Raw genomic sequence first — 57671 nt, 5'->3', positions numbered from 1 at the left:
CGGCATCGAGAAATCGACCTGGATCGTACCGCACTGCCAATGCCGGCCGATGCTGTCGCGCAGCGTGAACTCGATCTTGGGCCCGTAAAAGGCCCCCTCGCCCGGCTTGATCAGGAACTCCAGCCCTTTCCCGCGCAAGGATTGCTCGAGTGCCGCCTCGCCCTTGTCCCACAGCTCGTCGCTGCCGACCCGCTGCGCCGGGCGCGTCGATAGCGCCAACTCGATCGAATCGAAGCCGAAATCGCGATAGGTCGCAAAGACGATGTCGATCAGCGTATCGACCTCGGCCGGCAGCTGATCCTCGGTGCAGAAGACATGCGCATCATCCTGCGTGAATCGGCGCGCGCGCATCAGCCCATGCAGGGTGCCCGACGGCTCGTTGCGATGCACGACACCGAATTCCGCAAGCCGCAGCGGCAGATCGCGATAGCTCTTCAGCCCCTGGTTATAGAGCTGGATGTGACCGGGACAGTTCATCGGCTTGACCGCGTAATCGCGGTCGTCCACCTGGGTCGTGAACATGTCGCTCGCGAACTTCTCCCAATGCCCCGAGCGCTCCCACAACGAGCGATCGAGCAGTTGTGGCGTCTCGACCTCCTGGTACCCGTAGTCCTGAAGCTTTTCGCGCATGTAGCCCTCGACCTGGCGGTAGAGGACCCGGCCGTTCGCATGCCAGAACGCCATGCCCGGGGCCTCGTCCTGGAAATGGAACAGATCGAGCGCCTTGCCGAGCTTGCGGTGATCGCGCCGTTCGGCCTCTTCGAGCCGATGCAGATAGGCCTTCAGCTCCTTCTTGTCGCGCCACGCCGTGCCATAGATGCGCTGCAGCATCGCGTTGCGCGCATCGCCGCGCCAATAGGCACCCGCCACCTTCATCAGCTTGAAACCGTTGCCGAGCCGGCCGGTGCTCGGCAGATGCGGACCACGGCACACATCGAACCAATCGCCCTGCCGATAGAGGGTCACCGGCTCGCCGGCCGGGATGATGTCGTCGATGATCTCGACCTTGTAGCGCTCGCCGATGCCGGCAAAGAGTCGCTTGGCCTCGTCGCGATCCCAAACCTCGCGCGTGATCGGCAAGTCGCGGGCGACGATCTCGTGCATACGCCCCTCGATCGCCGCCAGATCGTCGGGCGTGAAGGGCTCGTCGCGGGCGAAGTCGTAATAGAAACCGTTCTCGATCGCCGGGCCGATCGTCACCTGGGTCCCCGGATAGAGTTCCTGGACGGCCTGCGCCATCACATGCGCGGCGTCGTGCCTCAGCAGCTCCAAGGCCACGGACTCGTCCTTCGCGGTGACGATCTCGACCGCGGCATCCTCCGTGACCGGACAGCTCAGATCGACGAGGCGGCCGTCGACGCGGCCGGCGAGCGCGGCCCTAGCCAGTCCCGGGCCGATCGCCGCTGCGATGTCGCAGACACGCACCGGCGCATCAAAGGCACGCTGGGAACCATCGGGGAGCGAAATGATCGGCATGGAAGGACCTATCGAGGTTCAGTGGTGATCGATACGAGGGATCACTTGAAAATGAAAAGGGGCTGCCAGCCTCGCACAAAGGGAACGGGCAGGGATGTCCTGACTCCGGACCGATCGCCGAGGGCCGAAAGCCCCGATCATTGGTAGGCGCGATTGGACTCGAACCAACGACCCCCACCATGTCAAGGTGGTGCTCTAACCAACTGAGCTACGCGCCTGTCGCGTCGTTCAAGCCGCTTATTGTACCCAGCTTGCGAGCCGAGTCAAACCGCATTTTCGATGCCTCGGCCACCGCCGTTCGCACCGCGCGCCTGAGACTTGCACCTTGCATTGCCTCAACCCTCTGGCTAGACTGATTTGTTTAGTGCCGGTCCGTTTCCAAAACACCCCAATTCTGGGTTGACATCGATCAAGGTCATCATGAAAGAAGGCATTCACCCCACCTACTCGGAGATCAAGGTCCAGTGCAGTTGCGGCAACGAGTTCGCGACGCGCTCGACCCTAGGCAAGGACCTCCACATCGAGGTCTGCTCGGCCTGCCACCCCTTCTACACAGGCAAGCAGAAGATCGTCGACACCGGCGGGCGTGTCGACAAGTTCCGGCGCCGGTACGGGCGGTAATCGCCAGCGGAAACGACGGGTGGTCGGCGGCAGCTCGAAGCGGTGCGTGCCGACCCGACGCCGACCCGCATGGCCGGCGTCATCACCGAGGAGACCGGTCACTCGCGTCGCGACATCACGAATCTGGACCTCGGGGGGCATGACGCCACGACGGCCCCTATTTCGATGTTGTGTACCCTCTGCGGCATTCCGATCGGTCGTTTCCTCCCCGCGGAACGGATCGCAGCGATCACCGGGCGGACCCGCTGGAGCGGTACCCGATCCTCTGCGCGCCCCACGACAGGACCTCTCGACACCGAATCGCCGGATCCCGATCCTCACGCAGGTTCGAGTCCGCGCCGACCGGCTCGCGAGGACGACAGGCATGGCCAGGAGTTAGCGTATGGCGAGTGAGACTGTCACGATCACGAACGACGAAACCGGCAAACGATTCGAGTTTCCGCTGCGCAAGGGCACCCTCGGTCCCCCCGCCGTCGACATTTCGACCCTGTACAAAGAAGCCGAGATCTTTACCTACGACCCCGGCTTCATGGCCACGGCCAGTTGCCACAGCGCCATCACTTACATCGATGGCGAGGCGGGCATCCTGCTGTACCGCGGCTACCCGATCGAGCAACTCGCGACCAAGGCCAGCTTCCTCGAGGTCGCCTACCTGCTGCTGTACGGCGAACTCCCGAACGAGCGCGAACTCCTCGGTTTCGAGGAGGCCATGGCACATAACAGTATGATCAACGAGAACCTCAAGGGGTTCCTCGATGGTTTTCACTATGACGCCCACCCGATGGCCATCCTGTGCGGCGTCGTCGGCTCCCTGTCGGCCTTCTATCACGATTCGCTCGACATCCAGGATCAGGCCCACCGCGAACTGTCCGCGCTGCGCCTGATCGCGAAGGTCCCGACGATCGCCGCGGCGGCCTACAAGCACAGCGTCGGCGAGCCCATCGTCTATCCGCGCCATGGGTTGCGCTACTGCGCAAACTTCCTGCACATGATGTTCGCAACGCCGTGCGCCGATTACGAGCCCGGCTTGATCGCCGAAAAGGCGCTGAATCTCCTGTTCATCCTCCACGCCGACCACGAACAGAACGCCAGCACCTCGACGGTCCGGCTGGCCGGCAGCTCCGGCGCCAACCCGTTCGCCTGCATCGCGGCCGGCATCGCCTCCCTGTGGGGACCGGCGCATGGCGGGGCCAACGAAGCCGTACTCGATATGCTCGAGGAGATCGGCGACGTCGCGAATGTGCAGAAGTTTCTCGACAAGGCCAAGGACAAGGACGACCCCTTCCGGCTGATGGGCTTCGGTCATCGCGTTTACAAGAACTATGATCCGCGCGCGAAGATCATTCGCGAGGTGTGCCACCAGGTCCTCGATGAGCTGGCCGACCTCAACAACCCACTGTTCGAGCTCGCCTCGAAGCTCGAAGAGATCGCGTTGAGCGATGAATACTTCGTCGAGCGCAAGCTGTATCCGAATGTCGACTTCTACTCCGGCATCATCTATCGGGCGCTCGGGATTCCACGCAACATGTTCACCGTGATGTTCGCGGTAGCCCGCACCGTAGGCTGGGTATCGCACTGGATGGAGATGATGGCCGACCCGAACAACCGCCTCGGGCGCCCACGTCAGATCTATCACGGACCGACACAGCGGGATTACGTCCCGATCTCGCGCCGCTGAGTCACCCGCATCGGATCCGTTACGGGATCGCAGGGCGCACCCTCGCGCCCCGCGGTTCCGTCACTCGGCGGGGCGGCGAGCCTCACCCGATGCGAGCCGCTCGACCTCGGCCAGGTCGGCGCCCGGCTCCGGACGCTCGGAGACCGAGTCGAGCGGCGGGTGACGCAAGGCGCGGACCGGGAGTACGACGAGTTCGACCGGGATGTCGCCGGCGACGAATCGGAACGCGGGATACGCCTGGCGTCGCCCCCCTGAATGCCCGAGGATTCGCTCGCATTCCTGCCATGGAATCCCTCGGTCGATCAAGATGAAGATCACCTCTTCCGGACCATCGGCGAAGAGGTGAAGCCGGATCCCGGTCCCGAGGTCCGCGGTGCCGCGAAGCAGCGGGCCGACCAGGCGCGGCTCCAGATCCGCGAAGAGCCGCATCGCTTGCGATGCCTGCCGGTAGAGCTGACCGAGCTCGGCCTGCCTGGTTCCATCCTGATCGAATAGTCGCTGGTGTTGCCGGAGGGCCTCCTGGATCTCGTCGTTCCTGGGCCAAGCGCGACGATCGGCAACGCCGGCACGTGCCGCCGCCTTGCGCCTCGCCCGCTCGAAATCGTGCACACCCTGCTCAGCCATGATCCGTGCCGCCTCATAGGCCAGGCGCTGCCGCTGCAGATCGCCTCGGCGGTTTGCCGCGCGCATGCTCATCACCTCGTTTTCGCGTCGAGACCCGCCGGGTCTGTCGCCGCTTCACTAAAGCATACGGCCTTGGATTTCAAGTATCGAGCGAAAGCGGCGAGCCAGGAGGTCCGTCGTTCACGTCCGAAGCGCGTCCGATACGGCCGCCACTTGCGTCGACCGAGCCGACCCGATTGAACACGATAAGTGATCGCGACAAAAAGCGTGAACCCGATCACAGCGCACGAGACATTTCGGCGGCGACGACGAAATCTGATATATTCGGACAGCCGTCTCGCCGCTCCCCATCTCATCAAACGCGCAACGGATACCGGATTCAATGATCTTCGGTTTGGGTCGCAAACAACCGCCGCCGCTCGGGATCGATATCGGCTCGACAGCGATCAAGTTGGTCGAACTGTCCCGCGCAGACCGCGCTTCCGGCGCCGGTCATCAAGTCACGCGCTATGCGATCGAACCGCTCGTCCCCAGTGCGATGGCCGAGAAGAAGATCGCCGACATCGAAGCGGTCGGCCAGGGGATTGCGCGGGCGCTGCGCCGTGCCGGCAGCAAGACGAAGCGCGCGGCGGTCGCGATTTCGGGTTCTGCCGTCATCACCAAGACCATCACGTTGGCGGGCGGCTTGAGCGAGGCCGACATCGAGGCGCAGATCCAGTTGGAAGCCGATCAATACATCCCCTTCCCGTTGGAGGAGGTCAACATCGACTTCGACATCATCGGCCCCTCGCCGGCGAATCCGGGAATGGTCGATGTCCTGTTGGCCGCGACGCGCCGCGAGAACGTCGAAGACCGGATCGCGGCCCTCGAGGCCGCCGGCCTGAAGGCCGAGATCGTCGATGTCGAGGCCTACGCGATGGAACTGGCCTGCAACCAGATCCTCGGCGGCGGGCCATTCGCCGAACCATCGGTACAAACCCTGGCCGTTGCCGATATCGGTGCCACGACGACGACCCTGCATGTGATGCGCAATGGCCAGGTCGCGTACACCCGCGAACAGAAGTTCGGCGGACTGCAACTGATCAACGAGGTGCAGCAGCGCCACGGGATCTCGCGCGACGAAGCGACGACGAAGGTGGTCAATGGCGACTGGCCGGCTGGCTTCGAGACCGAGATCCTGACGCCATTCCGCGAAGCCATGGTCCAGCAGATCGGCCGCGCCCTGCAGTTCTTCTACTCGGCAACGACCATCAATCGGGTTGACCGTATCCTGCTGGCCGGCGCGGCGGCGAGCTTGCCGAAGCTCGACCGGCTCATCGCGGAACGCCTCGAGATCACGACATCCGTCGGCAACCCATTCGCGCACATGACGATCTCGAAGGACCTCTCGTCGACGGCCCTGAACCGCGACGCGCCGGCGCTGATGATCGCCGCCGGGCTCGCCCTGCGCGGGTGCCTCTGACATGCCACGGATCAATCTCCTCCCATGGCGCGAGGAACGCCGGAAGCGACACCAGCGCGAGTTCTTGACGGGCATTGGTGCGGCGGTTGCCACGGTCTTGTTGCTCGGCGTGCTGAGCCATCTACAGATCGATCACATGATCGGCAATCAGGCCAGCCGCAACAGCCTACTCGATCAGGAGATCGCGCGCCTGAATCGGCAGATCCGCGAGATCGAGGAGCTCGAGGATACCAAGACGCGGCTGTTGGCGAGGATGGAGATCATTCAGCAACTGCAACGGAGTCGCCCGGAGGTCGTCCATCTGTTCGACGAATTGGTCAACACGATCCCGGACGGGGTCCAATTGACGACCGTCGAACAATCGGGACGCGGCGTGATCGTCGAGGGCCGGGCGCAGTCGAATGCGCGCGTCTCCGCCTTCATGCGCCAGATCGAGGACGCCACCTGGGTCGGCAACCCGATCTTGCTGCTGATCGAGAACAAGGAGCAAACCGGGGATGGACTCAGCCGATTTCGGCTGCGCTTCGAGCAGAAACAGCAGAAAGACGACGCCGTCTGACCGATGACGACCGACGTCGAATCACGACGGCCCACGAACGGGAAGCGCGCGATCGCGACCTGGCCGTTCACCAGCGACCCGTGGCCGCGACGGCCGGAGCGGATGCGCGCCAGCGGCAACGGATCCGCACTCCTTTCTTCGTCTGACAGCGAAAGGGATCGACGATGGACCTGAAGGCCGATCTGAGCGAACTCGACCTCAACGACTACGGCGAATGGCCGATCCTGATCAAAGGCATCGCGACCCTGCTGATCGCGGCTCTGGTCGCTTTCGGCTGGTACCATTTTCATACGCAGAACCAGATCGCGCGCCTCGAACAGGAGCGCAAGCGCGAAACGGATCTCCGCGCGACCTTCGAGCAGCGCCAGCACCGGGCAGCCAATCTCGATGCCTATCGGAGGCAGCTCGCCGAGATGGAGGAGACCTTCGGGGCGATGCTGCGCCAACTGCCGGATCAGACCCAGGTCGCCGCGCTCCTGGTGGACGTGTCGCAGACCGGTCTCGCCGCCGGACTCGAGTTCGAGCTCTTTCAGCCCGAGCCGGAACGCAACCGCGACTTCTATGCCGAGCTGCCCATCCGTATTCGCGTCACCGGTCACTATCACGACTTCGGCCGGTTCGTCAGCGGACTGGCCGCGTTGCCCCGCATCGTGACGATCCACGACATCAACATCAAACCGATGACCGCGCCACGTCGCGGGGCCCCCGCCGACACGACCGGCGGACGCCTGGCCTTCGAGGCCACCCTCAGGACCTACCGCTATCTCGACGAGGGCTCCTAGGTGACCGTTCCCAGACCAGCGCACATCGCCGCGATCGCATCGGCCCTCGCCCTCGCCGGATGCGGCAGCAGCGACATCGGCGGGCTCGAGGCCTACATGGATCAGGTCCGAGCCCGACCACCCGGCCAGATCGAAGCACTCCCCGAGGTGCGCCCGATCACGACCTTCACCTATGAACCAGCCGAGCGCCGCGACCCGTTCGCGCTGGACCAGCGGCTCGAGGAGATCGCCGAGCGCCCGCCCCCGAGCGGCCCGGCCCCGGATCCGACCCGTGCCAAAGAGGAGCTCGAGCGCTACGCGCTCGACTCGTTGCGCATGGTCGGCACACTGGAGCGCGATGCCGCGCGTTGGGCCTTGATCATGACCCGCGACCGGATCCTCCATCGGGTCACGGTCGGCAACTATCTCGGCCAGAACCACGGCCTGATCACCCGGATCTCGGACGACGAAATCCAGCTCACCGAGATCATCCCCGACGGTCAGGGCGGTTGGCGTGACCGCCAAGCCGCGATTGCCTTGGCCCGCTAGGAACAGAGGTCGATACCGATGAAGCATCCCCGCCTATCCCTCTCCACCCGGCGCTTCGCGGATCGGATCCGGGAATTCGCCCCGTGGCCCGGGTTCGTCGCCCTGCTCATGCTGGCTGTGGTCGGATCCGCGCAGGCCGCACCGGTGTTGCAGGATGTCGCCTTCTCGGCTCTGCCCGGCAACCGAGTGCAGATCGACCTGACCCTGTCGGCGACGACCAGCCCACCCGAGCATTTCGCAACCGAGTCGCCGGCGCGCATCGCGCTCGACTTCCCTGGCGTATCCAACGGCCTCGCTGTCCGGACGATCCCGATCCAGCTCGGTGCCGTGCACAGCCTTTCGGCGGTCGAGGCCAGTGGGCGCACGCGCGTCGTCGTCAACCTCGACGAATCGATGCCCTATCAGGTTACGACACGCGGCAACCAGGTCACGCTCGCGCTCAATACGCTCGAAGCACCACCGGCGCCGCGGACGACACCGGATCGTGCGCCGGCGCCGACGGCGGCGCGGCGCACGACCCGCGAAGCCTCCCCACCGCTGCGCGAGATCGACTTTCGGCGCGGACCGGCCGGCGAGGGCCGCGTGCTGATCCGGCTACCGTCGGCCGGCACGCGGGTTGCGATGCGCGAGGAAGCCTCGCGCGTGATCGTCGACATCGCCGACACCGCCTTGCCGCAACGGCTGCTGCGACGCTTGGATGTGACCGATTTCGCGACCCCGGTCGTCGCGGTCGAGTCGCGACCGCGGGGCCGCCATGTCGAGGTCAACATCGAAGCCACCGCCGACTACGACTACATGGCCTATCAGACCGACGATCTGCTGACACTCGAATTCCGAGCCCTGACACCGGCCGAAAAGGAAGAGCTGCAGCGCCGCCAGATCGTCTATTCCGGCGACCGGCTGTCGCTGAACTTCCAGGACATCGAGGTTCGGGCCGTGTTGCAGTTGCTCGCCGACTTCACCGGCTTCAACATGGTCGCAAGCGATACCGTGAGCGGCAACATCACGCTGCGGCTGAAGAACGTTCCCTGGGATCAGGCGCTCGACATCATCCTGCGGACCAAAGGTCTGTCGAAACGCGAGGTCGGCAATGTGATCATGATCGCGCCGACCCCGGAGGTTGCCGCACTCGAGGAACTGGAACTCAGATCACAACAAACGATCGAGGAGCTGGCGCCACTGCGCTCGGAGTTCATCCAGGTCAACTACGCGAAGGCCCCCGAGTTCGCCGGGCTGATCAAGTCCGCGGAGAACCAACTGCTGTCGGAACGGGGCAACGTCTCGTTCGATGCGCGCACGAACACCCTGATCGTCCGCGACACGGCCCGCAACCTCGAGGAGATCCGCAACCTGATCCAGCGGCTCGATGTCCCGGTCCGCCAGGTCATGATCGAATCCCGGGTCGTGATCGCGAACGACGACTTCGCGCGCGACCTCGGCGTCCGTTTCGGCTTCACGAGCAGCGCTCGCAGCGGTGACACCGAGATGCTGATGGGCGGCGGCCGGCCTGGTCACCTGCCGGGAACCGCCTTCATCGATAAGGGGCCGGTTTTCCAGGATGCCCGGACCGGGCAACCCTTCAACACGGCGATCGAACTGCCGACCGGTTCCGGAGCGGAGGCCTTGCTGGTGAACCTGCCGGTCACGGACCCCTCCGGTGCGGTGAACTTCCTGATCGGCCGGGTCGGCAGCTATCTGCTGCAACTGGAACTGTCGGCGATGCAGCGCGAGGGCCGGGGCGAGATCATCTCGAATCCGCGGATCATCACATCGGATCAGAAGCAGGCCGAGATCCAGGTCGGACGCGAGATCCCGGTCGTGACCCCAGGCTCGGCAAACAACCCGGCGACCGTCGAGTATCGCGACGCGACGCTGAAACTCTTGGTCACGCCGCACATCACGCCGGATGACCGGATCATCATGGACCTGGAGATCAACAAGGACGAACCGGATTTCACCTTCTCGGTACAAGGCAACCCCCTGATCAACAAAAGAAGCGTCGACACCTCGGTCTTGGTCGACAACGGCGAGACCGTGGTCCTCGGCGGTGTCTTCGAGCAGACGCGCGCCTTCCAGCGCGAGCAGGTACCGTGGCTCGGCGGCGTGCCGGTGCTGGGTCACTTGTTCCGCCGGACGGAAAGGGTCGACAACAACAGCGAACTGCTGATCTTCGTGACCCCGCGGATCCTGAAGTCCGAACTGGCCCAAGGGACGACGGGGCGCTTTTGACGCTGAACCTCGACTCGATGCCGGTGGCCGCCCGCCGACCTCCGCCGCGGCGGCCACCGGCGCGCGGGCGGCGAAGCCTGCCTCGCCAGCGGTGCGCCGCCCGCATCGGCGGATGACCAGGACGCCGCGCCGCAGCCCGCATCCCTAGCGACGAACCAGCAGCCGACCGGTCACGGCGGCTTGCTGAAACCCATCAAATCTGGCATATCTGTATGGCATGATACGCGCACAGAACATCTTTCTCGTGGGGCCGATGGGCGCCGGCAAGAGCACCATCGGACGTCAACTGGCCGAGGCCCTGTCTTACGAATTCCGCGATAGCGATCAAGAGATCCAGCGCCGGACCGGCGTCGACATCCCGACCATCTTCGAGTACGAGGGCGAGGCCGGTTTTCGCGAGCGCGAACGCCAGGTCATCGAACAACTGATCCAGGAGGAACGCATCGTACTCGCGACCGGCGGCGGTGCCGTGCTGCGACCGGAGAACCGCCAGGATCTGGCCGCACGCGGCGTCGTCGTCTATCTGCATTGCAGTCCCGAACAGCAGTACGCGCGCACCGCCCGAGATCGCAACCGCCCGCTGCTCGACACCGAGGATCCGATGCAGCGGCTTCGCGATCTGATGGCCGAGCGCGACCCCCTGTATCGCCAGGTCGCGGATCTCGTGGTCTCGACCGAACGGCGCGGCACGGCATCGGTCGTCAAAGAGATCCGCCGGCGCATCGAGAGCGCCGAGCTTTAGCGCCTGACCAGGATCCGCAGCGATGCATCAACGGCTCGAAGTCGCGCTCGGCGATCGCACCTACCCGATCTTCATCGGCGACGGACTGATCCGCGACCCGGACTGTTACCGGCCCTATCTCCGCGGCTCGCGGGTCCTGGTCATCACCAACGAAACGGTCGGCCCGCTGTATATGGGCGCCGTCCTCGAGGCCCTCGGCGATCTGCGAACCGAAACGCTGATTCTGCCCGATGGCGAGGTCTACAAGACCTTGGATGTCGTCAACCGAGTCTTCGACGCCCTGTTGACACACCGTTTCGGCCGCGACGCGACCCTGATCGCGCTCGGTGGTGGCGTGGTCGGCGACATGGCCGGTTTCGCCGCGGCCTGCTATCAGCGCGGCGTCGACTTCCTGCAAGTGCCGACCACGCTGCTGGCCCAGGTCGACTCGTCGGTCGGGGGCAAGACCGGGGTCAATCACCGGCTCGGCAAGAACATGATCGGCGCCTTTCACCAACCACGCGCCGTGGTCGCCGACACCGCGACATTAGCGACCCTGCCAGACCGCGAGCTGTCGGCCGGTCTCGCCGAAGTCATCAAATACGGGCTGATCCGCGACCGGGCCTTCTTCGGCTGGCTCGAGGGCCAGATGGGCGCGTTGCGCGCCCGCGACCCGGCGGCGCTGGCCGAGGCGATCGCCCGTTCGTGCCAGAACAAGGCCGAGGTCGTCGCCGCCGACGAGCGCGAGGCCGGTCAACGGGCGCTCTTGAACCTGGGTCACACCTTCGGCCACGCGATCGAGACCGGCGTCGGGTATGGCACATGGCTGCATGGCGAAGCGGTCGGCGCCGGTCTGGTGCTCGCCGCGGAGCTATCGCACCGGATCGGCTGGATCGACTCGGTCTCGGTCGACCGGACCGCTCGCCTGGTCGACGCGGCCGGTCTGCCGACGGCCCCGCCGAGCGATCTTCCGGCCGAGCGTATCCTCGAACTGATGGCGGTCGACAAGAAGGTCCTCGACGGACACCTGAGGCTGGTCCTGCTGAAGGGGATCGGCGACGCGGTCGTGACCGATGAGATCGACCGGGCCCAATTGCTTGCGCTGTTGGAGCGCTGAACCAGATCAACCGGTTTCATGCCCGCGACACCGATCAGGATGTGATCCAGCTCACCCTTTTGCCCACCCACACACCCAACGGGTCGTCTTTTGGCCTACACTCGGTGCGGAAAGACCCGGGCGCGGCCCCATCCTGGCCCGGTCGCGAAGGATCCTTGACCCGAAAACGAGTCCATCTCAACTGATAAGGACCGCTAACGATGAAGCATCGCGCCCTCTCTGGCCTGGTCGTCGTCCTGTTGTGGTTGTATGCCTCGGCCGCGACAGCGGCCCTCGTCGGATACCCCGGCGGTGATATCTGCGCCTCGGCCGCGCAAGCGGCGTACAACTCCGGTTACAGCACCGGCAGCAACGAAGCGCTCACGGCCTGCCAAAACAATCCGGAAAGTTGCGGCATCACGCTTGGTAGCTTGCTCGGCGCGCCCATCTTCGGCGAGATCGAGCCGAACGACAACATGGTGTCGGCCAATCCGATCTTCGCACTCGGCACCCCTTTTTGGGGCCAGAGCTCCAGTCCGATCGACCAGGACTGGTTCTACCTCGTCACTGGCGAACCCAATCAACACCTGACCATCAACTTCGCGGTCCCCAGACCGATCGGCGCGGCCCAACACGGCCGAACCGACCTCAGGGGCTGGAAGGTCTCGATCCGAGATGCCCGTGGCACCCGCCTGAGCGGTTTCGACACGAACTTCGCCGGTGAGATCGAAGATCCGGGCGCCGGAATCCGCTACGACTTCATGCTCGGCCTGGCCGGCACCTACTACCTGGTCGTCGAACCGAGCAGCCGCGAGGATTGGAGCGCTTTGCCCTACAATCTGACCGCCTTCGTCCAGGACACGCCCCTCGATATCAATCCGTTCGTCGTCGGTTTCTATGATGCCGAGGTCGAGCCGAACGACTGGCCGAGTCAGGCGAACCCGATCGCCAATGGCGTGACCATGTACGGCTTGATCAATCTGACCTTCGAGGGTGTCGCCGTCATGGGCGAATCCTTCGTCTGGGGCCAAGGCGAAGATGATTGGTTCCGCTATACGAGCCACGGCAACGAGATCATCACGTTCGGGTTCTGTGTCCGCGAACCGTGCAGCGCCGGTAACTGGTTCGTCGAAGTCTATGACGAGGCCAGCGCCTTCGCTCTCGAAGGCGGGGCCCCGGAAGCAGCCGTCCGGCCCTTGCTCGCGATCAACACCGACACGGCTCGAACCAATGTCGGCGACGACCCGGAGACCTATCGCTTCGGCCTGATGGAGCCCGGCACCTATTACATGCGGGTCAACCACAAGCGCAAGTTCGAGGCACCATGCACCGGCTTCGCGCAGGATCGGAATAATGACGGCCTGGTCGATCTCGTCGATGGCGAGCTCGTTCGTTGCGGCTGCGACAGCGGGTATTCGTGCACGATCAAGATCCCCAACCCGCAGACAGGACCGAACCGGGCTTGCCCCGACGGAAGCGGAGGGGAAAAACCGGCTGAGAGCGAGGGCGGGAATCCTACCCCGCCCGTGGAGCAGTGCGACGTGACCTGCCGTTGCGTCAGCTGGGGACTGCTGGTCGAAGTCCCGGAAGGCGAGGTGACATCGCAATACAACTTCACCTGGTTCGGTACGAGTCTTCCGCCCTTCACCGTCGACAGTCCGGCCTATCAGGACTTCCTGAACCGGCCGAACCCGCTCGCTCCCTGAGGAGACGCTGATCTATTGGCCGTCCTGGCCGAAGATCAGCACGGGGTTCCGACCCCGCACGGGAAGCGCTGAATAGTCCAGCGCTTCCGTTAGGAGGCGCTGGTTCATTGGCCATCCCGGCCAATGAACCAGCCGCAAGGATCGCCTCGCCGGCCCGGCCAACCTACCCTCCATATCCAGCCTTACGAGCCACCCCGCCCTTCGCCACGCGCGATCAGCGTTCGCCCCCCGTCGGCGTGCAGCACGAGTCGTCCGTCGGCATCCAGATCGAAGTGCCGCACGGTCGGCAGCCGCTCCAGGAACAACTGCTCCTGATCCATCAGCCCCTGGTCGCAGGCCATCATGGTCGTCGCCAATGGCGACAGGATGAACTGCTCGCCGGTCAACCGATACTCGCCGAGAAGGTTGTTGCACGACGCCTTGCCCCAGACGCGGTTGTCGTCGCCGAAGTTCAGCGTCACGCGTGAGCCCTCGATCGGGGCCTGGCCGCCGAGATCCTCGAAAACCCACTCGATGTCCCGCAGCAAGGTCCCCGGATCGCCGCCGCAACCGGCGAGCCGGTCCTCGTCGACGACGAGGGTCACGGTACGCGGATGGGGCATCCCGGTCATGCTATCGCGGCAGAGTCGATCGAGGATCTCGATATCCAGATCATGGCCTTCCAGTTCGAAGCGATAATGGAGCCCATCATCGATGGCCTCCGGTGCTGGCACGGCGCCAGCGATTCGGCGCTCGCCATAGTCCAGGACAACGAGTATCCGATCGGCATCGATCTCCAAATGCCAGCCCGGCTCATTCCCCGACGCCCGAAAGAGCCCCTGATCCGCGGCGACCCGAACGCAGTCCGGGAAGCTCCGGCCGGCAACCTCGAGCCGCCCGCCATCCCCCTTGCTCCAGAAGAAGGTCGCGGGATCGGCGATCGCGACGAACCGGGCTCCCGACGCGGCGACCCGCTGCTTCAGGTCGAACTCCTGCCCCTCGACCTCGAGACGCATCCAGTCGTCGGCCATCCCGATACGGATCCGCTGATCACCGCAGCGGTACTCGTCGCTGAACGCGACCGGCCGATATTGGCGCAGCCAGATCTCGCCGAGATCCTGCCCCGCGTCGGTCAGCGCGACCGGGATCGGTTCGGCCACCCAGATCAGCAAACCGCCAGTCAGGATCGCCGCCTCGAGGACATAGGTCCGGCCCTCGTCCGGGGCCTCCTCGGTCAGCGGCAGATCGAACGGGATCGGCACCTGCCGCTCCCCCAAGGCGATCCGCTGTTCGGTCACGACCTCGCCGCCGGGAATCCGTTTGTCGAGTAACGTGATCACGGCTTGCGCATTCGGCGGCAGCGCGATCCGCGGCAGATAGGTCAAGGTGCCCGTGACCGTCGCCATCGATGGCGTGATCGCCTCGTCGGGTGGCTCGGCCCAGGCCATCCCGGCTCCGCTCAAGGTGCCCGCCATCAAGACAAGGGACCAGAAAGTGTTCCTGCGAAGCATGCATTTTCTCCTGTTTTGAGCGAGGGTAAGTCGACCCGGCGCCCGGTCGACCGCCGTTGGATGCGCGTCGGGAGTCCGACTCGCGCCGATCATGCGAAGTGTAAAGCGATTCCCGCCGCGCTCCTACGAGGGTCCCCGGAGACGTGACACCAAGATGACGGGGGGAATCTGGAGCCCGTTGCGGCTCGTTTTCGGCCTGTTCGCCAGGGATCGGCGAGGCGCGTCGCGCCCTCAGCCCTCGCCGGGGGGGCGTTGCCTTCGGACCCAGTTCCAGACGGCCTCGGCCGTCATCGGTCGAGCGAACAGATAGCCCTGGAAGGCGTCGCAGCCCATCCGGGCGAGCCACTCCTGCTGCGCTCTGGTCTCGACGCCTTCGGCCACGACGTCGAGGCGCAGGTTGTGGGCCATGGCGATGATGGTCGTCGCGATCTGGCGATCGTTGTCGTCCTTGTCGAGGTTTTGGACGAAGCTGCGGTCGACCTTGAGCCGATCCACGCGGAAGCGCTTCAGGTGGGCCAACGACGAGTACCCGGTGCCAAAGTCATCGATGGCGAGCCTGACACCCATCGCCTTGAGGTCGCCCATGATCGTGATCGCCTTCTCGCCCTGCTCCATGATGCCGCTCTCGGTGAGCTCGAGCTGGATCAGATGCGGCGGAATGCCGGTGAGATGCAGGATCGCCTGGATCTGTCGCACCATGTCCTGAAAGCGTAGCTGCCGCACCGACAGGTTGATCGCCATGCAGACCGGTCGGCAGCCGCCATCGAGCCAGGTCTTCAGCTGGGCGCAGGCCCGGTGCAACACCCAGTCGCCCAGCGGCACGATCAGGCCCGTGTCCTCGCAGATCGGAATGAAGTCGCTCGGCGATACCAGATCCACCCCGGGCGGTTGCCAGCGGACGAGCGCCTCCAACCCGATCAAGCGCCCGTCGGCGGCGGCAACGATCGGCTGGTAATGCAGGAGGAATTCCTCGCGCTCGAGCGCCTGACGCAACTGGGTCTCGAGCTCCAGACGCCGATTCGCCCACTCGGTGAGGGTCTTGGTGTAGAAGCGGTAGGTGTTGCGTCCCTGCTCCTTGGCCTGGTACATGGCGGCGTCGGCGTGCTGGATCAGAGCCGTCACGTCGAGGGCATCGTCCGGGTAGAGGCTGATCCCGACGCTGGCCCCGATATAGACCTCGTGACGACCATCGAGCAGGAAGGGTTGCTCGACGAGCCGAATGATCATCTCGGCGACGACGGCCGCGTCCTCGGGGAGCGCCAGGGACTCGATCAAGAGCAGGAATTCGTCCCCACCGAGACGGGCCAGGGTGTCCTCTTCGCGGATCCGCTTCGTCAGGCGCTCGCTGATCGCCTTCAACAGCTCGTCGCCGGCGGGGTGGCCGAGGCTGTCATTGATGTTCTTGAAGCGATCGAGATCGACGAAGAGGACTCCGACGCGCTGGCCGTGGCGCGTGGCGCGCGCAAGGGCCTGCTCCAAGCGCGACTGAACGAGACGCCGATTCGGCAAGCCGGTCAGCGTATCGTAGTGGGCCAAGCTCTCGAGGCGCGCCTCGGATTGCTTGAGCTGGCTGATGTCGGTGAAGACGCCGACGTAATGGCTGGGGACACCTCGCTCGTCGTGGACCGTGCTGATGGTCAGCCACGCCGGGTAGATCTCGCCGCCCTTGCGACGATTCCAGATCTCCCCTTGCCAGTGGCCACTCTCGGCCAGGGTCGTCCAGATACCCTGGTAAAAGGCGGCGTCATGCCTCCCGGAGCTGATGACGGCCGGATTCCGCCCCTGGACCTCGTCCGCGGCGTAGCCGGTGATCTCGGTGTAGGCGCGGTTGACGGCGAGTATCCGCGGGACCAGGTCGGTGATGACGACACCGTCGCGGGTGAACTTGAAGACGGCAGCGGCCAGGCGCTGAGCCTCCTCGGCCTGTTTGCGCGTCGTCAAATCGTGAACGATGCAATAGAGCAGCGTGCGGCCGGCGACCCCGACCGGGGCAACGTGGAGCTCGACGTCGCGCACCTGGCCATCGGCCAGCTGCTGACGTGCCTCGAAGTGGGATCCCCGATCCAGCCAGGCGCTCGCCTCGGTAACCGGGCAGCCCTGCGGGTCGCGCGTGTCGAGAAGCGCGACGGCCGCCCCGCGCAGCCGCTCCGATGGATAGCCGTAGTAAGCGCCGGCGGCGGGATTCGCATCGACGATGGCGCCGTCCTCCGAGTCGACGAGCAGCATCGGGGTGTGGTCGTTGGCGAACAGGCTGTGGTAGCGCGCTTCGCTGTCTTTCAATGCCTGGGTCTGAGCGAGGTTGTCGAGGGCGAACGAGACGTCGCGCATCATCTCGTCCAACGTCTCGACCACCTCCGCCGTGAAAAAGCCGCCCTCGCCGGCATAGAGGCCCAGCAAGCCCACCACCTCGCCCTGGTGATGGAGCAGGAAGGCCCCCGCCGCGCGGAAGCCGGCTTGCCGCGCCGGCTCGTACCAGGGAAGCCCCACAGCCTCGGCGAGCAGATCGTTGCAGATGGCGTGGCGGCCGCTTGCGATGGCGCGGCCGAGATGCTCTTGTCCGGCCGGCGCGGTGCCGAGGAAGGCGGCGAGGAACCCCGCGTCCGTGCCGTACTGGGCGACCGCCTGCGGCGGGGCTGGAGCCGTCCCGAGCCAGCCGACCCAGGCGAACAGGAAGCGGCCGTGCTGCACGGCGATCCGACAGATCTCGATGAGCAACGCATCGCGCGCGACGGTGCGGACGATCGCCTGATTGGTCTGCGAGAGCATGTCGTAGAGATCGCGCTGGCGGCGCAGCGCGATCTCGCTGCGCCGCCGTTCCGTCACGTCGTCGACGGTCGCGACGAAATAGGCCAGGGTGCCATCGGGATGACGCACGCAGCGGACGTCGATCGCGGCATAGACGAGGACCCCGTCCGGGCGCACGAAGCGCTTGTCCATTCGATAGCCGTCGGACTCTCCGCCCACCACCCGGTCGAACGCCGCGACGTCCGCGGCGAGATCCTCCGGGTGCGTGATCTCGGCCCACGACAGCGCCGCGAGCTCCTCGCGCGAGCGCCCGAGGATCTCGGCCAGCCGCGCATTGACATGAAGCCAGCGTTTGGTCGCGGGGTCCGTGATCGCCATGCCGATGAACGGGAGCTCGTAGAAATGGCTCAGCAGGCGGTCGCGCTCGGCGGTCTGCGCCAACAGCGCGAGCTGCAGGGTGCGCTGCTGCTGACGCCACAGCAAGACCAGCATGACCGCGATCGCAAGCGTTGCGAACAGCGTGAGCACGCCGACCAGCAGCGCGAGATGCTGGACCGGCGCCAGGATCTCCCGCTGGTCCCGCTTGGCTACCAAGTGCCAATCGGTGCCGGGCACCGGGCGATAGGCGGCGAGCACGGGAACGCCGCGATAGTCGCGGCCTCGTATCGTGCCCGGACGATCCCGACCGATGGCCACCGCGGCCGGCAGTCCCGGGGTATCGAGCGGCAGGCGGAACGTCAAGGCCTCGCCAGGCTGATGACGCAACGGATTGAGGAACACGATCGAGTCGCCGTCACGGCGGACCAGCAGGGTCTCGCCACTCGGGCTCGCCGTTGGCCAGTACTGGATGAAGGGCAGCAGGAAGTGGTCGGGATCGACGTGCAGGACGAGGTAGGCATCAGGCCGAGCGGAGCCCGGGGCGCTGATCGACAGGGCGACGTCCAGGTGCAGGCGGCCCAGCGGGTCGCGAAACAGGTTGACGACCGCTGTCCGGCCGGCGGCCAGCTCGGCCAGATGCGGATCGTCGGCGGCCCGGTCCGGCTCCCGAATATCACCGAGCACCAGCAGAGGTCGCCCATCCGCCGAGAGCAGGACGACGGCATCGTAGCCGTGGGCGCGCCGGATGGCCTCGAGGCGGGCACCGACCTCGCCCGGCCGCGCAGCGGCAGCCTGCAAGGCGAGGATCCGGTCCCGGAGGTCGTCGTCGGCGGCAATGGCCAAGCCATCCCCGAGCCGTTCGGTCAGCCAGTAGCGGAGGTGGTCGGTCTTGAGCTCGGCAATGACGCTGAGCTCGGCGAGGGCCTCCCGCTCCACGGCGGGTCCGCGCAGCTTGACGATGCTGACGGCAAGTAGCGGGGCGAGCAACAGCAGCATGGCCAGGATCGCCGCAAGCCAGGCCCCGCGCATCACCGGCTCCGCCGGTGCGCCCAGCGCTTCGGCCGGATCGGTCTGACGCAGCCGCAGCAGCAGATAGAGGAGGCAAGCCGTCGTGACGACGAACAGCAGCCCTTTGCCGAGCTCCAGGCGCTCGAGGAGCACGGGATCCTCGATCATCAGCCCGAGGGCATAGCCCGATGCGGCGATCCAAGCCCCGCCGGCCAGCCCATAGAGAACCGCGACCCATGCCGGGCCCAAGGGCTTCCCCTTGGTCGGGGCCGGCGCGGTGGCTGGTTCTCGGCTCATGTCCATCGTGGTGCCCGGTGGCGTTCGGGGGTCGAGACCAACCGGGGCACCGGCTGGCGTGTCGGGCTCGATCGTCGGACCCCGACGGTGGGCCACCCGAGAGACGAGGATCGCGCCCCGATTCTCCCGAATTCTAATCGAGATGCGGCCCATCACGCAGGAAGCGGAGGCCGATTCGTCGCGTCGCCCGCGCCGACCGGCACCTCGTGGCAGCCGATCGCCGGCCAGTGCCTGCTCAGGGGAAAATGACTGCCGGCCATCCCTCTGCCGTCTTCCCTAGCGGACCACGCTGGCCGTTTCGGCGGTCTGGGCATTCATCATCGACCAGGTCAATACCCTGTTGCTCGCGCACTGCCGGTCGCGCTGATCCAGCCAGGGACCAGGCACCAACAGCGTGTCTATTCCGGGACCTTGTCGAGGATATCGGCCAAGGTCCAATGCGACCCGCCCAGCCCCCAACGCTGGTCATCGTCGGCGAGTGAGAAAGACTGCGCAAACGCTTCGATTGGTTCCAGACCCCTCTCCCACCGGAACAAGGTGCGATGGCCGCGATCTTCCCCGATAAGTGACGGGAATCGAAAAGAATCGCCAAGCTGGCCATCGTCCGGGACCGGTCTCCCTGCCGCGCTCGGTCTTCTTGCGTCTTTCCCGTTGTCCCATCCGGGCAGGGGACCGGCGCCGCGCGTGACGATGCGCGCGGCGTGCAGCCCGTTCGCTGTGCTGAATCAAGTAGGTCACGAACCGCTGGACCCTTACAAGGCGCTGATCAGACGGTCGGGGCACCGGTGGTCTGGTGTAGGAAGGCGATCACTCCAGGGTCGAGGCCCAGGGCACTGGAAAGGCTGCGCAGGTACTCGCGCTCGGCGTCGGAATCGATGTCGATCGCGACCAGCGACGCAGCGTAGACCTCCGCCGCTTGTGCGGGCGTTCGAACCTCGCGGGCAATGTCAGCGACGTCGAGAGGCTTATTGATCTCATCGAGCACGAACCGGCGTTCGCTTTCGCTGACCTCATCAGCCTTCAGGTGCCCGAGAATACGCTGCATCTCGTCCTGTGCGATATGCCCATCCGCCTTGGCGGCGGCGATCATAGCCCGCAACACCAGGCGTTCGCCATCGTCGCTGGCCACCGCCGCCACCTCCTGCGTCGATGGCGCTCGGGGCGCCAACTGGGCAGTGGATGCGCCGGACCGACTCGCAGCGGCGTTCTGCAATGCGGTCAGCGCGAGCGTCCCCAGGACAGCCATTGCGCCCCCGCCGACGGCGCCTCGTGCAGCACCGCCGCCACCACCGAGAAGAGCTCCGGCGAGCGCACCCAGGCCACCGATCTGCGCGCCCGACATCCCGCCCACCTGGCTCGAGCCGAGAAAACCCTTTGCCGCTTCGGCCAGGCCGGCGAGCGAACCGGCTCGACCGCTGTGACCGCCCGACACCCCGCCACGAAGGACTGACTGGACGGAGCCAAAAATCTGCTCGACCCCAGGACCACCCTGCGAAAGGTTTCGAACACTCTGACCGACGCGCGCATCGGTTTGGGACTGACCCGCGAGACCCTGCTGAAGCAACTGCCCGACGATGTTTCCAAAACTCATGTGTGCCTACCCCCAAGGCGAGCGAAAACGGATGACGAAGCCAGAATACAGCCAGGTGATACGGAGCACGGAACGGACCACGGCTGTTGGACAACCGATCCCTTTCTTCTTTCCCCCACCAACCGCTCCAGATCCTTGACCGCTCTTGTCCAAGCGATCTCACCAACTCGATGCGATCAAGCCCAGGTCGACAAGCTGACCCGCATTCCACCAACGCGCGCGATCGGGTCCAAGAGCGCCACACCATGGTACGCAGCCTGCCAATGAAATGGGCGCTATGAGGGCCAAAATCACTAGGAATACGCTGAACCAATTAGCGCTTTCCGTGCGGGGCAGAAGCCCCGACATGATCAGTCGCGATACGCGATCGAACATGAAGGAAGTCGGAAACCGCGTTTTCGACTTCGGTACTGATCTTTGGCCAGACCGGCCAATAGATCAGCGTCTCGTTAGGCGGGCCGGACGCACCAACCGGACCACCTCGCCGTAGGCCATCCAGAGCCTGCCGATCGGCGGTCCGGCCGACCTTTTGGGACGTGTTCGACAGGACCGCCGAGAGGTGACCCCGCCCCTTCAGCCAGGGGTCTTTTGCAGCCAGCGTGTCAGAAATCCAGCAACGAGCGCACCGATGATCGGAGCCACCCAGAACAGCCAAAGCTGTGGTACGGCACCGGCGTCCGCGAAAAACGCAACCCCTGTGGACCTGGCTGGATTGACCGAGGTGTTGGTGACGGGAATGCTGATGAGGTGGATAAGCGTCAGACACAGTCCGATCGCGATCGGCGCAAAGCCGGCGGGCGCCGCTCTGCTCGTGACGCCTAGAATGACCACCAGGAAGAACAGCGTCATGACCACCTCGGTCAGAAACGCCGCACCCATGCCGTAGCCGCCAGGGGAGCGTTCACCGTATCCGTTGCTGGCAAACCCACCGAGTTCCGCATCGGCGGCGCCGGTGGCGATCAGATACAGCACAGCGCCCGCGGCGAGCCCGCCCAGCACTTGGACGAGGACATAGGGTCCGAGGTCCTTGCCGGGAAACCGGCCCGCCGCCCACAACCCGACACTGACAGCCGGATTGAAATGCCCGCCGGATATGTGGCCAACAGCGTAAGCCATGGTAAGAACGGTCAGCCCGAATGCCAAGGACACACCGAGAAGACCGATACCGAGCGGATTCCCGTCGCCACCAAAATGGGCCGCCAGGACAGCACTGCCGCAGCCGCCGAGTACCAGCCAGAAGGTGCCGAGAAACTCGGCAGCCAATCGTTTGCTCATGACCATCGCGCCGCCTCTCCCGAAGTTCGAGTTGTTGCCCCCTAGCAGACCAGCCGCCCGAGCAACAGGATTGTCCCTCCACGCCCGGTTTACAAGACCGGGGCGTGCGCTGGCTGGGGGTTCAGCCCCCACACTCGCGCGACAGGGTGACCTCGAGCAGCCGATCGACCTTGGAGGCGAAGTGCGCCGAGACGACCGTCAGCGCGCAGCAGACATGGCGCCGCACTCGACATCCGAGGGCGCCGGATGGCGACGACTAGCGGCACAAGGTCAGGCTGGATAAGATCTCGCTCGTCGACGTCGGTCGGGGAATCGGTTCCCGAGGTCGTCGCGTTGAGCTCGGTCCGCTGGCCCTTGGGATGGGCCAAGAGGTCGACGACAAGTCGATGATCCCAAGGGGGCGGTCGCTTTCGCGGCGACTGTCGATGAGGCTTTCGGTCATCAGCCGCTTTGATCGCGCCGCAGCGCATCGCGATAGCCCCGGATCGCCTGTGAGGTGGTCGGCTCGTCGATGAAGCGCATCAGGAGCGCCAAATCCAATCCGGGCAAGACCTGGCTCTCGTTCGTCGGCTCGTAGCGCTCTCCGCGCAGACGGTAGGGTTGGATGAGACCCTGGCGCCAGTACCAGACCTCGGCGACGCCGAGTTGGCGGTAGATCTCGAGCTTGTCGAGGCGACCCTGGGTCCAGACGACCTCGATGGCGAGATGCGGACGCTCCGCCGCCTCGGTCCCGAAGACATAGCACTCGTCCGGCTCGGCGCCGCGTTCGCGCGACTTGTCTTTGAGCGTCCATGAGCCATAGGTCGAAAACACGATGTCACGCTCCAGGCAATAGGTCTCGACCAGGCGGCCGATCACGGACTTGATGCCTTCGTGGGTCTGCGACGGGCTCATGATCTCGACTTCTCCTTCCAGGTAGGCGATCCGCGGGGCGGAATGATCGCCGCGCATCACGAGCAGGCGCTCGTAGTCATCCCAACTCACCCCGGAGAAGTGGATGATGTCGTCATGGGTTGGTTGAGATTCGGGTTGCTGATACCGGGCTTGCATGGACAACACGGGGTTCGGCCTCCGGTGTGTCGATCCGTTCAGGTCGCGCACATCGCCAGCGTCGCTTGCACGAGGATGGGTGCAAGATTCGCATCTATATTCAATAGGATCAACTCTTTTCGGGTCGGAAACGCGCGGCACGACGCCGGGCCATCGGCACGGTCGATGCTGGTCCGCCGCGTGCCCGGCGAACGGCGCGCCTACACCGAGCGGCTGACCGCCGACTCCTCGCGCAGGAGCCGCACGAGTTGGCGCCGGATCCCGATCCCCGCGACCAGCAGCGCGAGACCGTCGCGGCGCCGATGCTTGATCCGCGCCGAGAGGTCGAAGTAGACACGCGCGTTTGCGACCGACAGCACGAACGGTAGGTGACCCTCCCGCGCCAGCAGGTAGCTCACGACTAGGACACCGGTGCGGTGATTGCCTTCGAGGAAGAGCTGAGGTTGGCTCAAGAGCTGGATGTAAAGCCCGGCGGCCCGTTGCCAGATGTCAGCGCCGCGATGGCGGGCCAGCCACTCGATCAGCGCGCCGATCCCACCACCTGATCCGTCGTAGAAGTGGCGCTCCGTCGCGCGCAGGTGTTCGGCGTACTCGCGGCGCCGCGTGGCATCCGTGCCGCACAGGACCCGCCGATTGAGTTCGAGCAGCCACCGGGAATGGCCCGGCGCGAACGGATCCAACCCTGTTCGCAGCGCCTCGTCGACGAGCCGATAGCCGTCGAGCAGATGGTCTCGGACCATGTCCGTCATCGGGTCGCGCGGCGTGCCCAGGTGCGGGCTGAGCCGCGCAAAATCGGCCTGGACCGCGCGCAGCGCGGCGTCGATCGCGGCGAGATCGAGACGCATCGGTCCAGCGCCGCGCCCAAGCGCCCCCGCCGGGCAGCCGTCAGGGGATGGACGCGAGCCGGCGCCGATCCTTCCCTGGAGGCGCGGCGTCATTCAACGGATGCTGGCCACCGCCTCGACGGCCGCCGCGGCGATCGCCTCGGGCAGCGGAATGTAGCCCATTTCCTCGGCGATCTCCTGCCCCTGGTCCAAGGCCCAGTTCACGGCCGCCTTGAGGCTCTCGCCCACCTCGGTATCCGGATACTCGCCGTACAGGAGCAGCCACGAGAGGCTGACGATCGGATAGTCATCGGATCCCGACGGATCCGGCACGAACAGCCGAAGATTGTCCGGCAGCTCCGCGGCTGCCGCCGAGGCCAGCGCCGCCTGCCCGGTCGCAGCGTCCGGCCGCACGAACCGGCCAGCACGGTTCTCCAGCATCGCGATCGGCATCTCCAAGCGCCGGGCGAAGTAATACTCGACGTACCCGATCGATCCCGGGCTGATCTTGATCTTCTGCGCCACGCCCTCGTTGCCGCTTCCGGTCATCGCGCCACCCGGCCATTGCACGGACTGTCCAGTGCCGGGGCCATACCGCCATGCATCGCTGACGGCGCTCAGATGATTCGTGAAGGCGTAGGTGGTCCCGGAGCCGTCGCGCCGCACCACGGTCTGAATCATCTTCGAGGGCAACTCGAGGTCCGGATTTGCCGCCTGGATTCGTGGATCATCCCAGCGCCAGATGGTGCCGAGGAAGATGTCGACATAGACGTCGCGCGGCAACCGCAACTCACCGTCGATCTCCGGGAGGTTGTAGGCCAGCACCACCATGCCGGCCGTCGCCGGGATCAGCCTGGCCCCGCGCACGACCTGGGCCATCTCGGCGTCGGTCATCGCCCGATCGCTGCCGCCGAAATCGACCGTCTCGGCCAGGAAGCGCGCGACGCCTTCCCCGCTGCCGACCGGTTGATAGCGGATCCGGACATCGGGTGCCTGGTCCCGATAGCGGCGGATCCACTCCTGATACAGGGGATCGGGGAAGGTCGCGCCGGCGCCGGCGAGCCGCACACCGGTCGCGGCCTCGCTGCTTCCGTCGGGCGCGTCGCCACCGCAGGCGGCCAGAACGACCGACACCCCAACCATCGCCGCGGTGCGCAAGACCCGAAAAAGACTTGTCATGGTCCGTCCTCGTGAAACGACTGGCGGACGCCGGCGGAGCGGACAGCCCGCGGGCGCCGGGGGCGGGTCAACTGAATTCGCCGGCGACGTACTGGCGCGTCAGTTCCTGTTGCGGATCCTCGAAGATCTGGCGCGTCGCGCCCATCTCGACCAGGTAGCCGGTGCGGCCGCCCTGCGAGATGTCGACGCCGAAGAAGGCCGTGGTGTCGGCGACACGCATCGCCTGCTGCATGTTGTGTGTGACCAGCGCCACCGTGTAACGCGCCTTCAGTTCGAGCATCAGCTCCTCGACCTGGCGCGTGGCGATCGGATCGAGCGCCGAACAGGGCTCGTCCATCAGCAGCACATCGGGCTCGGTGGCGATGGCTCGCGCGATGCACAGCCGCTGCTGCTGACCGCCGGACAGGGACAGCCCGCTCTTGTTCAGCTTGTCCTTGACCTCTTTCCAGAGGGCCGCGCGCTCGAGCGCCCGCTGGACGCGCTCATCCAGATTGCCCTTGACACGGTTCAGCCGCAATCCAAAGGCGACGTTGTCGTAGATGCTCATCGCAAAGGGGTTGGGTTGCTGAAAGACCATGCCGATGTAACGCCGCACGATCACCGGGTCGACCCGCTTCCCGTAGACGTCCTGACCGTGGTACTTGACGTGGCCCTCGAAGCGAAAGCTCGGGATCAGGTCGTTCATGCGGTTGAGGCTGCGCAGCACGGTGCTCTTGCCGCAGCCGGACGGACCGATGAAGCCGGTGATCTTGCCCTTCTCGATCGGCACATGACTGTTTCGCACCGCGAGGAAGTCACCATAAAAGACCCGTTTCAGGTCGCAGTCGATGACCGCGTCGCCGGTCGGGGTGAAGGTCGCCGCGTTGTCTGCCAGGGCTTCGGCCGCTGCACTCATACTGGGTACCTCGAGATGGGGATTACACCTTTGGTCGGCCGATCACACGCGCCAGGATATTGAAGACCAAGACGATCAGGACCAGCACCAAAGAGGCCGCCCAGGCCAACTCGATCTGATTCTGGAAAGGCATCGCCGAGAAGTTGTAGATCAGGATCGACAGCGAGGCCGTCGGCTCCATCAGCTCGGACAGGTAGTAGTTGCTGAAGAGCGCGGTGAACAACAGCGGCGCCGACTCGCCGGCGGCCCCGGCCACCGCCAGCATCACGCCGGTCAAGATCCCGGGTACGCCGGTCGGCAGGACCACCTTCCAGATCACCTGACTGCGGGTGCAGCCCATGCCGTAGGCGGCATCGGTCATCCGGGTCGGTACCTGCTTCATCGCCTCCTCGGCCGCGAGGATCACGGTCGGCAGCATCAGCACGGCCAAAGCGACACCACCGGCCAGGGCCGAATAGCCGAACGAGATCACGAGGACCCCGTACACGAAGACGCCGGCGAGGATCGACGGGAAGCCGGTCAAGGTCTTGGCGACGAAGCGCGCGACATTGGCCACTTGGCTGTGCGGCCCGAGGACCGCGAGGTAGATGGCCGCGAGCAGACCGAAGGGCACACTGATCGCGGTTGCAATCCCAACCATCACCAGGGTACCGACGATCGCGTTGCCGAAGCCACCGCCGAGCTCGAAGCCCGCTGGCGGCAACGCGGTCAGGGCCTGCCAGTCCAGCCGCGCGCCACCCTCGCTGACCAGCATGAAGATGACCGAGAACAGCGGGATGCTACCGAGGATCGCGATCGTCCAAGTCAGCAGCGTCAGCAGTCCGCTGGTCAGCGCCCGCAACTCGAAGGCCTGACGCTCGAGGCGCGGCCGCGGCATCGCATCGGGGGAGGTGGTCAAGTCGATTGACATCATCATTTGCCCTCGAACTTCCGTACCGTGTATTGCTGTATCCCGAGGCCGACGATGTTGACGATCAAGGTGATCGCAAGCAGCACGACCGCCGCGTACATCAGGGCCTGAACCTCGATCTGGCCGGCCTCGGGGAAGCTCGACGCGAGCAGCGAGGCCAGGGTGTTGGCCGGCGCGAACAGCGACAGGTTGATCTGATTGCTGTTGCCGATCAGCATCGCCAAGGCCATCGTCTCGCCGAGCGCACGCCCGAAGCCCAGGACCAGCGCCGCCAGCAGACCGGATGACGCGGTCGGCAGCATGACCTTCAGGATCGCCTCCCAGCGCGTCGTGCCCATCCCATAGGCGGCCTCCTTGACCTTGTAAGGGATGCGGCGAAAGGCATCGACCGAGATCGCGGCCACCGTCGGCAGGATCATGATCGCCAGCACCAGCGCGGCCGGGGCCAGGCCGGGACCGCTCATGTCGGTACCGAACAAGGGTACGAAGCCCAAGTGCTGATGCAGCCATTCGGCGGCGGGCCGCAACAACGGGATCACGACATAGATGCCCCACAGGCCGTACACGACCGATGGGATCGCCGCGAGCAGCTCGACGATGGTTCGAAAGACCGCCGCGAGCCGCGCGTGTATGAAATCCTGGGTCAGGAAGATCGCGATGCCGATGCCGAAGGTACCGCCGAGCAACAGCGCGATCAGCGAGCTGTACAGGGTGCCCCAGATCTCGGGCAGGACGCCGAACTCGGCACGACTGACGTTCCAGGTCGTGCCCGTGATGAATCCGAGCCCGTGTTGCGAGATCGCCGGCAGCGCGAGACCGCCGAGCTCCCACATGATGAACAGAAGCAGGACGATGATCAGCGCGGCGCACGAAAAGGCGACCGCGCGGAACACCCGGTCGGCCAGCTGGTCGCTGGCCGATGGGGGGCGCGAGACGCCGCCAGCCGAGGTCATCTTATCAAAGGGGTTCGACGCCATAGATCTGGGCCTGCGATGCAAGGCTGATGGGCTAGGTGACCCGGGGATTCGCCGGGTCCGGGGGCGTCACGCCCACGGACTCGACAGGAACCCGACCTAGGCTCGGGCAGTCGTCAACGGATCAATTGCGCGACTTCCCGCACCTTGTCGATGACATTGTCGGGCAACGGCACATAGCCCAGCTCATCGGCGCTCTTCTGACCCTCGGTCAGGATGTACTCGACGAGATCGCGGGCCACCGCGGCCTTTGCCGGATCCTGGGTCTCGGGGAACAAGAGCCAGGTGAAGGTCGCGATCGGATAGGCTTGCGCCCCGGCCGGGTCGAAGACCCAGGCACGCAGATCCGGAACCTCGCTGCCCGGCAGGTTGCCGCCCGGGAACTCGGCGCTGGCCAACGCGGCCGAGCCGGTCTCCGGACCCGGCGCGACGAATTCGCCATCCCGATTCTCCAGTAGGGCCACCGGCGCCCCGGTCAGCTTCGCGAAGCCGAACTCGACATAGCCGATCGCCCCCGGGGTCTGCTTGACCGTGGCCGTGACCCCATCGTTCTTCGGCGCCTTGACGAACTTGGCGCTCTGCGGCCATTGCGGCGACGTGCCCTGACCGATCTCGGAGTTGAAGGCCTCGTCGATCGCGGCCAAGTGGCCGGTGAAGACGTAGGTCGTCCCCGACGAATCGGACCGGACCACGACGGTGATGTCGCGATCGGGCAGGTCGACCCCCGGATTGGCCGCGGCGATCCGCGGGTCGTTCCATTTGGTGATCTCGCCGGTAAAGATCGCCGGATAGACCTCGCGGGGCAGGCGCAGCTCGCTGACGCCCGGCAGGTTGTAGGTCAGCACGATCTCGCCGGCGGTCACCGGCAACAACACGACGCCGTTCTTGACCTGGCCGATCTGCTCATCGTTCATTGCCGCATCGCTGCCGGCGAAATCGACGATCTGATTGATGAAGTCCTGGATCCCAGCACCGCTGCCCTTCGACTGGTAATCGACGCGCGCACCTTTGGTCGCGCTGCTGAAGTCCTTGAACCACTTGGCATAGATCGGGGCCGGGAAGCTCGCCCCGGAGCCCATCAATCGGACCTCCGCGAACGCCGCCGGCGACACGGCGACGAGGGCCAAACAGCCAGCGATCAGGGTTCTCTTGAAGAGGGGTGACACATTCATGAGGCAAGGTACTCCCGGACGAGTTGATCGAGCGCTGACGGAACTTTGCGCCGCGCTATTCTCGTCGAAGACCTCGCCAACAGTATGACGATACGATGATATTTTCGTGACCGACCAAGCCCGGCCCGGCCTACGGCCGGACCAGCTTGTCATGATCGATCAGCAGCAGGCGGCAGTGCGGACAATGCCAGGCCATGTTCGCCGCTGGCCGCCACGCGAGGCTGATCGTGTTGTCGAGGGCTTGGCCGATATGCGCAAAGGTACCGGGTGGCGTCTGGCCACGCGGAGCGAAGATGGCACCCCTGCCGAGCATGACCCAGCCCTGTCGCATCGGCGTTGCGCAGCTCGGACAACGATAGTTACGCCCCTGCCAGAGCTCCGGACGATGGGCGACCGCGACATGGCGCCGGCTCAATCGATACAGCGCCCACAGGATCGTCAAGACGATCAGCAGAAAGAGCAAAATCATGGTCAGGGCCGAATCGGGCAAACCGCTCATCGCGCGGCTCCTCAGTGAATCATCGAGGTGGTGCCAAGATGATATACCCGTCACACATGAATTCTCCGCCGCGACCCACGACGCCGACTCATCGGCGAACCCGATCAGGAATCCGAAGGGATGGGTCCACGAAGATCGAGCCGCTCCATGATCTGCTCGACCGCCGCCGGGCTCAGCGGGATGTAGCCGAGCGGCGCCGCGTCCTTCTGACCGTCGGTCAGCGCGTAACGCAACACCTCGCGCAAGGTCCGGCTCTTGGGCTCCTCCGTAGACCGTGGCACGATCAGCCACGACAGGGCCAGGATCGGATAGGACTCGGCGCCTTTCGGATCGGCGAGGTCGCTCAAGTCCAACTCGGCGCGGAAGGACGCCAGGGTCGCCTGGAAGGACGCCTCGTTCGGCGGTACGAAGGCTCCGGCCTCGTTCTGCAAGGTGGCCATCGAGATGCCCGACAGGTGGGCGTAGGCGAATTGCACATAGCCGACGGCGCCTGGCACAGCCTGCACGAGCCGCGCGACACCGCCGTTTCCGCTGCCGCGAATGAGGCCCCCGCGGTCCTGCAGGGCCTTGGGCCAGACCGGCTTCAGGTTGGATCCGACAAGGTTCGCGAAGGTCTCGCTGATCGCGCTCAGATGGCGGGTCACGATCAGGCTGGTCCCGCTCGAATCGACGCGCGTGACGACCACGATCGGCCGATCCGGCAGGGCGACTCCGGGATTGGCGGCGGCGATCACGGGGTCGTTCCAGCGCACGGCTTCGCCGAGGAAGATCGCCGAGAGGGCCTCGCGCGACAGTTTCAGTTCCTCGATCCCGGGCAGGTGATAGGCCATGACGATGGCGCCGGCCGCCATCGGGATCTGGATCCAGTCCGCGCCGAGTTGTTCGAGAGCCGTCTCGGTCAGCGGCTCATCGGAGCCAGCGAAGTCGAATCGACCTTGGATCAGATTGGCGACGCCGGCGCCGCTGCCGATCGCCTGATAGTCGACCAACACGTTCGGGTGGGCCTGGTAGTAGTCACGAAACCAACGCATGTAGAGGGGAGCCGGGAAGCTGGCACCGGCCCCATTGATCCGGATCAGGTCGGAAGCCGCCAGCGGCGGGGCCAGCAGGGCCAGGATCAGGGCAGCGACGGCGAGGTGCCAGCGCGGGCTCGAATGCAAGAAGGGCATCTGGGATTCCTCGGTGTGGGCGGTCTGCGTCGGGACTTGGCTCCGGGGCATCGGGCCGTGCGCAGTTCTGAGCCGGTCCGTCACCATGGTCTTCTTTGCTCGCCGCGATGGGCCTCGAGCATGCGCTCGAAACGCGCCGGGTCCCGTTCGAGCGTCTGAATCAGATCGTCGACCAGCGTCCGCCAACCGGGGCCTCCGTGGGTCTTGAGCTCGAACAGCGCAACCACCAACAGCTTGGAAGCAGCCCGGATCTCGCGCTCGGAACCCTCGCCGTACCAGGCGACGAGCTCACGATACAGGGCCTCGACGCGTTCCAACGGCGTCGTCGTGGGGGCGTCGACCATCTTCATCTCGGCAGATATCGTTCCATGGCGAAGCGGCAAGATAGCCGACGAATGTTTTGATCTTGTGACGATGGAGCCCAGGCTGCGATCACCGTGGCGGCGGCGAGGGCCGGCGCCGAAGGCGCCGAACGGATCGGTTCCCCTGTCTGTCATCGAACCCTCACGCATCTGTCACGGTCTCGCAACACCGTCTGCGCACAATGATGCGTTGCCCTTCCAGCGCCCCGCGAGGTAACGCCATCGTGAACAAGCCCTTGATCGCCGTGACCGCGACAGCCCTGGCCGTGCTGCTGTCCACCCCGACCCTGGCCCGCGACCACATCCATATCGTGGGCTCGTCGACCCTGTATCCCTTCGCGAAGGCCGTCAGTGAACGGTTCGACGGCACGACCGACTTTCCGGCGCCGCGCATCGATTCGACCGGAACCGGCGGCGGCCTGACGCGCTTCTGTGCCGGTGTCGGCGAGGATCACCCGGACATTGCGAACGCATCGCGGCCGATCAAGACGAGCGAGCTCGATACCTGCCTGGCGAACGGTGTCGATCGGATCATCGAGATCCGGATCGGCTTCGACGGCATAGCAATCGCCAACTCGCGGGCCGCCACCCGACTCGATCTGAGTCTGCAAGAGGTCTGGATGGCCTTGGCCAAGGTCCTACCGGACCCAGCCGGCGGCGATGAGCCGATTGCGAACCCCTATCAGACCTGGCGGGCCCTGCGCGCCGATCTGCCCGAGACGCGAATCCAGGTGCTGGGTCCGCCGCCGACGTCCGGCACCCGTGACGCCTTCATCGAGCTGGCGATGGAGCCCGGCTGTGATCGAGTTGCAGCGATCGCCGCATTGCGAGGCATCGACAAGGATCGGCATCAGGCCTTCTGTCAGGAGATCCGTGACGATGGCGCCTTCGTCGAAGCCGGCGAATACGACGACTTGATTTGGAACCGGTTGGTCGTCGATCCCACCGCAGTGGGGATCTTCGGATTCAGTTACCTGGATCGAAATGCCGACAAGATCCAAGCGGCCCGGATCGACGGCATCGAGCCGAGCATCGCGACCATCGCCGACGGCCGTTATCCCCTATCGCGCCCGCTCTACCTGTATGTGAAACAGGCCCACCTTGACCAGATCCCGGGTGTCGAGGAGTACCTGGCCGAGCTCACCAGCGATGCCGCCTGGGGTCCGGATGGCTACTTGGCGGCCGTCGGGCTGATCCCGCTGCCGGAGAGCGACCGCGAGGCCATGTCCGAGCGGCTGCGCGGCCGAACCGGCCTGGAGCGGTCGGCGCAATGACACGGAGGCCATGCGAGGAATCATGGTGCCCTTGAAGAATTGCCATCCGGGCAATTCTTCGAGACGCAAAGCGAAAATGCGCTTTTCGCTTTGCGCCATGTTCAGTCGCTTGGGCGACGGAACATGGCGGGGCATCCTTGCACCGCGCGGGCACCTTGAGTTTTTCCAGGTGCCCTTGTGGTGCCCTTATACAACCATCGATACGGGTGGTTATGAGAGACGGTTACTCGGATAGGGCCGCCAGGAAGCCGCTGGAAATCGGCGCGGCCACCAAGGAAGCGCGCCGCGCCGGCGATCTGCTGAAGCCGGTCGAACCGATCACCGCCAGTCATACAAACGACGAGGTGGCCCAATGCTTCGCGGCGAATCCTACGGTCCAGAACCTACCGGTTCTCCATGCTGAGCGGCCGATGGGTCTGATCAATCGGGGCCTTTTCGACAACATGATGTCGAAGCCCTATTACCGCGAACTCTACGGCCGTCAAAGCTGTATCGCGTTCATGGACAAGAACCCCCTCGTCGTCGAATCGGACATGACGATCGAAGCCGTGACCGCGCTCGCCATCGAGACCGGCGAAAAGGTCTTCGCCGATGGCTTCATTCTGGTCGACAAGGGCCGTTATCGTGGGGTCGGACAGGTCATGGATCTGTTGCAGGCCATGACCGAACTGCAAGCCCGTCAGCATCGGCAACTGTCTGAGAGCATCGACTACGCGGGCATCATCCAGTCGTCTTTGATGAAGCCCTCCCGTCACGCCTTGACTCAGACCTTCCCCGATGGCCACTGGGTTTTATGGCGACCGCGAGACACCGTCGGTGGCGATCTCTTCCACTTCACCGAAGCGCCGGGTGGCTTCCTGGCGGCCCTGTTCGATTGCACCGGGCACGGGGTCCCCGGGGCCTTGATGACCCTGATCGCGGATGCCGCGTTCGAGCGTGCGATCGCGCAGCATGGTCACGATGACCCGGCCGCTTTGATCGCGTCGATGAACCGCCGAATCAAACATACGCTGGGGCAATTCGACAACGCCCCCGAACTCTCGCCGCGAAGCGCCGGCTCCGATGACGGGCTGGATGGCCTCCTGGTGCGTGGCTGGATCCGGGAGCACCGCTTGGTCTATGCCGGAGCTCGACTACCGCTGTTTCGAGTGCTTGCCGGGAATCCAGCGGACTGCGAGGTCTTGCGGTCCGACCGTCACGGTGTCGGTTACGCGGCGACACCGGCCGACATGCGCTGGAGCAACCACAGCATCAGTGTGACGCCCAAGGACCGGTACTATCTGGTGTCCGATGGAATTCTGGATCAGATCGGCGGTCCCCGCCGAATCGCTTTCGGCAAGCGACGCCTGACCCGTTTCCTGGTCGAGTCGCGGACGCTCGGGATGGCGGCACAAAAGGACGCCTTCGCAGAGATGTTCTCCGTTTACCAGGGGAACGAGCGCGTTAGGGACGACCTGACCATCCTGGGTCTCGAGTGGCCTGGCGACTGATTGGAGATCGGCGATGAATCGATACCTTTCGGCTTGCACGGATCGGGAATCCTGTCTCGCGCAGAATCCGGGGCTCATCTTCTTCTACGTGGGCTATTTCTCGCAAAACATCATCAATGCCATCGGCGATGCTGTTCGGCTGCGACTGGAGTATTCGGAGATGCCGGGCGGCTTGCGCCGCAGAATCTTCTCGATCTTCATCGAAATGGCGCAGAACGTCGTTCGCTACTCGAGCGACCAATTGGTGTCGGGACCGCAGCAAAACGAGTTGCGCGCGGGTTCCGTCTGCATCACACAAGAGAATGGTCGGTTCCTGATCATCTGCAAGAACCCGGTTACGCAGGATTGGGCAGAGCGGTTGCGGCCCGTCCTGGAGGAACTGCGGCTCATGTCGGTGGAGGAGATCAAGCGGTCGTATCGCGAGCAGTTGCGCAAAGAGTTGCCCGCGGATAGTGTCGGCGCCGGACTGGGATTATTGACGATCGCCCGCGACAGCGATGGCCCAATCGAATTTGCTTTGGAACCGGATCCGACTGGCGAATTACTCTTCACCCTCAAGGCGACGCTTTAGCCGTGTCGAGGCCTTGGGTCAGCCCTATAGAGGACCTTGAAAAATTGCCATCCGGGCAATTTTTCGAGACGCGAAGCGAAAATGCGATTTCCGCTTCGCTTCATTTTCCGTCGCTTAGGCGACTGAAAATGGCGGGGCATCCTTGCCCCGCGCGGGCACCTTGAATGTTTCAAGGTGCCCTATAGGCGTCTGAATAGAAGGCCGAGTGGCACACGAAGCACCTGGTTGCTCGGCGTTGTGACAAATGGCCAGGAAGGCCTTCTTGCAAGGTCCCCTACAGGGGTCACGAACGTGCCATCCGGAGCAGATACCGTGGAGAATAGGCTATACATCCCGGCGACGGCCGATACGCCCGAAGTCGATTTCGATTTCGATGCGCGGCGCCTACGATTGCGCGGCGAGTCCTATCCAGAGAGCGCGGTGGCCTTCTATCACGACATCTTGCAACGGACTCGTGCGTTTTTGGATGGAATCCAAGGTGACCAGGTCTGGGTCGCGATGGAACTCAGGTACTTCAACAGCTCGAGCACCAAGATGCTGTTCAATCTGGTGCATGATCTGCATCGCGCGGCGCAGGCCGGCAACCACGTGCATCTCGACTGGTTTCATGACCCGGAGGACGACACGATCTTGGAGTTCGGTCAGGAGTTGGCGGAAGACTTTTCCGCGATTCGTTTCCGTATCGTCCCATCCGCAGGCTGATCCGCGACCCCATGGTCTCGCTTGCCGACTGTCTCGCGCCACATCGGGCCCCGGCCTGAGCCATGATGGAACCAGACCTATTCGACATCGAAAGGAAGGCGCTTTCCGACGCCCGCCGCGCGCTCGAAACCCAGGAGGCGAACGGGCACCGGCTCGGGCTCGCAGCCTTGATCGGCGACTACGAGCGCGTGATTCGAGAGATGCGCCGGCTGATCAGTCACGCGGATCGGACCGAACGCGAACTGAATCGGGCCAACCAGCGCTTGACCGAGTTGACGCAGACGCTGGACTATCGGAGCCGACACGATGGTCTCACCGGCCTGCTGAATCGCGAGACCCTGATCGGCCAGGCGGAAACCTGGCTGACCACAAAGACTCTCGGCCTGATCATCGTCGACATCGATCATTTCAAGCAAGTGAACGATCGGTACGGACACCCGATCGGGGACCGGATCCTCATCGAGGTCGGTAGGGCCTTGCTGGCCCATGCACCGGTGTACGGCGGCCTGTGCGGTCGGCTCGGCGGCGAAGAATTCGCAGTGATTGTCCCGGCGGCAACGCCGATCGCCTTGATGCAGTGCGCGACCGGCGCCGCCGTCGCGATCCGGGCGCTCCGTCACGACCAACATCCCGGTCTGCGGGTCACCGCGTCCTTCGGGGTCGCATTGGCCGAACCAGGTGCCTGCTTCGACCGCCTGTATATCTGCGCCGATGATGCCTTGTATCGCGCAAAACACACTGGCCGCGACCGCATCGAACTGGTTGCCGATTGTATCGGTGCCGACTGAGGGGCACTAGGGCCAGATCGCTCTACGCAGCAACACCTTACCGGACGTGATCGCGGGCTCGCGACCACATTTTCCTGCCCAGTTACTCGAGGGTTCATCGCGTCACGACCCCGTCATCAGCGTTTTTTAGACTGACCGAGGTTCGCTTCGGCGCATACCTCGGCCCCGACCGGCAGGACGCCGCGGGATACTAGCGATGACGAGCCCGTGGGCAACCCCTCCACCCGAGACTTGCGGCGCCCGAAGCGCCGTCACGGGTTGGCAACCAAACCGGGTTGGTTGGGCACCTGTTCGCGTCATCGCGACAAACATCCGACGGCATTCGGTGCATTTGGAGACATCCCCGATGAACGGCATTCGAACCCTTTGGTCGGCCATCGGCCTCGCGCTGATCGCGACCATCCTCGTCGCTGTCCCGGCCGTAAGCGAGGCAAATCCCCCTGGTCAAGGCCGCTGGGGTCTCCCCACTTTGACCGTTGGCGACGCGAGCGCCTTCGAGAGTGACGGCGTCATCGCCTTTCCGCTGACGCTCGATCGCCCGGCGCCACGCGCGTTGCGCGTGATGGGCGTTCCCCTGCCGAAGACGGCCAAGCCGATCAAGGACTTCCGCCCTGGTGCGGTGTCGACCCTGATCCCCCCCGGTGCCACCCGAGGAACGCTCGAGGTGACCATCCATAACACGGAGGGCGTCGGCCCGGACCGCGAGTTCAAGCTGCTCGCCGCGGCACCCGGCGCGATGCTGTCGCAGCGCACCGCGACCGGTACGATCCGCGACGACGACCCGCTGACGATCCACCTGTTGCACATCAACGACCATCACTCGAACCTGCAACCGACGAGCAACACGCTCGACCTGGGTACCAGCGGCGGCGCCTTCAGCGTCCCGTTCGGCGGCTTTCCGCGGATCACGGCCAAGATCGACGAACTGGCATCGCAGCGCGAGCACGTCGCCAAGCTGCACGCCGGCGATGCGATCACCGGCACCCTGTACTACACGCTGTTCAAAGGCCAGGCCGATGCCGACCTGATGAACAGCGTCTGTTTCGATGTCTTCGCGCTCGGCAACCACGAGTTCGACGACGGCGACGCCAACCTGGCGCAGTTTCTCGACGGGCTGAACGCCGATCCGCATTGCGATACCACGACCGTGGCGGCCAATGTGGTTCCGGCCATCGGAACGCCGTTGACCCCGATCGCCGCCGACGACTACATCCAACCGTACGCAATCAAGGCGTTCCAAGGACAGGAGGTCGCCTTCATCGGTATCGATATCGCGGGCAAGACGATGAATTCGTCGCAACCGCTGCCGACCACGCAGTTTCTCGACGAGGTCGAGACCACGCAACGCTATGTCGACGAGCTCGCGGCGCAGGGCATCGACAACATCGTGCTCGTGACCCACTACGGCTATCAGAACGATCTGGCGTTGGCGCAAGCCGTGACCGGGGTCGATGCGATCATCGGTGGCGATTCGCACACGCTGCTCGGCGATTTCGCGCGGTACGGACTGCCGTCCGGCGGCCCCTATCCGACGATGATCACCAATGCCGACGGTGATCCGGTCTGCGTCGCCCAAGCCTGGCACTACTCGTGGGTCGTCGGCGAGCTCGCGGTGACCTTCGAGCGGGGCAAGCTGGCGGGCTGCGACGGCACGCCGCACCTGTTGCTCGGCGACACCTTCGTCCGCGGTAACGCGGCGGTCGGCGAGCCGGAGCGCTCCGAAATCCTCGCCGCCATCGCTGCCGATCCGCAGCTCAGCATCGTCACGCCGGACCCGGACGCGCAAGCGATCCTCGAGGGCTATGCGGCCCTGGTCGACGAATTGAGCGAACAGGTGATCGGCGCAGCCGGCGAGGTCCTGTGCGAGCGCCGGGTGCCCAATCAGCCGCGCGGGGCCGCGCCCTGCAACGCGAATGCCGTGGCCTTATCCGGTGCCCAACTCGAGGTCAACGGCGGCTTCAGTCAGCAGGTCGTGACCGATGCCTTCTTCGCCCGGGCCTTCCGCGCGGACCTGGCCATCCAGAATGGCGGCGGTGTGCGCATCAGGATCCCGGAGGGCGACATCACGATCGGCACCGCCTATAGGCTGCTGCCCTTCTCGAACACCCTGGTCGAGCTGGAGTTGACCGGCCAGGAGGTGATCGACAGCCTCGAGGACGCGCTGGCCTTCTATGCGCGCAACCCGGGGGCCAACACCGGGGCCTTTCCGTACGGATCGCACATCCGCTGGGAGATCGACATGAACCTGCCACAAGGCGCGCGGGTAGCGAATGTCGAGATCCGGGAACGGGGCACCGACGATTGGTCGGCGATCGAGTTGGATGCCGACTATGTGGTCGTCACCAACAGCTTCATCGCGTCCGGCCGTGACGGGTACCAAACCTTCGGCGATGCCTTCAATCAAGGTCGCTACACGGATACCTTCATCAACTACGCCCAGGGTTTCGTGGACTATCTCGAACAGGATCTCGCCGGCGCTCTGCTTTTCGCTCCGGCCCCGGAACACTTCTCGACCCAATCTTTCGTCCCATTGACCCCGCCCTGACCTCCTGACATTGACCCGGGCCGCCTGTCGGCCCGGGTGTTTTCCGAACGATCCTTGCGCTCCAGATGGATCAAGGCCGAGGCGGCGTCTGGACCGGCGGCAACGCCGAGGATAAGTCGTTCGGTATTAGCCTGGTCACCCGCCGGATCTTCCGCACCTTCGACGTCTATCTGTCTGTACAATAGGGGCACGCTAAGCATTCAGTTGGTCTTCCAAGCACCTGGAAGGCGTTCAGCCATCTTGACGAGTCGAACTGGCGCGACTAATCTCGCCATCATCCCCCGTGATTTTTCAGTGGCTTACCATGTAAGCCTAGAAGAGCCATCGTCTGACACCGACGACAAACGATCAAAGGGCCGCGATGCCTTACGTCAACATCAAGATCACGAACGAAGGCGCCACACCCGAAAAGAAGGCAGAACTGATCCGCGGTGTGACGGACCTGCTCCAGAATGTGCTCGGCAAGAACCCTCGGACGACGGTCGTCGTCATCGAAGAGGTGGATCCGGACAATTGGGGCATCGGTGGCGAGACCGTCACGACGCGTCGGCAACGGGAAAGGTAGGCAGCAACGGACCACTCTCGACCGGACCGTCTTCAGATTCGCCGGGTAGCACGCGCTAGTGCGGCGGACATCAACACCGGCGGCCCACCCCTGAGCAAGACCCATCCGAGAAAGGAACGCTCGGGTTCGCCCACGCCCCTCCATCACGACGCCACAGCGACACCGTCAGCCGGCTCGAGTGAGCGGGTGTCGCGCCATGCCGTGGGGCCGCGATGCGGCTGCGCGTCTTCCCGGGGGTTGGCGGGGCATGTTTCCGAGCCATACGAAGACTCTCGCTTACAACAAGAGGAGGACGCCATGAGCGACATCGATAAGAAGCAATACCTGATCCAGGATGAACCCTATTACCGGCCGGTCGCCAACGAGGTCGCGATGTACGAGGCGGCGTATGCGGCGCGGATGCCGGTGATGCTCAAGGGTCCGACCGGCTGCGGCAAGTCGCGGTTCGTCGAATACATGGCCTGGCGTCTCGGCAAGCCGCTGATCACGATCGCCTGCAACGAGGACATGACGGCCTCCGACCTGGTCGGACGCTTCCTCCTCGATATCAACGGCACCAAGTGGCAGGACGGCCCACTGACGGTGGCCGCACGCGTCGGGGCCATCTGCTACCTGGACGAGGTCGTCGAGGCCCGACAAGACACGACGGTCGTGATCCACCCGCTGACCGACCATCGCCGTAACCTGCCGCTGGAGAAGAAGGGCGAGCTGGTCCAGGCCCACCCGGATTTCCAGCTCGTGATCTCCTACAACCCGGGTTACCAGAGCCTGATGAAGGACTTGAAACAGTCGACGAAGCAGCGGTTTGGCGCGCTGGATTTCGACTACCCGTCAGCCGAGATCGAGACCGAGATCGTCGCGCACGAGGGCAACGTCGAACGTGCCGTGGCCGAGAAGCTGGTCCAAGTGGCTCAGCGCAGCCGCAACCTGAAGGGCCACGGCCTCGACGAGGGCATGTCGACGCGATTGCTGGTCTATGCCGCGCAATTGATCGGCAAGGGCATCGATCCGCTGTCAGCGTGCCAGATGGCCCTGGTCCGGCCGCTGACCGACGATCCGGACATGCGCGATACACTCGATGCCGCGGTGAACACCTACTTCTGACCGACGCCCGCGGCGTTCCTGCACCGCACATCGGTTGCGCGCTGCACCGAGCGCGCGGCCGCTGCGAACGGCCCATCGGGGCGGTTCGTTCCGCACCCGGCGGGTGCCCCGGTCATTGTTGAATCCTTTTCCGTAGCAGCGGAATCGATCGAGGCGAGCCATCGAACCATGAGCATCGACTTCAGCGAACACCTCTCCTGCCTGAGCAGCGACCCGAATCATGCGCACCGGCAAGCACTGGAAGCGAGCTACCAGGAGGCGGCGCGCCTGATGTCTCCGCGCGGTCTCGAGAATTATCTGACCGGGATCCGCGCGATGTGCTCGCTCGGCAAGGGCGAGGACCTGACCCTGACCTTCGTGCAGGAGATGCCGCTGGTCGCGAAGGAGGTCGGCGAGGACGTGGTGCCCGACGTGGTCGCGCACCTGATGAAACTCGCGTCCTTGACGTCCGGGACCGTGATCGCGCTGCACCTGGCCCATCTGCCCTTGGCGGCCAGCCGTCTCGGCGACGCCGACGTGCTGCGCGGTTATCTGAACCTGGTCCATCAGTTGGCCGGCAAGGTTCCACGGGGTCTGCGGCCGATGATGGAGAACCTCGACGAGCTGCTGTCGAAGCTGACGCTGGGCGGGCTGCGCCGCTGGGCCCTGTGGGGCGCCCAGGCCCACCAGCGTGACCTCGATGGCCAGATGGCCTATTTCGGGCTCAAGACCGAGTCCTCGCGTGCGGTCCTGCAGAAGGAACGGCGCGGCACCCTGTTCGTCGATAACCAGCGCCGGCTCAACTTCTACCTGCGGGCGCTGTGGGCGCGCGCCTTCTTCATGCGGCCGACATCCGGTGATTACGAGCGGCGTCAGGGGCTCAAGCCCTTCATTGCCGACTTCCAGATCCATCTGCCGGACGCCTTCGACACCCATCGCGGCATCGGCGGCGTGGAGATCTACCGCGCCGCGGCGGCCCACTGCGCGGCCCACCTCGTTTATACGCGCGAACCGATCAGCGCCGAACAACTATCGCCGGCCCAGATGAAGTTCATCGAGCTGTTCGAGGACGCCCGCATCGAACACTTGGCCTGTTGCGACTTTCCCGGGCTCGGGAAGCTCTGGCTTCAGTTCTTCACCGCGCCGCTGACGCTCGATGACGAGGCGCGCGATCTGCATCCGACGGTGGACCTGATGATGCGAGTCGCCCGGGCCCTGCTCGACCGGAATTACCAGGATTCCGATCCGCTCGTGATGGAGACGGCAACGGCCTTTCGTGCGGAGCTCGCAACGCGCGCCGGCGACAACCAGATCAGTTGGGATGCCGGGGTCACGCTGTACCACAAGGTCGTCGCCCGGCTGCCGTTGCCGAACCTGCGCGTGCTCGAGGACTGGCCCCTGCCCTACCGCGATGACAACGCCTATGTCTGGTCCTTCCGCGAAAACCCGTTCATCGCACGCGGCCTGGACTATCTCCCGGCGTCGCAAAAACAGGTGCGTAAATACGTCTCCGCGATCGAGATGGCCAACGAGGTCGACGTCGAGACCGCCGGCGACGATGCCCAGGAGATCTGGGTCTGTGCCACCGAGTTCTTCCCATACGAAGACGAGGGCGTGTCCTTCAACGAGACAGAGGGCAAGGAACCGATCTCCGAGCCCTACCACTACCAGGAGTGGGACTATCAGGTGCAGCTGTTCCGGCCCGATTGGGCGACGGTCATCGAGCAGCGTCAGGGACGCGGCGACCCGGCGCTGATCGACGGGATCCTGACCAAGCACAAGCCGGTCGCGAGCCGCATCCGCCGGCTGATCGACGCCTTGCAACCGCAGGGCGTCGTGCGCAAGCGCGGCTACGAGGAGGGCGAGGAGCTGGACCTGAACGCCGCCGTGCGCGCGATGATCGACATCCGGCGCGGCACCATGCCGGACCCGCGGATCAATATCCGCATCACGCGCCATGTCCGCGATCTGGCGATCCTGGTGCTGCTCGATCTCTCGGAATCGACGAACGAACGCATCGATCAACAGGACCCCGACAGCCCGACGGTCCTCGAACTGGCGCGGGAATCCACCGGCCTGCTGGCCTGGGCGATCGCCGGCATCGGCGATGCGTTCGCGCTGCACGGCTTCGCCTCGGACGGCCGTCACGAGGTCCAGTATTACCGCTTCAAGGACTTCCACCAGGGCTACGACGACGAGGCCAAATCACGGCTCGCCGGCATGAAGGGAGGCCTGTCGACGCGGATGGGGGCCGCGCTGCGCCACGCCGGCTGGCACCTCGCGCAGCAGAGCGCCCAGAAGCGTCTGGTACTGCTGATCACCGACGGCGAACCGGCCGATATCGACGAGCGGGATCCGCAGTACCTGCGCCACGACACCAAGAAGGCCGTCGAGGAACTGGCGACGCGCGGCATCCACTGCTATTGCCTGACCCTGGATCCGGAGGCCGACCGCTATGTCGCGCGCATCTTCGGCGAGAACCGCTACTCGATCGTCGACCAGGTCGAACGGCTGCCGGAACGGCTGCCGGCGGTCTTCGCGGCCCTGACGGCCTGAGGGGCGGGTCGCCCCCGGACCGCGGGCGACGCTTATTTGACGCGCATCCCGGGTTCGGCCCCGGCATCGGGGGACAACAGGAAGATGTCGCTCCCGCCGGGCCCGGCCGCGAGCACCATCCCCTCGGAAACGCCGAAGCGCATCTTGCGTGGCGCCAGGTTCGCGACCATCGGTGTCAGCCGCCCGACCAGGTCTTTCGGGTCATAGGCGGCGCGGATCCCAGCGAACACAGTGCGGGTCTCACCGCCGAGATCGAGCGTCAGGCGCAGCAGCTTGTCGGCCCCATCGACGGCCTCGGCCTCGAGGATGCGCGCGATGCGCAGATCGAGCTTCGCGAAATCGGCATAATCGATCGTCGCGGCAATCGGCTCCCGTACCAAGTGATCTGCTGCGACCGGCGCGGCGGCCTCGGCCGTCGCGGCCGGGTCACCGGCGCGGGCCAAATCCTCGCGCGAGGCCGCGACCATCGCCGCGACCCGTGCCGGCTCGACCCGGGTCATCAGCGGCTTGAACGGTGCGATCTCGTGCCCGAGCAAGACCGCGCCCGGTTGCGGGTTGGTGATCGCGTCCCAGGTGAGCGGCTCGATTTGCAGGAAGGCTTCCGCGTCCGCGGCCGTCCTCGGCAGGATCGGTGTCAAGTATCCGATCAGGATCCGGAACAGGTTGATGCCCATCGAGCAGATGGCCTGGAGCTCCGCGTCCTGGCCCGGCTGCTTGGCCACGACCCACGGTGCCTTGTCGTCGATATACTTGTTGGCGCGATCGGCCAAGACCATGATCTCTCTGACCGCGCGACTGAATTCGCGCCGTTCGTACGCCTGGGCAATGGACTCGCCCGCCTGGACGAAATCCTGGATCAACTGTGGTTCGGCCAGCCGGTCGGCCAGGCGGCCGGCGAAGCGCTTCGAGATGAAGCCCGCGCAGCGGCTCGCGATGTTGACCACCTTGCCGACCAGGTCGGCGTTGACGCGGGCGACGAAATCCTCGAGGTTGAGGTCGATGTCATCGACGCCCGGGCCGAGCTTGGCCGCGAAGTAATAGCGCAGGTACTCCGGGTCGAGGTGATCGAGATAGGTCCGGGCCTTGATGAAGGTGCCCCGCGACTTGGACATCTTCTGACCATCGACGGTCAGGAAACCGTGGGCGAAGATCGCGCTCGGCGTCCGGAACCCGGCGCCATGGAGCATCGCCGGCCAAAAGAGCGCGTGGAAGTAGATGATGTCTTTGCCGATGAAGTGATAGACCTCGGCATTCGAGTCGGGCCGCCAGAAGTGGTCGAAATCCAAGCCGGTGCGGTTGCAGAGGTCCTGGAAGCTCGCCATGTAGCCGATCGGTGCATCGAGCCAGACATAGAAGAACTTGCCTGGATGATCGGGGATCTCGAAGCCGAAGTATGGCGCATCGCGCGAGATGTCCCATTCTTGAAGCCCGGCCTCGAACCACTCGTCGAGCTTGTTCGCGACCTCCCGCTGGAGGCTCCCGCCGCGCGTCCAGTCCTTGAGCATCACCTCGAAATCGCCGAGTCGGAAGAAATAATGTTCCGACTCGCGCTGTTCCGGGACCGCCCCCGAGACCGCGGAACGGGGATTTCGCAACTCGCTCGGCGAATAGCTCGCGCCGCAGACCTCGCAATTGTCGCCATACTGGTCCGACGCACCGCACTTCGGGCAGTCGCCACGGATGAACCGATCCGGCAGGAAGATCCCCTCGACCGGGTCAAAGGCCTGCGTGATGGTGCGGCTGACGATGTGGCCCTTGTCGCGGTTGCGGCCGTAGATCAGGTTCGCGAAGTGGCGGTTCTCCGGCGAGTGCGTCGAGTGGTAGTTGTCGAACCCGATGCGAAATTCGGCGAAGTCGGCCTGGTGCTCGTCGGCGACCCGTGCGATCAGCGCCTCCGGGGCGATCCCTTCCTGGCGCGCGCGCAACATGATCGGCGTGCCATGGGCATCATCGGCGCAGACATAGTGGCACGCGTGGCCACGCATCTTTTGGAAGCGCACCCAGATGTCGGTCTGGATGTACTCGACGAGATGGCCGATGTGGATCGGGCCATTGGCATAAGGCAGGGCGCTGGTGACCAGGATGTCTCGTTTCGCGGGCATGTCAGGGTCCGGTGCGGGCACGTGGGGAATCGACGACGGATCGGCCAGCCTGGCCGGGGGTCCGCTCGGCAGCCGATGACAGGGGTCGCGGGCGCCCTGTTGGCGAGCCGCCTACTCGGGCCCACGGCGGCGGAGTATGCTAACACTCCGCACGGGACCTCCACACTCCACCCCTTGTCCTCGAGTCCTGAAGCGGCCGTCAAGTATCGCACGGGGCGCCGTCGCGCGACCAACCCGATCCCTTGAATTGACGGTATCCCGCAACAATTTGGGGCGCAAGCACGCGGCGGATGCCCAGGGGTTTCGCACGCTCAGGCGCAGCTTTCCGAGTAGCCTGACGACCCCGAACAGCGGCGCACCGTCTCCCCGAAGCTGGTGCCGACGCCTACCATGACAATCGGAGCAGAGCATGACTGAAGTCACGAAAGAGCAAATCCAGACGGCGATCAAGGAATACCAGGAGCCGCACCTCGAGCGCGATCTGGTCAGCACCAACTGCATCAAGGATATCCAGATCGAGGGCGCTCAGGTCAAGGTCAGCGTCGTGCTCGGCTTCCCCGCCAAAGGCATCGCCGATCAGCTCGCTGCGGCGCTCGAAGCGTGCATCCTGAAGGTCGCCGGCGTCGCCCAGGCCAAGGTGGACGTGACCTCGAAGATCCAGGCACATTCGGTGCAAAAGGCATTGAAGCCAATCGACAACGTCAAGAACATCATCGCGGTCGCGTCCGGCAAAGGCGGCGTCGGCAAATCGACGACGGCCGTGAACCTGGCCTTGGCACTGGTCGCCGAGGGCGCGCGCGTCGGGCTTCTCGACGCCGACATCTACGGTCCGTCGCAGCCACGGATGCTCGGGATCTCGGGGCAACCCGAATCCAAGGACGGCAAGAGCCTCGAGCCCATGGTCAGCCACGAGATCCAGACCATGTCGATCGGTTTTCTGATCGACGAAGAGACCCCGATGATCTGGCGCGGCCCGATGGTCACCCAGGCACTCGAGCAATTGCTGAACGACACCAACTGGTCCGATCTCGATTATCTGGTCATCGATCTACCGCCCGGCACCGGCGATACCCAACTGACGCTGGCGCAGAAGGTGCCGGTGTCGGGCGCCGTCATCGTCACGACGCCGCAGGATATCGCGCTGCTCGACGCCCGAAAGGGCCTCAAGATGTTCCAGAAGGTCGAGGTGCCGGTGCTCGGCATCGTCGAGAACATGAGCATCCACATCTGCTCGAAGTGCGGGCACGAGGAGCATATCTTCGGCGAGGGTGGCGGGGAACGCATGGCCAAGCAATATGGCGTGCCCCTGCTAGGCTCGCTGCCGCTGAACAGCCACATCCGCGAGGAAACCGACAGCGGCCGACCGACCGTGGTCGCCCAGCCGGCGTCGCGCGTCACCGAGATCTACCGGGAGATCGCGCGGCGTACCGCGGCCAAGCTGTCACTGCAAGCCAAGGACTACGCGGCCCGGTTCCCGCGGATCGTGATTCAGAACACCTGAGCACCACAGCCTTCGTCGACGGTTCGATCGAACCGCATCGAGAAAGCGGCGACGCGGCCGCTTGGCCGCGTCGCGTCGCCCCCTCCCGCGCTGGGTCTCGCCGGGGCGGCCCGACGTCGAGGGAGCGGAGGCGACCCAGGTAACCATCGCGGCAAGAAACGGAGCGGCGCCCGCCCCTCCGATCGAGGACCACCGACCGATCTTGAACCCACCGGTCGGCCGGGGCCGCCGCCACGACCGACGTCGCGTCACCGACCCACCCCGGCTGCGCCAATCGTTATTCGAGACTCAGCACCCATTTGACGAGGGTTTCGATCTTCTCGTCACCGACCCAGGCATTAGTTGGCATCGGTATCTGCCCCCAGTTGCCGACGCCGCCATCCCGCACCTTCACGATCAATTTCTCCACCGCGCCTTCCTCTCCCCGGTAGCGTGCCGCGACGTCGCGATAAGAGGGCCCGATGCTCGCTTCGTCCATCTTGTGACAGACCATGCATTGGCTCTGTGTCGCCAGTTCCTCGTCGGCCAACACCAGAGGAGCCGTTGCCACCGCAACGACGATGACCCCGGCACAGCTTGCCTTCACTAAGAATTTCATACCATTGCCTATTGATTGGGTTATTGGTTTTATCGACTGCGCCTCCGTGCGAACAGCCCTCCCGATCGATGCAGGGTCTCGAGATCCGCGACGCACGATTGCACCGCCGCGGCCAGCCACGGGCATGAATGGTCTGCGACCCAGCTGTTGACCTGCACCAGGTGCGCATGATAAGTATTCGCATTACAACTTGCAACGCCACACCTTCCCCCCTTCACGGCTGATGGTCCACCCAGAGCGAGGCAAGGCGCATCGGCCCGGACGGGTATCGCGTCACCCCTTTCTGGGCCCCAGCGATCCTGCGCGGGAAGAGTAGCCGCAAGCCCATGGAGTCCTGGACAGTCACCCGACGACCAGGCTGGAAGCGGCAAACTCAACTGGGGGGATTCATGACGATACAGATCCGCTGGCCGGTCGTGGCCGCCGTGGGGCTGGGGCTCGTAGCGCCCTTCTTTTCGGCCTTCATCGACGCACGAGCCGTCAACTACGACCGGCCATTCGATACCTCGGCCCCGATCGCCGAATTACCCGCCGCATTGCGCAAGCTGCACCGCGCCGGTTACCGCATCACCGAACGCGAACCTGTCTGCGGGGGCATCGCCGACTACTATGTACTCCACAGAAAAGGGATCTTTGGCACTCGCGAGATCACGATTCTGGCCATCTTCGACATTGATCGATCGTTCGTCTCGGCGGCGTACGAGAGCCGGGTATCGAGTCGATTGACCTTCGATCACCCGACCTGACGGATCATTCGATCAAAGAGCCAAGGCCGGCCTTCGGCGCCGAAAAAGGATTTCGGGCGAAGGTCGGTCGTCAACGAACCGCTCGGGCGCTCAGTAGCGCCTGGAGACGGTCACGGGCCGGTCCGATACTGGGCTCGGCCTGGCGATAGATATCCTCGGCGCGATAGAACTCGAGTACCCGGACATCGCGCAAGTCGGGTTGAATCAGGATATCCGGCGACCGGTCGGCGAGCTTGGCGGACAGAATCGATCGTTGCATGTTGTTGAAGCTCGCGAAGATCGTCTGCGCCATCGACGGTGCCTCCGCCTCGTTCGGGACACGCTCTCCAAGCACATCGACCGCGATCACGATGTCATACCGATCGAGCAAGAGATCGTAAGGCACTGGGTTGGCGATCCCACCATCGACCAGGTAATTACCCTGATCGCGGATCGGCGGAAACAGTCCGGGCATCGCGATGCTGGCCGCGATCGCCCGGCGCAGATCACCGCGATCGAACACGACCGGCCGACCGGTCCACAGATCGGCCGCGACGATTTGCAGGGGTATGTCGAGATCCTCGAAGGTCGCGGCTTCCATCGTCTCGACCAGATAGTCGAGAAAAGACTCCGGTCCAACCAAACCACCCTGGCCGATATCCAGATCGAGAAAATCGAACCAACGCAGCAGATCCTTGCGCCCCAGGATGTCGCGCCAATCATCCGCCTCGTTGATCAGCAGCCGATCGAACAATTCGCGAATCGCCCGACCGGAGCGGCCGGCGGCGTAGAGGGCACCGATGACCGAGCCGATACTCGACCCGGCCAGCCCAGCCGGCCGCACACCGAGTTCGTCGAGCATCTCGAGCACCAGGATATGGGCCAATCCGCGGGCACCGCCGCTCCCCAGGGCCAACCCGATCCGTGGCGAACCCTGCTCCGTGACGGCCCGGGACGTCGCACCGGGCGCGTAAACGAACAACACGGGGACGGCCCCGGCCAAACCGAGAAAACGGCGTCGAGAGATCATCGTGCGTGGTCACCCTGGGTTGCTGAGCAGGAACCGAAGAATTGCACCATGATAAGGCGTCCAACCGCGCAGCGCCCCGCTTTAGGGCTCACTGGTCAGCGTCGTGCGCTACCGGAGCAGTCGCCGAGTATCGGCCTCTTCCCGATGATCCTTGCCGTGACGATTGCGCAGCAGGCCGCCGTGTAGCTCGATGGTGGGAGCCCGACCGACCCGGCCGCCGCTCGGTGATCCCATGGCACGCACCATGCTAAAGTTGTAGACTTGCGGGTTCGGCGTGGCCGATGCCGACTTGGTTTGGATTCGACACGAAAATAGACAAGATGGGTCCACCAGGCCAGGTTATCGCCAACGCTGATCCCAGCTAGATCGGGGGTGGCCAGCCTGGTTCGACCGGCTGCGGCAATCGCCCGACGGCGTGACGACCATCACCCCGAGCAGGGATGCGGCATCCAACAGTTTCTCCAACGAGGTCAGCGATGAGCCTTCGTGCCTTACCTCCCGCGCAGGGGCTCTACGACCCTGCCCTGGAACGCGACGCCTGCGGTGTCGGGTTCGTCTGTCATATCAAGAACGAGAAAAGCCACCAAATCGTCGAACAGGGGCTCGAGATCCTCGAACGCCTGACCCACCGCGGGGCCGTCGGCGCCGACCCGAAGGCCGGCGACGGTGCCGGCATCCTGGTCCAGATTCCGGATGCCTTCTTCCGCGCCAAGCTCGACTTCGAGCTGCCGCCGTGCGGCCACTACGGCGTCGGCATGATCTTCCTGCCGCGCGACGACACCGCTCGACGTCAGGTCGAGGCGACAATCGACCAGCACCTGCGCGACGGCGGCCAGACGGTTCTGGGCTGGCGCGACGTGCCGGTCGACAACGGCGACCTCGGTGAGAGCGTGCTGCCGACGGAGCCCGTGGTTCGCCAGGTGTTCGTTGCACGCGGCGACGGCACACCGGATCAGGACGCGTTCGAACGCAAGTTGTTCGTGATCCGCAAGCGGATGGACAACGCGATCCGCGATGCCGGTTTCGCGAAGCTCGGCTACTACGCCTGCTCGCTGTCGTCGCGCACCGTCAATTACAAGGGGATGCTGTTGGCCAACCAGGTCGGCCGCTATTACCTGGACCTCGGCGACCAGCGCTTTACGAGCGCGTTGGCCCTGGTCCACCAACGCTTTTCGACCAATACCTTCCCGACCTGGGACCTGGCCCAGCCGTTTCGGATGATCTGCCACAACGGCGAAATCAACACGCTGCGCGGCAATGTCAATTGGATGGCGGCGCGCCGTCATACGATGCGCTCGGACATCCTCGGCGACGATCTGGACACCATCTGGCCGCTGATCCCCGAGGGCCAGTCCGACTCGGCCTGTTTCGACAACGCGCTCGAGTTGCTGGTCATGGGCGGCTACTCGCTAGCCCACGCGATGATGGTGCTGATCCCCGAGGCCTGGACCGGCAACCGGCTGATGGATGAGAAACGCCGCGCCTTCTACGAATACCACACGGCCTTGATGGAGCCCTGGGACGGGCCAGCGGCGGTCGCCTTCACCGACGGCCGTCAGATCGGCGCGACCCTGGATCGCAACGGGCTGCGCCCGGCGCGCTACCTGATCACGAAGGACGACCTGGTGATCATGGCCTCCGAGATGGGTGTCCTCGACATCGCCGAGGAACGCATCATCAAGAAGTGGCGCCTGCAACCGGGCAAGATGCTGCTGATCGACCTGGAACAGGGACGCATCATCGACGACAACGAGATCAAGACCGCGTTGGCCGAGGCCAAGCCCTACGGCGACTGGCTGAAGAAGACCCAGATCCGGCTCGACGAGCTGCCGACCAGCGTCGGCCCGATGTCGCCGGACGAGGCGACGCTGCTCGACGCGCAGCAGGCCTTCGGCTACACGCAGGAAGACCTGAAGCTCTTGCTGACGCCGATGATCCTGAGCGGCCAAGAGGCCATCGGTTCGATGGGCGCGGACAATCCGCCGTCGGTCTTGTCCAGTCGCCCCAAGCACCTGTCGACCTACTTCAAGCAGAACTTCGCGCAGGTCACGAACCCGCCGATCGACCCGATCCGCGAGGAGCTCGTGATGTCGCTGGTCTGCATGATCGGACCGCGACCGAACCTGCTCGGCATCGACGAGGCCGGCCAGCACTGGCGGCTCGAGACCCCGCAACCGGTCTTGACCAACCAGGACCTGGAACGCATCCGTCATATCGAATACAGCTCCGGTGGCGCCTTCCGTACCCGGACGCTCGACATCGTCTACCCGGCCACCGAGGGCGCCGCCGGCATGGGGCCAGCGCTCGAGCGGCTCTGCCAGCAGGCCGAGCGGGCCGTGCTCGACGGCTATAACATCCTGATCCTGTCCGACCGCAACACCAACCTGGATCACATCCCGATCCCGTCGCTGCTGGCGACCTCGGCGGTCCATCACCATCTGATCCGGCGCGGTCTGCGCACCAGCTCCGGGCTGGTCGTCGAAACGGGCTCGGCACTCGAGGTCCATCACTTTGCGACACTCGAAGGCTATGGCGCCGAGGCCATCAACCCCTATCTGGCCTTCGACACCATCCAGTCGATGCTGCCGCGGCTGCCCGAACCGCTGAGCTTCGAGGAAGCCCAGCGACGCTATATCAAGGGGGTCGGCAAGGGCCTGCTCAAGGTCATGTCGAAGATGGGCATCTCGATGCTCGAGTCCTATTGCGGCGCGCAGATCTTCGACGCGGTCGGTCTCGATGAGGCCTTCGTGCAACGCTATTTCACCGGCACCCACAGCCGGATCGGCGGGGTCGGCCTGGCCGAGGTCGCGGAAGAGGCCGTGCGCTGGCATGCCGCCGCCTATGGCGGTGCACACATCTACCGCCGCCAACTGGACGTCGGCGGCGACTACGCCTACCGCTTACGTGGCGAAGACCATGTATGGACGCCCGACACGATCGCCAAGCTGCAACACGCGACCCGCGCGAACGATGCCGCGACCTATGCCGAGTATGCCCGGCTGATCAACGAACAGGACCACCGACTCCTGACGCTGCGCGGCCTGATGGATTTCCGGTTCGCCGAGCGCGCGATCCCGCTCGACGAGGTCGAACCGGCCAAGGAGATCGTCAAGCGGTTCGCGACCGGCGCCATGTCGTTCGGCTCGATCAGCTACGAGGCCCATGCGACGCTCGCGCGGGCAATGAACGCGATCGGCGGCAAATCGAACACCGGCGAGGGCGGCGAAGAGGCCGAGCGCTTCCAGCCGCTGCCGGACGGCTCGCCGAATCCCGAACGTTCGGCGATCAAGCAGGTGGCCTCGGGGCGCTTCGGCGTGACGGTCGAATACCTGGTCAACGCCGACGACATCCAGATCAAGATCGCCCAGGGGGCCAAACCGGGCGAGGGAGGCCAACTGCCCGGCCACAAGGTCAATGCCCAGATCGCCCGGGTGCGCCACTCGACGCCCGGCGTCGGCCTGATCTCGCCGCCGCCGCACCACGACATCTACTCGATCGAGGACCTGGCGCAGCTGATCCACGATCTGAAGAATGCCAACCCGCGCGCGCGCATCTCGGTCAAGCTGGTCTCCGAGGTCGGCGTCGGCACGGTCGCGGCCGGTGTGGCCAAGGCCCATGCCGACCATGTCACGATCGCCGGCTACGACGGCGGCACCGGGGCCAGCCCGCTGACCTCGATCAAGCACGCCGGTAGCCCGTGGGAGATTGGGCTGGCCGAGACGCACCAGACGCTGGTCCTGAACCGGCTGCGCGGACGCATCGCGGTGCAGGTCGACGGCGGTCTGCGCACCGGGCGCGACGTCGTGATCGCGGCGCTGCTCGGGGCCGACGAGTTCGGCTTCGCGACGGCCCCGCTGATCGTCGAGGGCTGCATCATGATGCGCAAGTGCCACCTCAACACCTGTCCGGTCGGCGTCGCGACCCAAGACCCGGAGCTGCGCCGGCGCTTCACTGGGCAGCCCGAGCATGTGATCAACTACTTCTTCTTCGTCGCCGAGGAGGTCCGTCAGTTGATGGCGCGACTCGGGTACCGGACGATCAACGAGATGATCGGCCAATCCGACCGGCTGAAGATGCGCGCCGCGATCGACCACTGGAAGGCGCGCGGACTCGACTACTCGCGGATCCTGATGAGGCCGGCGGTCGGTCCCGAGGTCGCCCTCTATCAGTGCGAGCCGCAGGATCACGGCCTCGAGCGGGCGCTCGATCACGAGTTGATCCGCCAGGCCCAGCCGGCGCTCGAGCGCCGCGAACCGGTGCGGATCGCAATCGCCGTCAAGAACTATCACCGCACCGTCGGCACCATGCTGTCCGGGCGCGTCGCCGAACGCTACGGTCACGCCGGACTGCCCGACGACACGATCCACATCAAGGCCCGCGGAACCGGCGGCCAGTCCTGGGGCGCTTGGCTCGCGCATGGCGTCACGATCGAGCTCGAAGGCGAAGCCAACGACTATGTCGGCAAGGGTCTGTCCGGCGGGCGCCTGATCATCTACCCGCCGGCCCAGTCGGGGATCGCCAAGGCCGCGGAGAACATCATCGTCGGCAACACCGTGCTCTACGGCGCGATCGGTGGCGAATGCTTCTTCCGCGGCGTCGCCGGCGAGCGCTTCTGCGTGCGCAACTCCGGCGCCACGGCCGTCGTCGAGGGCGTCGGCGACCACGGTTGCGAGTACATGACCGGCGGCATCATGGTCTGTCTCGGGCCGACCGGGCGCAACTTCGCCGCCGGCATGTCCGGCGGCATCGCCTATGTCCTCGACGAGGACGGGACCTTCGAGGACCGCTGCAATCTGGCGATGGTCGAGCTCGAACCGATCGCCGACGAGGATGCCGCACTCGAGGCCCTCGATCACCAGGGCGGGGATCTCGAGATGCACGGGCTGGTCGATCTGAGTCGCGACATGACCCGGCACGATGCCGTCCGGCTCCGACATTTGATCGAACGCCACCTACACTACACCAACTCGGATGTGGCGCGACGCCTCCTCGAGGATTGGGCGCGCTGCCTGCCAAAGTTCGTCAAGGTGATGCCGGTCGACTACCGGCAGGCCCTGTTGGCGATGCAGGCACAGCAACGTCGTCCGCCGCAACCGAGCAAGCCGTTGAAGGGGATCACGGAACATGGGTAAGCCAACCGGGTTCTTGGAATTCGAGCGCCGCGACCGGTCCTATGCACCGGTCGCCGACCGCATCGTGCACTATGACGAGTTCGTCCGGCCGATGGCCGAGGCCGAGGTCGCCCAGCAGGCGGCGCGCTGCATGGACTGCGGCATCCCCTTCTGCCATCCGGGCTGTCCGGTCAACAATCTGATCCCGGACTGGAACGATCTCGTGTATCGGCGCGACTGGCAGCAGGCAATCGAAGTCCTGCATTCGACGAACAACTTCCCCGAGTTCACCGGCCGCATCTGCCCGGCTCCTTGCGAGGCCGCCTGCACGCTGAACATCGACGATGTCCCGGTCACGATCAAGACGATCGAGTGCGCGATCGTCGATCGCGCCTGGGCCGAGGGCTGGATCCAGCCGCAGGTTCCGCAGCGGCGTACCGGCAAACGGGTCGCCGTGGTCGGCTCAGGGCCCGCCGGGCTCGCCTGCGCGCAGCAGTTGGCGCGCGCTGGCCACCATGTCGCGATCTTCGAGAAGGCCGACCGCATCGGTGGTCTGCTGCGCTACGGGATCCCGGACTTCAAGCTCGCGAAGCATCTGATCGACCGACGCATGGCGCAGATGCGGACCGAAGGGGTCGAGTTCCACACCCATTGCCACATCGGCGTCGACCTGCCGGTAGCCGAGCTGCGCGCCGATTACGACGCCGTCGTGCTTGCCGGCGGCGCCGAGCAGCCGCGCGACCTGCCGGTCCCGGGGCGCGATCTCGCCGGCATCCACTTCGCGATGGACTTCCTGACCCGCAACAGCAAGCGCGTTCAGGGCGTCTATGTCCCGGACGAGGACTTCATCAGCGCCGAGGGTTGCGATGTGCTGGTCATCGGCGGCGGCGACACGGGCTCCGACTGCATCGGCACCTCGAACCGCCATGGCGCGAGATCGGTCACCCAGATCGAGATCCTCGACAAGCCGCCCGCGAAAGAGAACAAGGCCCTGACCTGGCCCAACTGGCCGAACCGGATGCGCACCTCGAGCTCGCAGGAGGAGGGTTGCGAACGGCGTTGGAACATCGCGACCAAGGCCTTCCTCGACGACGGGCACGGCCGCGTCAAGGCCGCCCGCTATGTCGAGGTGCGCTGGGACCGCGATGCCGACGGCCGCTGGCAGATGACCGAGGTGCCGGGCAGCGAGGGCGAGATCAAGACCGACCTGGTGTTGCTCGCGATGGGGTTCGTCCATCCAGTCCATCAAGGCCTGATCGCGGATCTTCAGGACGCCGCCGGCCTGACGCTCGATGCGCGCGGCAATGTCCAGGCGACGACCGACGGGCCCGGCTGTTATCAAACGTCGGCCGAAGGCGTGTTCGCTGCCGGCGACATGCGTCGTGGCCAGTCACTGGTCGTCTGGGCGATCCGGGAAGGCCGGCAATGCGCCCGTGCGGTCGACGAGTGGCTGATGGGCCGCTCGGACCTGCCGCGCTGAGGACAGGTTCCCCGCGGCGATCCTGACCAGGCGCGGACTCGAAAGCCGCATGAGCGTTTCGTCCACCGAGGTTCGGTTCGACCTCGGTGATCCGATCGGTGATGACAGATCCTTCTCGCGGAGGTCCGATGCGCGAAAGACGACGACAGATAGCCACAATAATTACCGCGCTGTTCGGCGGGATCCTGGCGCTCGGCGGTTGTTCCAGCCCGCGCGAGGACGTTCGAGTCACCCTGTGCAAAGATCTGGTCCTGACCCTCACCGCTGCCGAGCAGCCGGTGACCTGGACCCAGGTCCGCGCCGACCCGCGCGGGGTCCAGGGCTTGACCGTCGACCTGGCCTTCCAGACGGGCGGCGCCGGTACGCGCGCGACCTCGGCTCGCTGTCAGTATCGGTACAACGTCGTCGATGACACAGCCTTGACGCTCGCCGACCCGATGTCGGCCTACTCGACGTCGCCCTATCGGATGACGCTCGGTGATCGCGAGATCCAGAACCCCGAGCTCGCGCAGGCGATCGCGGCCGCGATGCGCAAACAGGGCCGCGAATTCATCGACCGGGCGCGGGAGGGTCTCGATCGCGCCGCGCACGAGGTCCGCGAGCGCCTCGAGGGCCAGCCGTGATCTCACGGCGGCCGCGCCTGACCCGTCTCAATCACCGAGCAGCAGGCGTTTCGCCTCGTTGATCTTGGCCGCCAGGTAATCGGTCCCGCCCCGGTCCGGATGGTAGCGTTGCATCAACCGGCGATGGGCCGCGCGGATCTGGTCGGGACTGGCGCCCGGCTCGAGCCCGAGGATATCGAAGGCCTCCTGTTTGCTGAGGCGCCCGCCATCGGCCGTGCGGCCGCTACGACCCCGGGCCTGCTCCTCCCAGTCGTCGCCGTACTCACGGTCCAGATAGGTCTCGAGCAGCGCCGCCGACTGGGCATCGGCCGCCCGACACTCGTCGAGCAGCTCGAGGAGCTGATCAAGGCCCAGATCCGCCAGGCGCTGCCCACGGTAGCGACCCTTCAACACCTCCCCATCCATCTGGCCCGTCTCGTGCTCGAGCTGCATCGCCAGGAAGCGCGTGCGAATCGACGAGGTCCGAGCGTCTCCACTCGTGCCACCGGGCGCGCTCGAATACCCACCGGTGGGCACCGACACCCCGAGGGCACGCAGCAGCTGCTGGATCGCCGGCAGCAGACTCAACAGATAGCCGAGGCGTAGCAGGATCGGGATAGACGCCGCCAGCAACGCAAACAGGGGATTCAGGCGACCGGTCAGGGCGGCGAGGATGACGACGCCGATCACCCCCCACAACAGGGTTTTGCGCAGCACCCGTGCGACCCGCTCCGGCGGGGTCCGCGTGAACCAGTACAGAAACCAGCCGATACCGATCAGGATCGCCAGCAGGATCAGCGCTTTCCCTATCACGACCGTCAGCCCTTGCCGATGTCGTGGGTCAGTTGGCGCACGGCGCCACCGCGACGCCGCCCAAAATCCTCGAGCGCCTTGCGTCCACCGGCGGCGAACACCGCCACGGCGCTGAGCAAGTCGCGCAGCAGATCGGGGCTGTGGGCGTCGAACGGACACCATGCGCCGCCGCTCAAACGCGCGACCTCGCGAAAGCACTGCTCGGCCGCCGGGTCCCGCCCCTCCTGGAACAGGAAGACCGGTATGCCGAGCAAGCCGAGTTGGCCCGCCAGGCCCGCCAACTCGTCGCGCGACTCCTCCATACAGTCGCCGACGAACACCAATGCATTGACGCGGCGGCGTTCGGTCTCGGCCATCGCATGACGCAAGACCCTGGCGATCTGCGTGATCCCGCCAGCACAGGTGACACGGGTCATACGGTCGAGCAGTTCAGCGGCATCGCCACACCAGGGCGAGGACTCGAACTCACGAAACCCCCGGTAGAAGACCAACTGAACGTCCAAGCCGCCGAGATCGTGCGTCTCGTTGAACATCGCTGCCTGGATCTGGCAGGCCTGATCCCAGGTCGGTTCGCGACTGGCGGTCGCATCCATCGCGAACATCAGCCGACCTCGGCCGCGACTCGATCCACGCGTCGGTGTCGCCGCGACCTGGCGCAGGAAGGCATCGACCTCCTGATCGGTCGTTGCCGTTTGGATGTCTCTTTTCGCAGAATTCATAACTCGATCGTGATGAATTATCCTTGAAGCCCTTATAGGTCTGAACCGCGGGTTAAAAAGGTCCGGTCGTCCCGCCGGGCGCGCACCGAGCAAAGGGCGAAAGGCCAAACCGAACC

45 protein-coding genes and 1 tRNA gene (1 of these 46 only partly in view) are annotated in these 57671 nt (G+C 65.1%); 24 read left to right on the top strand and 22 right to left on the bottom strand.

Features of this window, described 5'->3' with window-relative positions:
- On the bottom strand, nt 1–1476 hold the 5' portion of the coding sequence (gene thrS, locus ABC977_RS03980; protein ID WP_369665942.1) for a threonine--tRNA ligase. It extends 444 nt beyond the left edge of the window; 1476 of the gene's 1920 nt are visible here — the first part of the coding sequence; its start codon is at nt 1474–1476; its stop codon lies beyond the left edge, outside the window.
- Between the two features lie 141 nt (nt 1477–1617).
- Nucleotides 1618–1694: transfer RNA gene (locus ABC977_RS03975), tRNA-Val, on the bottom strand.
- 202 nt (nt 1695–1896) lie between these two features.
- Here ABC977_RS03975 and rpmE point away from each other — a divergent pair.
- Nucleotides 1897–2097 (top strand): 50S ribosomal protein L31, encoded by a 201-nt coding sequence (gene rpmE / locus ABC977_RS03970; RefSeq protein WP_369665941.1) that lies wholly within the window; start codon nt 1897–1899, stop codon nt 2095–2097.
- A gap of 382 nt (nt 2098–2479) precedes the next feature.
- Nucleotides 2480–3775 (top strand): citrate synthase, encoded by a 1296-nt coding sequence (locus ABC977_RS03965; protein WP_369665940.1) that lies wholly within the window; start codon nt 2480–2482, stop codon nt 3773–3775.
- Nucleotides 3776–3835: 60 nt separating this feature from the next.
- Here the strand turns inward: ABC977_RS03965 and ABC977_RS03960 are convergent, their stop codons facing one another.
- On the bottom strand, nt 3836–4465 hold the full coding sequence (locus tag ABC977_RS03960; protein WP_369665939.1) for a hypothetical protein: 630 nt from the start codon (nt 4463–4465) through the stop codon (nt 3836–3838).
- A gap of 316 nt (nt 4466–4781) precedes the next feature.
- Between ABC977_RS03960 and ABC977_RS03955 the strand changes: the two genes are divergently transcribed.
- The 8 genes from ABC977_RS03955 to ABC977_RS03920 all read left to right on the top strand — a co-directional run bounded on the left by ABC977_RS03955 (nt 4782) and on the right by ABC977_RS03920 (nt 13482).
- Complete coding sequence (locus ABC977_RS03955) at nt 4782–5861, top strand: pilus assembly protein PilM (protein WP_369665938.1); 1080 nt, start codon at nt 4782–4784, stop codon at nt 5859–5861.
- Nucleotide 5862: 1 nt separating this feature from the next.
- Nucleotides 5863–6420 (top strand): PilN domain-containing protein, encoded by a 558-nt coding sequence (locus tag ABC977_RS03950; protein WP_369665937.1) that lies wholly within the window; start codon nt 5863–5865, stop codon nt 6418–6420.
- Between the two features lie 164 nt (nt 6421–6584).
- Complete coding sequence (locus tag ABC977_RS03945) at nt 6585–7202, top strand: type IV pilus inner membrane component PilO (protein ID WP_369665936.1); 618 nt, start codon at nt 6585–6587, stop codon at nt 7200–7202.
- Nucleotides 7203–7730, top strand: a complete 528-nt coding sequence (locus ABC977_RS03940; RefSeq protein WP_369665935.1) for a pilus assembly protein PilP — start codon at nt 7203–7205, stop codon at nt 7728–7730.
- Nucleotides 7731–7748: 18 nt separating this feature from the next.
- Nucleotides 7749–9959: a type IV pilus secretin PilQ gene (locus ABC977_RS03935; RefSeq protein ID WP_439849151.1), complete on the top strand. Its 2211-nt coding sequence runs from the start codon at nt 7749–7751 to the stop codon at nt 9957–9959.
- A 217-nt stretch (nt 9960–10176) separates the two neighbouring features.
- Nucleotides 10177–10701 carry a shikimate kinase AroK gene (gene aroK / locus ABC977_RS03930; protein WP_369665934.1) on the top strand — a complete coding sequence of 175 codons (525 nt, stop codon included), beginning with the start codon at nt 10177–10179 and terminating at the stop codon, nt 10699–10701.
- A gap of 22 nt (nt 10702–10723) precedes the next feature.
- On the top strand, nt 10724–11797 hold the full coding sequence (gene aroB, locus ABC977_RS03925) for a 3-dehydroquinate synthase (RefSeq protein WP_369665933.1): 1074 nt from the start codon (nt 10724–10726) through the stop codon (nt 11795–11797).
- 200 nt (nt 11798–11997) lie between these two features.
- Nucleotides 11998–13482 (top strand): hypothetical protein, encoded by a 1485-nt coding sequence (locus ABC977_RS03920; RefSeq protein ID WP_369665932.1) that lies wholly within the window; start codon nt 11998–12000, stop codon nt 13480–13482.
- A gap of 182 nt (nt 13483–13664) precedes the next feature.
- On the opposite strand, the gene ABC977_RS03915 is transcribed toward ABC977_RS03920, so the two are convergent.
- The 14 genes from ABC977_RS03915 to ABC977_RS03850 all read right to left on the bottom strand — a co-directional run bounded on the left by ABC977_RS03915 (nt 13665) and on the right by ABC977_RS03850 (nt 31288).
- Complete coding sequence (locus tag ABC977_RS03915) at nt 13665–14972, bottom strand: META domain-containing protein (protein ID WP_369665931.1); 1308 nt, start codon at nt 14970–14972, stop codon at nt 13665–13667.
- A gap of 231 nt (nt 14973–15203) precedes the next feature.
- Nucleotides 15204–19400 carry a bifunctional diguanylate cyclase/phosphodiesterase gene (locus tag ABC977_RS03910; RefSeq protein WP_369665930.1) on the bottom strand — a complete coding sequence of 1399 codons (4197 nt, stop codon included), beginning with the start codon at nt 19398–19400 and terminating at the stop codon, nt 15204–15206.
- Nucleotides 19401–20166: 766 nt separating this feature from the next.
- Nucleotides 20167–20742, bottom strand: coding sequence for a tellurite resistance TerB family protein (locus ABC977_RS03905; protein WP_369665929.1), 576 nt, complete (start codon nt 20740–20742; stop codon nt 20167–20169).
- 822 nt (nt 20743–21564) lie between these two features.
- A complete protein-coding gene (aqpZ, locus tag ABC977_RS03900; RefSeq protein ID WP_369665928.1) occupies nt 21565–22272 on the bottom strand; it encodes an aquaporin Z in 708 nt (235 codons plus the stop codon).
- 435 nt (nt 22273–22707) lie between these two features.
- Nucleotides 22708–23316 (bottom strand): Uma2 family endonuclease, encoded by a 609-nt coding sequence (locus ABC977_RS03895; protein WP_369665993.1) that lies wholly within the window; start codon nt 23314–23316, stop codon nt 22708–22710.
- Between the two features lie 200 nt (nt 23317–23516).
- Nucleotides 23517–24161, bottom strand: a complete 645-nt coding sequence (locus ABC977_RS03890; RefSeq protein WP_369665927.1) for a hypothetical protein — start codon at nt 24159–24161, stop codon at nt 23517–23519.
- Between the two features lie 93 nt (nt 24162–24254).
- On the bottom strand, nt 24255–25319 hold the full coding sequence (gene pstS / locus ABC977_RS03885; protein WP_369665926.1) for a phosphate ABC transporter substrate-binding protein PstS: 1065 nt from the start codon (nt 25317–25319) through the stop codon (nt 24255–24257).
- Nucleotides 25320–25386: 67 nt separating this feature from the next.
- Complete coding sequence (gene pstB, locus ABC977_RS03880; RefSeq protein WP_369665925.1) at nt 25387–26214, bottom strand: phosphate ABC transporter ATP-binding protein PstB; 828 nt, start codon at nt 26212–26214, stop codon at nt 25387–25389.
- 22 nt (nt 26215–26236) lie between these two features.
- Nucleotides 26237–27130, bottom strand: coding sequence for a phosphate ABC transporter permease PstA (gene pstA / locus ABC977_RS03875; protein WP_369665924.1), 894 nt, complete (start codon nt 27128–27130; stop codon nt 26237–26239).
- On the bottom strand, nt 27127–28077 hold the full coding sequence (pstC, locus tag ABC977_RS03870) for a phosphate ABC transporter permease subunit PstC (protein WP_369665923.1): 951 nt from the start codon (nt 28075–28077) through the stop codon (nt 27127–27129). The genes pstA and pstC overlap by 4 nt, the downstream gene beginning before the upstream one ends.
- Before the next feature lie 137 nt (nt 28078–28214).
- On the bottom strand, nt 28215–29270 hold the full coding sequence (gene pstS / locus ABC977_RS03865; RefSeq protein ID WP_369665922.1) for a phosphate ABC transporter substrate-binding protein PstS: 1056 nt from the start codon (nt 29268–29270) through the stop codon (nt 28215–28217).
- Nucleotides 29271–29400: 130 nt separating this feature from the next.
- Entirely contained in the window at nt 29401–29769 is a 369-nt protein-coding gene (locus tag ABC977_RS03860; RefSeq protein ID WP_369665921.1) for a PF20097 family protein, read from the bottom strand.
- Nucleotides 29770–29873: 104 nt separating this feature from the next.
- Nucleotides 29874–30938, bottom strand: coding sequence for a phosphate ABC transporter substrate-binding protein PstS (gene pstS, locus ABC977_RS03855; protein WP_369665920.1), 1065 nt, complete (start codon nt 30936–30938; stop codon nt 29874–29876).
- Nucleotides 30939–31018: 80 nt separating this feature from the next.
- Nucleotides 31019–31288, bottom strand: a complete 270-nt coding sequence (locus ABC977_RS03850; RefSeq protein ID WP_369665919.1) for a hypothetical protein — start codon at nt 31286–31288, stop codon at nt 31019–31021.
- 236 nt (nt 31289–31524) lie between these two features.
- Here ABC977_RS03850 and ABC977_RS03845 point away from each other — a divergent pair, with 236 nt between their 5' ends.
- The 9 genes from ABC977_RS03845 (at nt 31525) to ABC977_RS03805 (ending at nt 42874) form a co-directional block, all read left to right on the top strand.
- Nucleotides 31525–32574: a substrate-binding domain-containing protein gene (locus ABC977_RS03845; protein WP_369665918.1), complete on the top strand. Its 1050-nt coding sequence runs from the start codon at nt 31525–31527 to the stop codon at nt 32572–32574.
- Between the two features lie 212 nt (nt 32575–32786).
- Nucleotides 32787–34064, top strand: a complete 1278-nt coding sequence (locus tag ABC977_RS03840; RefSeq protein ID WP_369665917.1) for a SpoIIE family protein phosphatase — start codon at nt 32787–32789, stop codon at nt 34062–34064.
- Between the two features lie 13 nt (nt 34065–34077).
- On the top strand, nt 34078–34635 hold the full coding sequence (locus ABC977_RS03835; protein ID WP_369665916.1) for a SiaB family protein kinase: 558 nt from the start codon (nt 34078–34080) through the stop codon (nt 34633–34635).
- A 312-nt stretch (nt 34636–34947) separates the two neighbouring features.
- Complete coding sequence (locus ABC977_RS03830) at nt 34948–35337, top strand: DUF1987 domain-containing protein (RefSeq protein ID WP_369665915.1); 390 nt, start codon at nt 34948–34950, stop codon at nt 35335–35337.
- A 62-nt stretch (nt 35338–35399) separates the two neighbouring features.
- Nucleotides 35400–36125 carry a diguanylate cyclase gene (locus ABC977_RS03825; RefSeq protein WP_369665914.1) on the top strand — a complete coding sequence of 242 codons (726 nt, stop codon included), beginning with the start codon at nt 35400–35402 and terminating at the stop codon, nt 36123–36125.
- Between the two features lie 346 nt (nt 36126–36471).
- Nucleotides 36472–38670, top strand: coding sequence for a 5'-nucleotidase C-terminal domain-containing protein (locus ABC977_RS03820; RefSeq protein ID WP_369665913.1), 2199 nt, complete (start codon nt 36472–36474; stop codon nt 38668–38670).
- Between the two features lie 361 nt (nt 38671–39031).
- A complete protein-coding gene (locus tag ABC977_RS03815) occupies nt 39032–39235 on the top strand; it encodes a tautomerase family protein (protein ID WP_369665912.1) in 204 nt (67 codons plus the stop codon).
- 297 nt (nt 39236–39532) lie between these two features.
- Nucleotides 39533–40339 carry a CbbQ/NirQ/NorQ/GpvN family protein gene (locus tag ABC977_RS03810; protein WP_369665911.1) on the top strand — a complete coding sequence of 269 codons (807 nt, stop codon included), beginning with the start codon at nt 39533–39535 and terminating at the stop codon, nt 40337–40339.
- 168 nt (nt 40340–40507) lie between these two features.
- Nucleotides 40508–42874 (top strand): nitric oxide reductase activation protein NorD, encoded by a 2367-nt coding sequence (locus tag ABC977_RS03805; protein WP_369665910.1) that lies wholly within the window; start codon nt 40508–40510, stop codon nt 42872–42874.
- A 32-nt stretch (nt 42875–42906) separates the two neighbouring features.
- On the opposite strand, the gene metG is transcribed toward ABC977_RS03805, so the two are convergent.
- On the bottom strand, nt 42907–44976 hold the full coding sequence (gene metG, locus ABC977_RS03800; RefSeq protein WP_369665909.1) for a methionine--tRNA ligase: 2070 nt from the start codon (nt 44974–44976) through the stop codon (nt 42907–42909).
- A 409-nt stretch (nt 44977–45385) separates the two neighbouring features.
- On the opposite strand from metG, the gene apbC reads away from it, so the two are divergent.
- Nucleotides 45386–46477 carry an iron-sulfur cluster carrier protein ApbC gene (gene apbC / locus ABC977_RS03795; RefSeq protein WP_369665908.1) on the top strand — a complete coding sequence of 364 codons (1092 nt, stop codon included), beginning with the start codon at nt 45386–45388 and terminating at the stop codon, nt 46475–46477.
- Nucleotides 46478–46754: 277 nt separating this feature from the next.
- Here the strand turns inward: apbC and ABC977_RS03790 are convergent, their stop codons facing one another.
- On the bottom strand, nt 46755–47075 hold the full coding sequence (locus ABC977_RS03790) for a c-type cytochrome (protein WP_369665907.1): 321 nt from the start codon (nt 47073–47075) through the stop codon (nt 46755–46757).
- A 389-nt stretch (nt 47076–47464) separates the two neighbouring features.
- Here ABC977_RS03790 and ABC977_RS03785 point away from each other — a divergent pair, with 389 nt between their 5' ends.
- Nucleotides 47465–47821, top strand: coding sequence for a hypothetical protein (locus ABC977_RS03785; protein ID WP_369665906.1), 357 nt, complete (start codon nt 47465–47467; stop codon nt 47819–47821).
- A 70-nt stretch (nt 47822–47891) separates the two neighbouring features.
- Here the strand turns inward: ABC977_RS03785 and ABC977_RS03780 are convergent, their stop codons facing one another.
- Nucleotides 47892–48830 carry a patatin-like phospholipase family protein gene (locus tag ABC977_RS03780; protein WP_369665905.1) on the bottom strand — a complete coding sequence of 313 codons (939 nt, stop codon included), beginning with the start codon at nt 48828–48830 and terminating at the stop codon, nt 47892–47894.
- 476 nt (nt 48831–49306) lie between these two features.
- Between ABC977_RS03780 and gltB the strand changes: the two genes are divergently transcribed.
- The 3 genes from gltB (at nt 49307) to ABC977_RS03765 (ending at nt 56044) form a co-directional block, all read left to right on the top strand.
- Complete coding sequence (gene gltB / locus ABC977_RS03775) at nt 49307–53962, top strand: glutamate synthase large subunit (RefSeq protein ID WP_369665904.1); 4656 nt, start codon at nt 49307–49309, stop codon at nt 53960–53962.
- Nucleotides 53955–55421 carry a glutamate synthase subunit beta gene (locus ABC977_RS03770; protein WP_369665903.1) on the top strand — a complete coding sequence of 489 codons (1467 nt, stop codon included), beginning with the start codon at nt 53955–53957 and terminating at the stop codon, nt 55419–55421. Before gltB ends, ABC977_RS03770 begins: the two co-directional genes overlap by 8 nt.
- A gap of 128 nt (nt 55422–55549) precedes the next feature.
- On the top strand, nt 55550–56044 hold the full coding sequence (locus tag ABC977_RS03765; RefSeq protein WP_369665902.1) for a hypothetical protein: 495 nt from the start codon (nt 55550–55552) through the stop codon (nt 56042–56044).
- Between the two features lie 27 nt (nt 56045–56071).
- Here the strand turns inward: ABC977_RS03765 and ABC977_RS03760 are convergent, their stop codons facing one another.
- A complete protein-coding gene (locus ABC977_RS03760; protein WP_369665901.1) occupies nt 56072–56836 on the bottom strand; it encodes a DnaJ domain-containing protein in 765 nt (254 codons plus the stop codon).
- Between the two features lie 5 nt (nt 56837–56841).
- Complete coding sequence (locus ABC977_RS03755) at nt 56842–57555, bottom strand: VWA domain-containing protein (RefSeq protein WP_369665900.1); 714 nt, start codon at nt 57553–57555, stop codon at nt 56842–56844.
- Nucleotides 57556–57671: the final 116 nt, after the last annotated feature.

The sequence above is a fragment of the Thioalkalicoccus limnaeus genome, from assembly GCF_041197575.1.
GTDB classification, from domain to species: domain Bacteria; phylum Pseudomonadota; class Gammaproteobacteria; order Chromatiales; family Chromatiaceae; genus Thioalkalicoccus; species Thioalkalicoccus limnaeus.
Note: the sequence above shows the minus strand (reverse complement) of the source record. Positions and strands in the feature narration are given on the sequence as shown.

Coding starts and splice junctions, on each gene's coding strand:
- aroB (WP_369665933.1), top strand. CDS start 10,724: ATGCATCAACGGCTCGAAGTCGCGCTCGGCGATCGCACCTACCCGATC.
- ABC977_RS03765 (WP_369665902.1), top strand. CDS start 55,550: ATGCGCGAAAGACGACGACAGATAGCCACAATAATTACCGCGCTGTTC.
- ABC977_RS03815 (WP_369665912.1), top strand. CDS start 39,032: ATGCCTTACGTCAACATCAAGATCACGAACGAAGGCGCCACACCCGAA.
- ABC977_RS03955 (WP_369665938.1), top strand. CDS start 4,782: ATGATCTTCGGTTTGGGTCGCAAACAACCGCCGCCGCTCGGGATCGAT.
- ABC977_RS03850 (WP_369665919.1), bottom strand. CDS start 31,288: ATGAAGATGGTCGACGCCCCCACGACGACGCCGTTGGAACGCGTCGAG.
- aroK (WP_369665934.1), top strand. CDS start 10,177: ATGATACGCGCACAGAACATCTTTCTCGTGGGGCCGATGGGCGCCGGC.
- metG (WP_369665909.1), bottom strand. CDS start 44,976: ATGCCCGCGAAACGAGACATCCTGGTCACCAGCGCCCTGCCTTATGCC.
- ABC977_RS03860 (WP_369665921.1), bottom strand. CDS start 29,769: ATGAGCGGTTTGCCCGATTCGGCCCTGACCATGATTTTGCTCTTTCTG.
- ABC977_RS03755 (WP_369665900.1), bottom strand. CDS start 57,555: ATGAATTCTGCGAAAAGAGACATCCAAACGGCAACGACCGATCAGGAG.
- ABC977_RS03780 (WP_369665905.1), bottom strand. CDS start 48,830: ATGATCTCTCGACGCCGTTTTCTCGGTTTGGCCGGGGCCGTCCCCGTG.
- pstA (WP_369665924.1), bottom strand. CDS start 27,130: ATGATGATGTCAATCGACTTGACCACCTCCCCCGATGCGATGCCGCGG.
- apbC (WP_369665908.1), top strand. CDS start 45,386: ATGACTGAAGTCACGAAAGAGCAAATCCAGACGGCGATCAAGGAATAC.
- ABC977_RS03945 (WP_369665936.1), top strand. CDS start 6,585: ATGGACCTGAAGGCCGATCTGAGCGAACTCGACCTCAACGACTACGGC.
- ABC977_RS03965 (WP_369665940.1), top strand. CDS start 2,480: ATGGCGAGTGAGACTGTCACGATCACGAACGACGAAACCGGCAAACGA.
- ABC977_RS03785 (WP_369665906.1), top strand. CDS start 47,465: ATGACGATACAGATCCGCTGGCCGGTCGTGGCCGCCGTGGGGCTGGGG.
- ABC977_RS03905 (WP_369665929.1), bottom strand. CDS start 20,742: ATGTCGGGCGCGCAGATCGGTGGCCTGGGTGCGCTCGCCGGAGCTCTT.
- ABC977_RS03920 (WP_369665932.1), top strand. CDS start 11,998: ATGAAGCATCGCGCCCTCTCTGGCCTGGTCGTCGTCCTGTTGTGGTTG.
- ABC977_RS03960 (WP_369665939.1), bottom strand. CDS start 4,465: ATGCGCGCGGCAAACCGCCGAGGCGATCTGCAGCGGCAGCGCCTGGCC.
- pstB (WP_369665925.1), bottom strand. CDS start 26,214: ATGAGTGCAGCGGCCGAAGCCCTGGCAGACAACGCGGCGACCTTCACC.
- aqpZ (WP_369665928.1), bottom strand. CDS start 22,272: ATGGTCATGAGCAAACGATTGGCTGCCGAGTTTCTCGGCACCTTCTGG.
- ABC977_RS03790 (WP_369665907.1), bottom strand. CDS start 47,075: ATGAAATTCTTAGTGAAGGCAAGCTGTGCCGGGGTCATCGTCGTTGCG.
- ABC977_RS03825 (WP_369665914.1), top strand. CDS start 35,400: ATGATGGAACCAGACCTATTCGACATCGAAAGGAAGGCGCTTTCCGAC.
- gltB (WP_369665904.1), top strand. CDS start 49,307: ATGAGCCTTCGTGCCTTACCTCCCGCGCAGGGGCTCTACGACCCTGCC.
- ABC977_RS03895 (WP_369665993.1), bottom strand. CDS start 23,316: ATGCAAGCCCGGTATCAGCAACCCGAATCTCAACCAACCCATGACGAC.
- ABC977_RS03890 (WP_369665927.1), bottom strand. CDS start 24,161: ATGCGTCTCGATCTCGCCGCGATCGACGCCGCGCTGCGCGCGGTCCAG.
- pstS (WP_369665920.1), bottom strand. CDS start 30,938: ATGCCCTTCTTGCATTCGAGCCCGCGCTGGCACCTCGCCGTCGCTGCC.
- ABC977_RS03770 (WP_369665903.1), top strand. CDS start 53,955: ATGGGTAAGCCAACCGGGTTCTTGGAATTCGAGCGCCGCGACCGGTCC.
- ABC977_RS03950 (WP_369665937.1), top strand. CDS start 5,863: ATGCCACGGATCAATCTCCTCCCATGGCGCGAGGAACGCCGGAAGCGA.
- ABC977_RS03910 (WP_369665930.1), bottom strand. CDS start 19,400: ATGAGCCGAGAACCAGCCACCGCGCCGGCCCCGACCAAGGGGAAGCCC.
- rpmE (WP_369665941.1), top strand. CDS start 1,897: ATGAAAGAAGGCATTCACCCCACCTACTCGGAGATCAAGGTCCAGTGC.
- ABC977_RS03810 (WP_369665911.1), top strand. CDS start 39,533: ATGAGCGACATCGATAAGAAGCAATACCTGATCCAGGATGAACCCTAT.
- ABC977_RS03935 (WP_439849151.1), top strand. CDS start 7,749: ATGAAGCATCCCCGCCTATCCCTCTCCACCCGGCGCTTCGCGGATCGG.
- ABC977_RS03915 (WP_369665931.1), bottom strand. CDS start 14,972: ATGCTTCGCAGGAACACTTTCTGGTCCCTTGTCTTGATGGCGGGCACC.
- ABC977_RS03805 (WP_369665910.1), top strand. CDS start 40,508: ATGAGCATCGACTTCAGCGAACACCTCTCCTGCCTGAGCAGCGACCCG.
- ABC977_RS03840 (WP_369665917.1), top strand. CDS start 32,787: ATGAGAGACGGTTACTCGGATAGGGCCGCCAGGAAGCCGCTGGAAATC.
- ABC977_RS03835 (WP_369665916.1), top strand. CDS start 34,078: ATGAATCGATACCTTTCGGCTTGCACGGATCGGGAATCCTGTCTCGCG.
- pstC (WP_369665923.1), bottom strand. CDS start 28,077: ATGACCTCGGCTGGCGGCGTCTCGCGCCCCCCATCGGCCAGCGACCAG.
- ABC977_RS03820 (WP_369665913.1), top strand. CDS start 36,472: ATGAACGGCATTCGAACCCTTTGGTCGGCCATCGGCCTCGCGCTGATC.
- pstS (WP_369665922.1), bottom strand. CDS start 29,270: ATGAATGTGTCACCCCTCTTCAAGAGAACCCTGATCGCTGGCTGTTTG.
- pstS (WP_369665926.1), bottom strand. CDS start 25,319: ATGACAAGTCTTTTTCGGGTCTTGCGCACCGCGGCGATGGTTGGGGTG.